The organism is Phaeobacter sp. SYSU ZJ3003 (assembly GCF_041300735.1).
In the GTDB taxonomy this organism is placed as follows: Bacteria; Pseudomonadota; Alphaproteobacteria; order Rhodobacterales; family Rhodobacteraceae; genus Phycobacter; species Phycobacter gallaeciensis_A.
On sequence record NZ_PXNU01000029.1, the window covers coordinates 1 to 55,277 of the forward strand.

Genomic DNA, 55,277 nt, shown 5'->3' on the forward strand with positions numbered 1-55,277 from the left:
CCGCATAACCATGAAATCCGCAGCGTCGCCCGAAACGCTTTTCAACATCGATCGGGACATTCCCTTGGCCAGCTGCCCACCTATGAAATCCTTGAGGATGGCAAATGGGTTACCACCGATGACTACTATGGCGGTGATGGCACGCTTTATCCGGCAGGCACCGTTCTGAAAGATCCGGCGCTAGCTGCGGCGGCGCAAGGCTCGACCCTAGATCAGATCGGCGCCATGTCGGAAGATCTGGAAGAGGGCTATACCAACGCCTGGTACACCACCATGGATCGCGAGCCTTTTGAGGCGGTGCTGAATGAAGATGGCACCGAGTACATCGTCGGGCCGCGCTGGCGCCTGCAGCCGGATAAATACGGTCAGGATCTGCCCAGCGTCGTCATTCCGACCGACCCGAGCCTGGAGCCGCCGACCACCAACGATCAGGTGAAATACGAAGTCGGCGAAGACACCCAGACCGTGATCAACCTTCTGGACTGGGAATTCCCCGTATCGCCGCTGGCGATCAGTGCTGGCTGGCAGAACAACGCGGGTTCGGTGTCGATCAACGGTCTCAACATGACCAACAATTTCGACGTGGCCTTCTACGTCAAAGGCGATATCAAGCCTGCGACGCTTTATGACACCCAGCTGATCATGAGCTATGAAGAAGTGACCATCAACGGCAAGGGTGTAGGTGTTTCCGGTTCCGCCGGGGATGACACTCTGGTCGGCCAGGGCGGCAACACCATGACCGGCGATGACGGCGATGACCTGTTCGTTCTGTCCTATGGTGTCACCAACGACTATTCGAAGATCGTCAGCAGCACTGTCACCGACTTCCAGCAGGGAGAGGATGTTCTGGGACTGATTGATCTCAGCGTCACCGACGTCAACTTCAAAGATGTGGTATCGCAAAGCGTCGAAGGTGACGGTTTGCACGTCAGCCTCGGCGATTATGAGATCGCAACGCTGAGCGGCGTCACCTCCGAGCTGGAATTGGAAGATTTCCTGCTGATCAACCGCAGCAGCGATACAGCCGTGACCGGAACTCTGGATGGCGATTATATCGTTGGCGATGATTTCAATAACGTTCTGATCGGTTTGGCTGGCAACGACACGATCTTGGGACTTGGTGGTGACGATGAACTCATTGGCAACCGGGGTGACGATTCGCTTGACGGTGGTGCAGGTGATGACTTGCTTGACGGTGGTATCGGTGCAGATGTGCTGATCGGTGGTACAGGTATTGATACGGCGACCTATGCGACTTCCGTCAATGGTGTGACTGTCAACCTTGAAGACGGCACAGGTGACGGGGGCAAGGCGAACGGCGATACCCTGACCGAAATCGAAAACATCATCGGCTCCGGGGCTGCGGATACTCTGATTGGTTCGGACGACGCAGACAACACCCTGACCGGTGGCGGCGGAGACGACCTGATCCGCGGCCGGGATGGTCAGGATGTTCTGATCGGTGGCGAAGGTGCTGACACGCTGAATGGTGGAGACGGAACTGATCAGGCGTCCTATGACGAATCTGCGGCAGGCGTGTTGATCGACCTTGATGCGGGAACGGCACAGGGCGGCGATGCAGAAGGGGACGTGCTGCGCAACATTGAAGACGTAACGGGCTCTATGCTTGACGACCAGCTCACCGGCGATGCTGCTGACAACAAACTGATTGGTCTGCAAGGCGCTGATTATCTGATTGGCAATGATGGGGCTGACAAACTGGTTGGGCGTCTGGGTGAAGACACCCTACGCGGTGGTTTCGGAGGTGATGTCCTTGATGGCGGTAGGCAGAATGACCGTCTTAGTGGCGGTGCGGGAGACGATTTGCTGAAAGGTGGTACCGGTGCCGACATTCTGAACGGCGGCCTGGGAGTGGATACCATTTACGGTGAAGGCGGTGATGATATCTTCCTGTTCAACAGTGGCAGCGATGTGCTCGACGGTGGCTTGGGTGATGACCGGGCCAAGTTTGACGGGGTCGAAGCCGACTTCACCATTGTGGACAACGGATCCTGCTCCTGGGAAGTCACCGAGATTGCCACGGGTGATGTCGATACTCTGACCAGCATCGAGACACTGGTCTTTGACGATACGCTGATCCTGGCGTAAGCCTGAACAGATAGTGATTGGAAGCGGCCGTGGACCTTTGGGTTTGCGGCCGTTTCTCTTTTGGAATGCCTGAATTGGCCGCCGGGACCGACATCGTCGCGGCCCAGAGATCGTCAGGGACTGAAGAGGTCCTGACGTGGCTTTGTGATAGCCAGAACTACGCACATGTGGATCTGAACGCAGTTGGACGCAAATCAGTGAATACCACGGCAAACCAGGCGGTAAATTGTGCTATTCAGAAATGGAAAAGTGGCAGCCCGTAGGGGAATCGAACCCCTCTTTCCAGGTTGAAAACCTGGCGTCCTAACCGATAGACGAACGGGCCACTCTGTGTGTGAGCGGTGTTTAGATATTCCCGTCAGTTGCCGCAAGCGAAAAAACGGGGTTTCAGCGAAAATATTTCCCTGTCGGAACAAGCGCCCGTCAGGACGCTGGTGCGGCGTCCTCCAGGCGCAATTGCGGGCTTTGGCGACCGCCCCATGTGTTGATCTCCAGCCGTCCGGCAAAGTGGAACCGGGCGCCGCCGTGATCCAGCAGCCGGGGACCCAGAGCAGTGTCGAAGGCGCCGAAGCAGATGGCGTCGATGCCGCTGCTCAGCCCGTCGCTCAGTGACAGTTTCAGATGCGATTCCCCGACCCGTTTGGCAAAACGGACCTCAAGATCGGGAAAGGCATAGCGCGGGGCAGGGGCGCCAGCGCCAAAGGGGCCGGCCTGTTCGATCTGCTCGATCAGGCTGACCGAGGCAGCACCGGGCATCAGCATCCCGTCGAGTTTCACATCGGCAGGGCCAAGGTCCCCGGCGCCTTGTTTCGCCAGCAGATCGCCCAGCCGCGCCATGGCCTCTTCGAGTCTATCCCGCGCGACGGTCAGACCGGCGGCCATCTTGTGCCCACCGCCCTTGATCAATTGGCCCTCGTTGGCTAGCCGCTGGATCGCTGCGCCCAGATCTATGCCGCTGACCGAGCGACCCGATCCCTTGCCCTCGTCTCCGTCCAGACCGATGACCACCGCCGGGCGGCCTGCGGCCTCTTTCAGGCGCGAGGCAACGATGCCGACAACGCCCGGGTGCCAGCCTTCGCCTGCAGCCCAGACCAGCGGTGCGTCCAGTCCACGCGCCTCCGCCTGCTCCAGCGCGGCAGCGCGCACGGCGTTTTCGATGTCGCGGCGTTCGGTATTGAGCTGGTCAAGGCGTTCGGCCAGCGCTGCGGCCTCGTGCGGATTGTCGCTGGCCAGAAGCCGCGCGCCCAGATCCGCCTTGCCGATGCGCCCGCCGGCATTGACCCGCGGTCCCAGCAGAAAGCCAAGATGATAGGTGGAGGGCGCCGAATCCATGCGGCTGACATCGGCCAGCGCCACCAGGCCCACGCGTTTGCGCGCCGCCATGACCTTGAGCCCCTGACGCACCAGCGCCCGGTTGGCGCCGATCAGCGGCGCCACATCCGCCACCGTGGCAAGGGCGACAAGATCCAGAAGGGCCATCAGGTCCGGCCCGGTGCCAAGACCCTTTTCCCGGGCCTGCCGTCGCACCTCGACCAGCATCAGAAACACCACGCCTGCAGCGCAGAAATAGCCCAGATCGCCGTCCTCATCCTGCCGGTTGGGGTTCACGACCGCCACGCAGTCGGGCAGGGTTTCGCCGCCAAGGTGGTGGTCCAGAACGATCACATCGGCGTCCTTGGCCGCTGCGATCGGTCCATGGGACAGCGTGCCGCAATCGACGCAGACGATCAGATCGTGATCGCGCGCCAGTGCTGACATGGCCGCGTCGTTGGGGCCGTAACCCTCGTCGATACGGTCAGGGATATAGAGTGTTGCATCCTGCCCCATGGCCCGCAGCCAGACCAAGAGAAGCGCCGCAGAGCTGCCGCCGTCGACGTCGTAATCGGCAAAGATGGCGATGCGCTGGCGTTGTTCGACCGCCTCCAGGAACCGGGCGGCGGCTGTTTCCATGTCCTTCATGCGCCGGGGATCGGGCAGCAGGTCCTTCAACGCGGGGGTCAGGAAGCCGGTTGCCTCATGGGCGGGAACGCCGCGCCGGGCGAGGACCTGACAGACGGCGGCGGGCAGGCCCGTTTGCTGTGCCATGGCCTCGGCTGCGCGTTCCAGATCGATGCCCGGACCCAGCCAGCGCCGTCCGGTGAGTGACTGTTCAACCCCTAGAAAGCTCACGCATCTCTCCCATGCAGGAAGGCCGGGCCCTGCGGACCCGGCCCTTTGAAAGTTTAATCCGACCGAGCCGTCGCGCCGCTGTGCTCGGGCCTGACAGTTGGCTGGATCAGCCCTGTGCCTCAACCGGGGTGCGGTAGGACATGCGGCGGACCGAACCGGTTTTCGACCGCATCAGCAGGGTGGTGGTTTCCAGCCAGCCCGGCTCGCGCTTGATGCGCGGCAGCAGCGAGCCGCCGGTAACGCCTGTCGCGGCAAAGATCACGTCCTGGGTGACCATCTCGTCACGGGTGTAGATGCGGTCCAGGTCGGTGATGCCAGCTTTGGCGGCGCGGCCCTTTTCGTCATCGTTGCGGAACAGCAGACGGCCAAAGATCTGACCACCCATGCATTTCAGCGCCGCAGCGGCCAGAACGCCCTCGGGGGCGCCGCCTTGGCCCATGTACATGTCGATGCCGGTCACTTCGGATTCGGCGCAATGCATGACGCCGGCCACGTCACCATCGGTAATCAGGCGGATCGAAGCGCCGGTTTCACGGACTTCGGCGATCATCGCTTCGTGGCGGGGGCGTTCCAGAATGCAGACGGTGATGTCCGACGGCGCGCAGCCTTTGGCCTTGGCCAGCGCCTCGACCCGTTCACGCGGCGACATATCTAGCGAGACAACGCCTTCGGGGTAGCCCGGGCCGATGGCCAGCTTGTCCATATAGGTGTCGGGCGCGTGCAGCATTGAGCCGCGCGGACCCATGGCGATCACGGTCAGTGCGTTGGGCATGTCCTTGGCGGTCAGGGTGGTGCCTTCAAGCGGGTCCAACGCGATGTCCACGCCAGGACCATTGCCGGTGCCGACCTCTTCGCCGATGAACAGCATCGGAGCCTCGTCCCGTTCCCCTTCGCCGATGACGACGACGCCTGCGATGTCCAGGAGGTTCAGCTGTTCACGCATGGCGTTCACGGCGGCCTGGTCGGCAGCTTTTTCGTCGCCGCGCCCGATCAGCGAGGCAGAGGCCAGTGCGGCCTGTTCGGCGACCCGGGCCAGGCCCAGAGACAGCATGCGGTCGTGAAAGGGGGCGTCAGAGCTGGTCGAGGTCATACTCAATAATCCTGTGTCAATCCGTATGGGTTGCTTGTCGATACCCCGCGCAGGGCGCTGCGGGCAAGGGATGATCGCGCGGATTGCACCAGTTCCGTGGCCATTCCGCGCGGTATTTCATGGTTCTGCCTTCTGGATGAGGGCAGGGCGTCGCCTCAGAGTTCTTCGATACGCAGGGCCACAGGCGAGCCATCGACGACGCCGGTGGCTGCCAGACCGGCAAGGGCATCGTCCAACATGGCGCTGGTGCATTTGTGGGTCACGATCAGAACCGGGGCGATTGTTTCGGAATGGCCGTACTGGCGCATCCGGTCGATAGATACGCCAGCATCGCCAAGCGCCGCGGCAACCTTGGCCAGGGCACCGGGTTTGTCCTGAAGCGCCATGCGCAGATAATAGGGCGCGGGCAGGCCGGACATGGCCGAGGGTGCCTCCTGCAGGGTGGCGGCAGGCTGACCAAAGGTAGCAATGCGCAGACCCCGCGCGATATCGCAGATATCGCCGAGCACGGCGCTGGCGGTCGGACCTTCGCCGGCACCGGGGCCGCGCAGTACGATCTGATCGACGGCATCGCCGTCGATCACCACCATGTTGGTGCCACCTTCCAGCTGTCCCAGCGGCGAATTCGCGGGCACCAGGCAGGGGGCCATGCGCTGTTCCAGCCCGCGGGCCGAGGTCTGCGCGACGCCCAGAAGCTTGATCCTAAAGCCCATGTCGGCGGCGTGGCGGATGTCTTCGATGGCGATCCGCTGGATGCCTTCCAGTTGCACGTCGTCAAAGGCCGGTTTGGTGCCAAAGGCGATCGCGGCAAGCAGGGCGAGTTTATGCCCGGCGTCGATGCCGCCCACGTCCAGCGTCGGGTCGGCTTCGAGGTAACCCAGATCGTCGGCTTCCTTGAAGACCGTTTCATAAGGCAGGCCGGAATGCTCCATCCGGGTCAGGATGTAGTTGCAGGTACCGTTCATCACGCCCATGACGCGGGTGATTTCGTTGCCGGCAAGGCCCTCGGTCAGGGATTTGATCACCGGGATACCGCCTGCGACGGCGGCTTCGAAACGGATCACGCGGCCTGCGGCCTCGGCCTGTTCGGCCAGAGCCTGACCGTGGATCGCCAGCAGCGCCTTGTTTGCGGTGACAACGTCCTTGCCAGCGGCCAGCGCCGCCTCGGTCGCCTCTTTGGCAGCGCCTTCGTGGCCGCCCATCAGTTCGACAAAAACGTCTATATCGTCGCGTTTTGCCAGCGCCACGGGATCGGTTTCCCAGGCATAGGAGGACAGCGAAACGCCGCGGTCCTTGGCCGCGTCACGGGCTGATACAGCGGTGATCACAACAGGGCGGCCTGTGCGCGCCTCCAGCAGTTCGGCCTGGCGGCGGATGATTCTTACCACGCCGACGCCGACCGTGCCCAAACCTGCAATCCCAAGGCGAAGCGGCTCTGTCATAGCTGGAGATCCTTTGTCACATAATCTTTGCCCCGCCTTAGCGGGTTCGGCGCAGCGGTGCAACGGCGCCGGACCGAGTGGCGCCGGAAAGCGGTATCAGAAAATGGAAAGGGTGGCGTCAGAGGCGCAAATGGCTCAGTTCTGCGCTTTCCTGAGCTCTTCTGCCCGGGCCTGCAGGCGCGCGGTGCGGGCCGCCATCTCCTGCTCCAGATCGCTGCTTTGCTCTTCGGGGACCGGCAGAGGGGTAACCAACTGGTCTACGGGCAGGAGCGGCGGATAACTGGCCGAGCGCATATCCGGCGACAGTCTGTCCTCGATTTCCGGCACCCGGGTACAGGCCGCAACCGCGATGGCTGCAGACAGCAGGCCGAGAAGGGAGATATGGGTAAGGCGCAGAGGCATCATCGGTTCACGGAGAGTTGAAGCATCAGGCGGGTCCTTCTCGCTTACGCGCGCCTCCTTGATGCACAATTGCAGACAAGGGCACAAGCGGGGCTTTTATCTGAACAAATGTTCAGTTAGCTTTGAGCGCATGGCACGTACTCAAGGCTCACACTCCGATATCACCGGCCCGCGCATTCAGTCGGCGGCGCTGCGGCTGTTTGCACAGCATGGTTACGCCGCCGTGTCGATGCGCCAGATCGCGGCGGAGGTCGGGGTGCAGGCCGGGGCGCTATATAACTATACGCCGGACAAGCAAAGCCTGCTGTTCAGCCTGATGCAGCGCCACATGAGTGAGTTGATGGCGGCTTGGCAGGCGGATCCAGCGGTGGAGGACGCGCTGGGGGAGTTGGAACGTTTCGTGCGCTTTCACATTCGCTTCCATATGGAGCGGCCAGATGCTGTCTTCATCGCCTACATGGAGCTGCGCAACCTGTCAGATGAGAACTTCGCCGTCATCGAAACCATGCGCCGCAACTATGAGGACGCGCTAGAGGCGGTGCTGAAGCAAGGCGTGGAGGAGGGTGTGTTCCGGATCCCTGACACCAAGATCGCAACGTTGGCGGTGATCGCGATGCTGAATGGTGTCATGACTTGGTATCGCACCGGCGGCCGCCTGTCGTTGCAGGAGGTCGAGACGATCTACTGGGATATGGTGCGCAAGGCCGTCGCGGCCTGATCCACCGGTTTGGCCTGCCCCCGGATGGATCGGAGGCAGGGTAGGGGCCGGGCTTAGTGCGCCGGTTTGATGAAGGTGCCGTTGTTCAGATCGCGGAAGGCCTGACGCAGCTCGGCCTGGGTATTCATCACGATCGGGCCATGCCAGGCCACCGGCTCTTCGATCGGCGCGCCGGAAATCAGCAGGAAGCGCAGACCTTCGGGACCGGCCTGAACGGTGATCTCTTCGCCAGTGCCAAAACGCACCAGCGTGCGGTCGCCAGACATGTCGCGAATGTGCAGTTCTTCGCCTGCCACTTCTTTTTCCAACAGAACACCCTGTGGGCGGGATGCATCCACAAAGGCGCCTTGACCTTCGAAGATATAGGCAAAGGCGCGGCGGTAGGTGTCGATCTTGAAGGTCTTCTTGACCCCGGCAGGCACAAAGATATCGAGATACTGCGGGTCTGCGGCGATGCCATCCACCGGGCCGGTCTTGCCCCAGAACTCTCCTACGATGACTTTGACGCGGGTGCCGTCATCGTCGATGATCTCGGGGATCTCCTTGCCTTCGACATCCTGGTAGCGCGGATCGGTCATCTTTTGGCTGGAGGGCAGGTTGCCCCACAATTGGAAGCCGTGCATCTGGCCGTTGATGTTTCCCTTGGGCATCTCCTGGTGCAGGATGCCGGATCCCGCGGTCATCCATTGCACGTCACCGGCGCCCAGCGTGCCGGTGTTGCCCAGCGAGTCGCCGTGCTCCACGGTGCCGGAGAGCACATAGGTGATGGTCTCGATCCCGCGGTGGGGGTGCCAGGGAAAGCCGCGCATATAGTCCTGCGGGTGCTCATTGCGGAAGTCATCGAACAGCAGGAACGGATCCAGTTCGCTGGGGTCATGAAATCCAAAGGCCCTGTGCAGCTTTACACCGGCTCCTTCCATGGTCGGCATGGCGTTGCGGGTCTCGACAATCGGTCTGATGGACATTTGGAGTCTCCTGGCCTTTTCGCTTTGATGTACAGATAGAGGGGTTTGGGCTGCCCGCAAATCACGATGGTGGGAGAGGCACTGTGCGCAAATGCGCAATACCGGCCCGCCGAGGGTCGCATTGCATCGCAGGGCTGTTCGCCTGCGCCATTTCAGGCTATGCCGCGCGTCAGCACAGTGCAGGAGGCAGGCGCATGAATGACGAGGTGGTAGCAAAGATCGAGGCATCCGGCCCGCGGCGTGTCATGGGAGTAGGGATGCTGGCTTCGGTAGGCGTCATCCTGATCTACGTGGCCTTTTCCACGCCGCCCTCGGCAGCCTGGCTGGTGTTTCTTCTGGTGGTTGGCTGCGCCGCCCTGTGGCTGGCGGTGCGCATGTGGCAGGCGACGGCCTATCGGATCGAGCTGACTGAAGAGGTGTTGCGCTGCACGGACGGGACCGAGATTGCACGGGTTGCGGATATCGAAACCATCGATCGTGGTTTTTTCGCCTTCAAGCCTTCGAACGGGTTTCTGATGCGCCGGAAAACCCCGGGTTCCCGCGCCTGGATGCCAGGCCTCTGGTGGCGCATGGGGCGCCGGATCGGGATTGGTGGGGTGACGCCGGGCTCGCAAAGCAAGGCTATGTCGGAAATCCTGGCGGCCATGATCGCCCGGCGCGATTTGGGTGCTGACCTAGAGGGCTGAGCGCGCTGACACAGAGCGACGCGTTCTCTCCTGTTGTTATCTGACTAACCCGTTCCGGCCAGGGGCGGGTTCAGAGGCCCATCGAATTGTCGTTATGGCTGTTGCCGTTGGCCTTGTCTTCGACAAAGACGACCTGCGGCGCAAAACGCGGGCGGGTGAAGACGAAATTGTTGATGTCCATCGTCGGAATGCCGATGCGGAAGGCCGGTTCCACTGTGTTGTTGGTTTCCACCAGGATCACGCGCTCCTGATCGGGCATCGACGGCAGATCGTCCTTAACCAGATGGATGGTGGCATCGGTCCATTCCTCGTAGCCACCACCGCGCACTTTGGACCAGTCCACGTAATAGCTTTGGTCTGCTTCATCCCAGCGCACGACAGATACCCGCATTCCAAGCGAGCTGTCACCGCGGATCAGCAGCCCGGCCATGGCGTACATACTGTCCAGATAGGTGTCGTTGATGTAATTGGTCTCGCGCGAGATCAGGTCTGAGATCGTGTAGGCCGCCTTCAGGTTCATGCTTTCCTGCCGGAAGGCATCAAAGAAGGTGTAAAAGGCCGCAAAGGTTCCCAGAAGAAGCGGCGCATAAAGCGCGAATTCAACCGAGACCGAGCCTTCGCTGTCGCGACAGAAGGATTTCAGGCGGTGACGCAGGGCTTTGAACATGGCTTACCTCGGTTCCTGAACGAAGGCTGACGCGGCAAAAAGGCTGACACGCCCGTCCGCATCCTTGCCCAGATCTCCGCCCAACCCCCAATCGGAGAAAATCGGACGGAATTTCATGCAGGCGCGGATCAGCATCAGCTCGTTGGACTGCCCGTTTGTGAATGTGCGCACTGGCTGCACGTCTTCGATGCGGCTGACGCAGTCGGGTTCGGGGTTGATGCCGGTCCAGTTAAAGGGATCCTGGCTGACCATCTCCAGACGCAGGGAGGTGGCACAATTCTCGATGAAGCCCGACAGGGCGCATACACGGTCGCGGATTGCGTCATGTTGCGCCGGTTCGCCCGTTGAAAGGCGCAGCTCGCGTACCGTCTGATCCAGTGCCCGCTCCAGCTGCGACTGGCGGATATTGACCAGACCCAGCTCAACGGTGGACATCAGGATCATCAGGAAAGCCGGGATGATGATGGCGAATTCCAGCGTGGCGCTGCCGTCGTCCTGACGGCGGAAACGCGTAAGGGCGGTATGCATGTGGCGGATCATTGGGTCAGCCTCAGCTGGCGGATGGAGGTGGCGATCGAGGCAAAGGCCTCGGAGATTTCCAGTCCGTCCACATCAAAGAAATGTGCGGGCGAGCTGGCGCAGTCTTCCAGCACGCGGGTCCCGTTGCGGGGCGCTTCGAAGCCGACGGTGTAGATCATCACGCCCTTGTCCCGGGTGCGGTCGCAGATATTCTTGGTGTGCTGGTCTTTGGCTACGCGATTGTGGAAATACGTTCCGGCATTATACCAGTCTGCCCAGGCGCTGGAACTGAACTCGTAGTTGTAGCGCGCGTTCCATGCGAGCGAGGCCCGTGCAAAAAGCTCGTGGTATTTCAGTTGTACGGCGGTGCCGGGCTCGTCCACTGCCACGCATTCGTACGGATAGCTGTTATCACATACGGTTTGGGTGCCGTTACCGTAGGGGTGATCGTACCAGTCGTTCTTGTGCGGCCAGTAGTAACTTTTCGTGCCATTGGAGTGGTAAACGGAGTAGCGCCCAGTTTCAGCGTTGTACCAGACATCCGACATGGTGCTGCGGCGCGAAGGGTTGATCATGTATTGGTTTGTGTTCTCGCCGTCGGACATCAGAATGATGATCTTCAGCGTGTCGCCGCTGTTATACTCGGTCGGACGGTTCAGAAACTGCGCTTCGATCTCGCCATCGTCAATCAGTGAGTTGACAACCGGCCGCGCGGTCGGGTCCAGCAGGGCAGAGCCCCATTTCATGCCGATGTCGATCGAGGTATTGCCCCAGGCTGTCAGCCCGTCGATGTAATTGTGCAGGGTGGTCGGATCGTTGGTGAACGGCAGGATGGCCGATCCGTCACGTGTCGGGCAGACCGGGCGGGCGATCATGTTCTCAGAATAGGTGAACGGGTCGAAATGCGCTGTGCGCTCCAGCCGCTCGGCCGGGTCCAGCGTTGTCTTGGCGTATTGATCGTAGACGAAGTTCACGCAGTGCGAGTAGTTCCATTCGCTTGCAGGAAGGTCATCGAAGCCTGCGTTGTACTTGCTCAGAAGCGCTTCGCCCGCGTTGACTTGGGTGGCATAGGGAATGATCGAGATCGACAGGTTGTCGGTGTTGGTGTTCTGGGTGATCTGATCGATGAAACTATGCGCGGCGGACTTGAGGTTGATCAGCCGCCGGTTCGAGTTCATCGAGCCGGAGATATCCAGCACCATGGAAATCTCTACGCTGCCGATGGTCTCTTCGGCGCGCGAATTGGCGTACATCGGCATGTCACCGCCACCAGAGAACTTCAGCAGGTGGGCATTGAAGGTCGTGTTGATTGTGCTTTCGACACTCTTGTAGCCGAGCCCCTGCGACACCTCAGGCGGTTGATAGTATTCTTCCATTCCGGCTTTGCTCAGGTAATCCTGCACCACCACTTCGGGGGCCAGTGGCTGGTCCAGATCGGCAGCCGCCAGCACCGCGCGATCCAGAGTGTACTGTAGAACCGTCCGGTCGCGCTCCATCCGCATCAGGTCGATGCCGATGCCGCCAACGGCCAGCATGGCCAGAAAGAAGAAAATGGTTGGCGCGGCCATGGCCCCGCTGTCATCCCGTGCAAAGGCGCGCATCCGGGCCATCTGCCGGGTCAGGACGTCCTTACTGATATCTTTTGCGGCTCTGCGACGCACACTCATATTACACATCCCCTATGCCCGTTCTGTTTCGGACGACGGTCTTCGGATTTTGGTGGCTGGCGTTTATGATTGCTTGGGGAAGATGGCGGAAATGGGGCACGACAGGGGTAAAACCTTAACAATTGTTACCACCCGCTTAATCAATGCTAGGTGAGGGGCAGTAGATTGTTTCGGTTTGGGAAAAAGTGCCGGTTAGACCAAAGAGCGAATCGCTGACCAAAAGTTGCGAAGATGATTCTTTTGGATGGGAATGGTCAAAAAGGTCGCATGCCTTAAACATCCGTGCATAGAGTTGCCTTAAGTTTCATCACGAGTCGCGCAATAAAGCACGGAGAAGCGAGCATGAGCAGCCAGAACGAACCCAGTTTCCGCGAGAGCGTCGATTTGATGTTCAACCGGGCGGTCTCCATCATGGACCTGCCGCCGGGGCTTGAGGAAAAGATCCGGGTTTGCAACGCGACCTACACGGTGCGGTTTGGCGTGCGCCTGCGCGGCAAAATCCATACCTTCACCGGCTATCGCTCGGTGCATTCCGAACATATGGAGCCGGTCAAGGGCGGTATCCGCTATGCCATGGGCGTCAATCAGGACGAGGTCGAGGCGCTGGCGGCGCTGATGACCTATAAATGCGCCCTGGTCGAAGCGCCCTTTGGTGGCTCTAAGGGCGGTCTGTGCATCGATCCGCGCGAATACGAAGAGCACGAGCTGGAGCTGATCACCCGCCGTTTTGCCTATGAGTTGGCGAAACGCGATCTGATCCACCCCAGCCAGAACGTTCCGGCGCCCGACATGGGCACCGGTGAACGCGAAATGGCCTGGATTGCCGACCAGTATGCGCGCATGAACACCACCGATATCAACTCTCGTGCCTGCGTCACCGGCAAGCCCCTCAATGCTGGCGGGATCGCTGGCCGGGTCGAAGCAACGGGGCGCGGCGTGCAATACGCCCTGCGGGAGTTCTTCCGCCACCCCGAGGATATTGCCAAGGCGGGCCTGTCGGGCACCCTCGATGGCAAGCGCGTCATTGTGCAGGGCCTTGGCAACGTGGGCTATCACGCCGCCAAGTTTCTGAGCGAGGAAGATGGTGCCCTCATTACCGGGATCATCGAACGCGACGGTGCCCTGCACCGCGAAGAGGGGCTGGACGTGGAGGCCGTGCGTAACTGGATCGTCAAACATGGCGGCATCTCCGGGTATCCCGACGCCACCCATACCGCCGATGGTGCCGCGCTTTTGGAGCAGGACTGCGACATCCTGATCCCGGCGGCGCTGGAAGGTGTCATCAACATGTCCAACGCCGCCCGCATCAAGGCGCCGCTGATCATTGAGGCGGCCAATGGCCCGGTCACCGCCGGTGCGGATGAGGTGCTGCGCGACAAGGGTACGGTGATCATTCCTGACATGTACGCCAACGCGGGCGGCGTGACGGTCTCTTACTTTGAATGGGTCAAGAACCTCAGCCACATCCGCTTTGGCCGTATGCAGCGCCGTCAGGAAGAGGCGCGTCACCAACTGGTGGTGGACCAGATGGAGAGCCTGAGCGAGGCGCTGGGCAAGACTTGGTCGCCAAGCCCGGATTTCAAACAGAGGTATCTGCGCGGTGCCGATGAGCTTGAGCTGGTGCGTTCCGGCCTCGATGATACCATGCGTATCGCCTACCAGTCGATGCGCGAGGTCTGGCATGACCGCGACGACGTGATGGACCTGCGCACTGCCGCTTATCTGGTCTCGATCGAAAAAGTCGCAGCCAGCTACCGCGCCAAGGGGCTGTAAGGGGCATTTCTCGCAAACAGCTGATCGCAATCTTGCGGCGGGCCCTGTGCCCGCCGTTTCTGTGTGTGGAGGGCTTACTGATGCGGCCACGGCAGTGTGGGAATTTGCACCTTGGTCCAGTTGCGTCACGATCTGTCGTATTGAGGACTAGACAGACCTGCCCAGAAAGGGTGCATTGCGGCCAGTGCGATGCGCGGTTCCGGGGCTTTCTGTCGAAAAAGGGGTAGGAGCCGCCCGGTAAAATCGCTAGCACTACGATAGAGCCTGCGGCGCCATACATGCGCAGCGAGGGCGGGACTGAAAGGTGGAGGTCACAGATGCGGTTTTCGGGTTGGCGGGTGCTGAAGGAAGGGCTGACCGGCAACAAGGGCTGGCGTCCGCATTGGCGCGATCCCGAGCCCAAGCGCGAATATGATGTGATCATCATCGGCGGCGGTGGCCACGGTCTGGCGACGGCTTACTATCTGGCCGCTGAGCACGGTATTACCAACGTCGCGGTGCTGGAGCGTGGTTATATCGGCGGTGGCAACGTAGGGCGCAACACCACCATCGTGCGCGCCAACTACTACCTTCCGGGCAACTCCGAATTCTACTCTCACTCCCTGCGCCTGTGGGAAAGCCTGGAGCAGGAGCTGAACTATAACGCGATGATGTCGCAGCGCGGGATCATCAACCTGTTTCACAACGACGGCCAGCGCGATGCCATCGTTCGGCGGGGCAACTCCATCGTCAATCAGGGGGACGATGCGGAACTTCTGGACCGCGAAGGCGTGCGCCGCATGGCGCCTTTTCTCAACTTCGACAACAACCGCTTTCCGATCATGGGCGGCCTGCTGCAGCGCCGGGCCGGCACTGCGCGCCACGATGCGGTGGCCTGGGGCTTTGCCCGTGGCGCCGACATGCGCGGGGTCGATCTGATCCAGAACTGCGAAGTCACCGGCATCGACGTTGAAAACGGACGCGTCACGGGGGTGCAGACCGCGCGCGGGCCGATCCGGGCCAAGAAGGTCGCGATGGCTGCTGCCGGGCGCTCCGGTCAGGTGGCGGCAATGGCGGGGCTGACCCTGCCGATCGAAAGCCACGTCTTGCAGGCCTTCGTTTCCGAAGGGGTGAAGCCGATCATCGACAACGTCATCACCTTTGCCGAGGGGCACCTTTATATCAGCCAGTCCGACAAGGGCGGGCTGGTCTTTGGCAGCTACCTTGATTTCTACAGCTCTTATGCGGCGCGGGGGAACCTGCCGATGGTGGAGCACACCATGGAAACCTGCATGGCCATGGTGCCCGCTGTGGGCAAGGCGCGGCTCTTGCGCAGCTGGGGCGGCATCATGGATATGACGCCGGACGGATCGCCCATCATCGACCATTCGCCCATCGACGGGCTCTATCTCAATTGCGGCTGGTGCTATGGCGGCTTCAAGGCAACGCCGGGCTCCGGCAATGTCTACGCGCATCTTATTGCCACCGACCGCCCGCATGGGGCGGCAACCCGGTTCAAACTGGACCGGTTCCGTACCGGCGTCGGGCTCATGGATGAGGAGGGGACCGGTGCTCAGCATAACCTGCATTGACCCCGCGACGCGCAGAACAGCGGCAACACAGATGAACGGAATACGGATCAGAACCACGGGAGAGCGGCAGTCATGAGGATCACCTGCCCGAATTGCGGAGAGCGGGACCGCCGCGAATTCTACTATCGCGGTGCGGCGCTGGAGCAGCCCGCTGCGGATGCGGATCTGGACGTCTGGCACCAGCACGTGAACCTGCGGGAAAACCCGGCAGGCCCGCTGGAAGAGCTTTGGTATCACGAAATGGGCTGCGGTGCCTGGCTGAAGGTGCTGCGCAATACCGCAAGCCATGAGATCCTTGAGGTGACACTGGCCTCGGACGCGGGTCTGGGAGGTGCGGCATGAGCATGAGATTGCCCGGCAAGGGGCTGGTTGAAGGCGCAAAGCCGGTCACCTTCTCTTTCAACGGTCGCCACATGATGGGGCTCGAAGGCGACACGCTGGCCTCGGCCTTGCTGGCCAATGGGGTGCATCTGGTGGGCCGGTCGTTCAAATACCACCGCCCGCGTGGCATCCTCACGGCTGGCAGCGAGGAGCCGAACGCGCTGGTCACGGTGGGCAGCGGCGAATTCGCCGATCCCAATGTGCGGGCCACCACGCAGGAGCTGTTCGAAGGGCTGAGCGCCAGCAGTCAGAATTGCTGGCCTTCGGTCGAGACCGACCTGATGGCGGTCAATGATCTGGCGGCGCCGTTCCTGGGCGCGGGGTTCTACTACAAGACTTTCATGTGGCCGGCAGCCTTCTGGGAAAAGCTGTATGAGCCGATGATCCGCCGCGCGGCGGGGCTTGGTGCACTCAGCGGCGCGGCCGATCCGGATTGCTACGAAAAGGCCTATGCCTTCTGCGATCTTCTGGTGATCGGATCGGGGCCTGCGGGTCTGATGGCGGCGTTGGTGGCGGGGCGCGCGGGTGCCGATGTGATCCTGGCCGAAGAGGACAGCCGCATGGGCGGGCGTCTTCTGGCAGAACAGGAAGACATCGACGGCAAGCCTGCCCACCTATGGGCAAAGGACGCTTTGAAAGAGCTGTCGGAGATGGACAATGTGCGCCTGATGCCGCGCACTGCAGTGACCGGCGCCTATGATCAGGGCACCTATGGCGCGCTGGAGCGTGTCGCCCACCACATGCCGCGCCGTCATTCGCTGAAGGAATGCCATCTGCCCCGCGAATGTTTCTGGCGTATTGCTGCCAAACACGCGGTACTGGCGGCCGGCGCGATCGAGCGTCCGGTTGCCTTCCGCAACAACGACCGCCCCGGCATCATGACCGCCAGCGCGGTGCGGGCCTACCTCAACCGCTGGGGCGTTGCCCCGGGGGAGCGGGTTACCATCTTTGCCAATAACGACGATGCGCACCGCACCGCCCGTGATCTGGCGCAGGCAGGCGTGCATGTAGCGGCGCTGATCGACAGCCGCCACGATGCGCCGGGAAGTGATCTCTTCCCGGTAATGAAGGGCGCGCAGGTCTGTGATGCAGGCGGGCGCAAGCGGCTGGAAAATATCACAGTGCGTTCTGTCGCCGGTGAGGAAAAGATCCAGACAGATTGCCTCGCCATGTCGGGCGGCTGGAACCCGTCGGTGCATCTGACCTGCCATCTGAATGCCCGCCCGGTCTGGCGCCGAGATATCGCCGCCTTTGTGCCGCGCGAGGGCAGCGTGCCGGGTCTGGTGACAGCGGGGGCCTGCAATGGCGAGTTCTCCACTGCCGGTGCCCTGCGCGAAGGCGCTGCAGCGGCAAGTACTGCGCTTGCGGCGCTGGGCCTCAAGGTGGTCTCTGCGGATCTGCCGCAGGCCGAGGATGATCCCTATCGCATCACCCCCTTGTGGGCGGTGCCGGGCAAGGGGCGCGCCTGGCTCGATTTCCAGAACGACGTTACCGTCAAGGATGTGAAACAGGCCGCCGGGGAGAACTTCCGCTCGGTCGAGCATATGAAACGCTACACCACCCAAGGTATGGCGACGGATCAGGGCAAGAATTCGAACGTGGCGGCGCTGGCGGTACTGGCTGATGCTACTGGGCGCAGCATCCCTGAAACCGGCACAACCACCTTCCGTCCGCCTTTCGTGCCGGTCAGCATCGGTGCCATGGGCGCGGGGGCCGAGGGGCAGGGCTTCAAGCCGCAGCGCCACCTGACCTCGCATCAGGCAAGCGATGAACGTGGCGCGCATCAGTTGGAAGTCGGCCTGTGGTACCGGGCCGCTTATTTCCCGAAACACGGGGAGACGAACTGGCGCCAGTCCTGCGACCGCGAAGTCACCTATGTGCGCAATCATGTGGGCATCTGCGATGTGTCGACCCTGGGCAAGATCGACATTCAGGGCCCCGACGCGGGCAAGCTGTTGGATTTCGTCTATACCAACATGTTCTCTACCCTGAAGGTCGGGCGCACCCGCTATGGCCTGATGCTGCGCGAAGACGGATTTGTCATGGACGATGGCACCACCGCGCGGCTGGGTGACGAGCATTTCGTGATGACCAGCACCACCTCTGGTGCCGGTCAGGTGATGGCGCATCTGGAATATGTGATGCAGGTCCTGCGCCCCGATTGGGATGTGCACATCGCCTCGGTCACCGAACAATGGGCGCAGTTCGCCGTTGCCGGACCCAAGGCGCGGGCGCTGTTGAATGGTCTTCTCGACAATGAGATCGACAGTGAAAGCTGGCCTTTCATGGCCTGTGGTGAGGTTTCGGTGATGGGCGTTGCGGGGCGGCTGTTCCGCATCTCCTTCAGCGGCGAGGAAGCCTATGAACTGGCGGTTCCGGCCCGCTATGGCGATGCCCTGTTTCGCGAGCTGGTCTCACGTGCCGAGGCTGCAGGCGGTGGCGCCTACGGCATGGAGGCGCTGAATGTCCTCAGGATCGAAAAGGGCTTTATCACCCATGCCGAGATCAATGGCACCGTGACCGCCTTTGACCTTGGGCTGCAGGGCATGATGTCGAAAAAGAAGGATTTCTTTGGCAAGCCCATGTCCCAGCGCGAAGGGTTGATGGCAGAGGATCGTATGCAGATGGTCGGCCTCAAACCCGTCGGCGCGGTCAAGCAGTTGACCGCTGGGGCGCATCTGTTCAATCCCGAGGATCCGGTCGAGCGGGTGCACGATCAGGGCTATGTCACCTCGGCCGGGTTCTCGCCCACGCTGGGGCATTCCATTGCACTGGCCTTCCTGACGAAGGGCGCGAAACGGATCGGCGATACCGTGCGTCTGGTCGATCACATGCGTGGCATCGACACCCTGTGCGAAGTGGTTGAACCGCAATTCTATGACCCGGAAGGAGAGCGTGCCCGTGGCTGAACTGACTGCAAAAAGCCCCTGTGACGGTCTGCTGCCGGTCACCGTTGGCGCCCTGAAGCTGAGCGAAGAGGATCTTGGCCATCTGACCACCATCGCGGTGTTCAACGGTAAGGATCAGGCATTGGAGGCGGCGCTTGAGGCCGCCCATGGCATGAAACTGCCAGCGCCGGGACGCAGCACCGGCAAGGCGGGCAGCCGCGCGATCTGGTTTGGCCGGAACATGGCGCTGCTGGCCGGGCCTCAGCCAGATCCGACGCTGGCCGACCATGCTGCGCTGACGGATCAAAGCGATGCCTGGGCCGTGGTGCGGCTTGAAGGGGCAGGGGCTGAAGGGGTCCTGGCCCGGCTGTGTCCTATCGATCTGCGCGCGCAGAGCTTTAAGCGCGGCCACACGGCGCGCACCGAATTGCGTCACATGATGGCCTCGGTCACGCGCATTGGCTCGGACAGTTTCCAGATCATGGTGTTCCGCTCGCTTGCGGCGACACTGGTGCACGATCTGAAAACAGCCATGGAAGCCGTCGCCGCGCGGGGGTAGTCTTCCGGGATCACCAACTGATTCCCGGAGCGTATCTATGATCCGCATTCTTCCCGTCGCGACCCCTGTCGCAGCCATTGTGGCTGCCCTCCTTTCTGCGCCCGCCTATGCAGATGAAAACAAAGAGGAAAGCTGCAAGTATCAAGGGCAGGTGATGGCCGCCGTGCAGCAGGCGCGGATGGACCGGGTGCGGCAGGAAAAGGTGGAACAGACGATTCTGGCGGACAATCCCGACTGGCCGGAACAGTATTCCAAGGCGATCCCGCAGCTGACCGCGCATGTCTACTCATTGAAGCGCCGTGATCTGCGCAAGGTGGACCTTGGCGCCACCTTTGAAGAGCAGTGCCTGGAAAACTGGGATCAGATTCAGGCGATGAAAAAACAACTGCAATCGAACTGACATGTCTCTGCCGCCCGGTTTTCTGGATGAATTGCGTACCCGGACCAGCCTGACCGCTGTCGTCGGGCGCAAGGTCATGTGGGATCAGCGCAAATCCAACATGGGCAAGGGCGACATGTGGGCGCCCTGTCCGTTTCATCACGAAAAATCCGCCAGTTTCCACGTCGATGACCGCAAGGGCTTTTACTATTGCTTTGGCTGTCAGGCCAAAGGTGATGCGCTGAAATTCGTGCAGGAAACCGAAAACGTCGGTTTCATGGAGGCGGTCGAGATCCTCGCGGGGGAGGCGGGCATGGAGATGCCCCGGCGCGATCCGCAGGCGCAGCAGAAACAGGACCGCCGCAGCCAGCTGGCCGAAGTGATGGAGCAGGCGGTGCAGTTCTTCCGCCTGCAGCTGAACACCCAAGGTGGCACCGCCGCGCGCGCCTATCTGGCGGGGCGCGGATTGACCGGGGAGGCGTTGGAGCGCTGGCAGATCGGCTTTGCTCCGGATGGCTGGCAGGGGCTTTGGGATCACCTGCGCGGCAAAAGCGTGCCCGAGGACCTGATCATGGCGGCTGGGCTTGCCAAGCCCTCAAGCAAGGGCGGCAAACCCTATGACACCTTCCGCAACCGGATCATGTTCCCGATCCGCGATGCGCGGGGACGGGCGATTGCATTTGGCGGGCGGGCGATGGACCCTAACGACAACGCCAAATACCTGAACTCTCCCGAGACCGAGCTCTTTGACAAGGGGCGCAGCCTTTACAATCACGGTCCTGCCCGCGCCGCCGCTGGGCGGGACACGCCACTGATCGTGGCCGAAGGCTATATGGATGTGATCGCTTTGTCCGAAGGCGGCTTTGCTTCCTGCGTGGCGCCGCTGGGCACGGCGATTACCGAAAATCAGCTGCAGATGCTGTGGCGGATGTCGGATGAGCCGGTGATCGCACTTGATGGCGACAAGGCGGGTATCCGCGCGGCCATGCGGCTGATCGATCTGGCGCTGCCGCGTCTCGAGGCTGGGAAATCCCTGCGTTTTGCGATCATGCCGGAGGGCAAGGATCCCGACGACATGATCCGCAGCGAAGGCCCCGCCGCGGTGCAGGCCGTGCTGGATCAGGCGATGCCGATGGTGAAACTCCTGTGGCAGCGCGAAACCGAAGGGCGTGTTTTCGACAGCCCCGAACGCAAGGCGGCGCTGGACAAGGCGCTGCGCGAAAAGATCCGACTGATCCGCGATCCCTCCATCCGCCAGCACTATGGCGAGGATATCAAGGAGTTGCGCTGGCAGCTGTTCCGCGGCAACCGTCCGCAGCGCAGCGAAGGGTTTTCCCCGACGGGCAGCAGCCCCAAGGGCGGACGCGGTTTTCGCGACGGAGCGCGACCCCCTTGGCGCGGACCGGGAGCGGTTCTAACCCCACTGGCCAGCACCCGCAGCTCGCTGCTGGCCGGATCGGACGAGGCAGGCCTGGCACGAGCGCGCGAAGCTGTCATTCTGGCCACCGTGATCACCACCCCTGCGGTGGTCCATGAGTTCGAAACCAATCTGGAGCGGATGCTGTGCACCGATCCGGATTTGGCGGCCCTGCGCGACATGGTCCTGCGCTATGGCATCGACGCACCGGAGCGGCTGAAAGAAGAAATCGAATACAGCCTAGGCCCGCACGCTCTTGAAAATCTCTTTGCCCTTCGCCATGTGGCAATTATCCCCTGCCTGCGCAAACCCGGCGATGCTGAGGCTGCCCGGCTGACACTGGCCGAAGAGTTCCCGAAACTCGAAGCTCTGCGCGGGCTGGACGCGGAACTGGCCGAGGCGGAGGAGGACCTGAGCGGTCTTGCGGACGAGGCTTTGACTTGGCGGTTGAAGCAGGCCGCCGAGGCGCGGAACAGGGCCGTGCGAAGTGAAAATGAAGACAGGGCACAATATGACGTTGGCGAGAACGGCGCCCGTCTGGATCGCGAGGAACGCGATGCATTTGGCGCCCTTCTGGACCGAATCGGCTTTTCCGAGAAATGACACACCTTTCGACAAAAGGGTGTTTTCCTAAGGAAGAGCGAAAGAAAATTGGGTAAACGGGGTGACGAATCAGAAGTTCGCGCTAATGATTCGCGATACCCGAATCGCCCCAGCCTCTTAGAGGAGCATTGAATGGCCGCCAAAGACACCGACGACCGCAAACCTGACGATCAGGAAGCCGAAATCTCTCTGGACATGAGCCAGGCCCAGGTCAAGAAGATGATCGCGGAGGCCCGCGAGAAGGGTTACATCACCTACGATCAGCTCAATCAGGTCCTGCCGCCGGATCAGGTCAGCTCGGAACAGATCGAGGACGTGATGTCGATGCTCTCCGAAATGGGCATCAATATCATCGAGGACGAAGAGGCCGAAGAGGAAGAGCAGAACAAAGGCTCGACCGAACTGGTGACGACCGAATCCAACCGTGAGGTTGCGGTGGCCGGGGCGGCAGCGGAAAAACTGGACCGCACCGATGACCCGGTCCGCATGTACCTGCGTGAAATGGGCTCTGTCGAACTGCTGAGCCGCGAAGGCGAGATCGCCATCGCCAAGCGGATCGAAGCCGGCCGGAATACGATGATCCTGGGGCTTTGCGAGAGCCCACTGACCTTCCAGGCGATCACCATCTGGCACGACGAACTTCTGTCCGAAGATATTCTGCTGCGCGACGTCATCGATCTGGAGGCCACCTTTGGCAACCAGATGGACGAAGAGGGCGAAGTTGCCGAACCGGTGGTGAACACCGGTGCGGTGTCCGATGCCGCCAAACCCGCCAAGGAAGACAAGGGGCCCGAACTCGACGCCGACGGCAACCCGATTGCCAGCGATGACGACGATGACGAGGACGAACAGGCCAACATGTCCTTGGCCGCGATGGAGGCCGCACTCAAGGATCGCGTGCTGACCACGCTGGAGCAGATCTCCTCGGATTACGCTCAGCTGAGCGAAATGCAGGACAGCCGGATTTCGGCCACTCTGAATGAGGACGGATCGTTCAGCGCGCAGGACGAAAAGACCTACCAACAGCTGCGGTCCGAGATCGTGGAACTGGTGAATGGTCTGCACCTGCACAACAACCGTATCGAAGCCCTGATCGACCAGCTTTACGGCATCAACCGCCGCGTGATGCAGATCGATAGCGCCATGGTGAAGCTAGCTGACCAGGCCCGTATCAACCGTCGCGAATTCGTTGAGGAATACCGTGGCCGCGAGCTGGATCCGAACTGGCTGGCGGATATGTCCGCGAAACCGGGGCGGGGCTGGCAGATGTTCATCGAACGCTCCACCGACAAGGTGGAAGAACTGCGCGCTGACATGGCGCAGGTCGGCCAGTATGTCGGTCTCGATATCAGCGAGTTCCGCCGCATTGTGCAGCAGGTGCAGAAGGGTGAAAAAGAGGCGCGTCAGGCCAAGAAGGAAATGGTCGAGGCGAACCTGCGTCTCGTTATCTCCATCGCGAAGAAGTACACCAACCGCGGCCTGCAGTTCCTCGACCTCATCCAGGAAGGCAACATCGGCCTGATGAAGGCGGTGGACAAGTTCGAATACCGCCGCGGCTACAAGTTCTCGACCTACGCCACATGGTGGATCCGTCAGGCGATCACCCGCAGTATCGCGGATCAGGCGCGCACCATCCGTATTCCGGTCCACATGATCGAGACGATCAACAAGCTGGTCCGCACAGGCCGTCAGATGCTGCACGAAATCGGCCGCGAGCCGACGCCGGAAGAACTGGCTGAAAAGCTGCAGATGCCGCTTGAGAAGGTCCGCAAGGTGATGAAGATCGCCAAGGAGCCGATCAGCCTCGAAACCCCGATCGGGGACGAGGAAGACAGCCAGCTGGGCGATTTCATCGAGGACAAGAACGCGGTGCTGCCCCTGGACAGCGCCATTCAGGAAAACCTCAAGGAAACCACCACCCGGGTTCTGGCCTCGCTCACCCCGCGCGAGGAACGGGTTCTGCGGATGCGTTTTGGCATTGGCATGAACACCGACCACACGCTCGAAGAGGTCGGTCAACAGTTCAGCGTGACCCGCGAACGGATCCGTCAGATCGAAGCGAAAGCGCTGCGGAAGCTCAAACATCCCAGCCGCAGCCGCAAGCTGCGCAGCTTCCTCGACCAGTGATCAAAAAGGCGCCCCTCACGGCGCCTTTTTCTTTCTTCCGAAAGGCGTTGAATGCCCTTCCCGTGCAGGCATCTCGCGGGAAGGGCGACGGGCCTGCGCACCTCGTTAACCATCTCTTTACCCTGATCCTTGCCCTTGGCGGGGGAGCTGCGTAAACTTTTGGTTAAGGAACTTTGCATTTCGGGGGAAATGATGTCTGCAAACCGGGGAACCACCGCCGCTCTGAGTGAACTTGAGGAAAAGCTTCTGCATCTCAAGAACCTGACCGAGGCCAACCAGTTCATGCTGGAGGTTCTGAAGGATCAGGGCGAACGCTTGCAGGAAATCGACGGCGATACCGCGCGCAGCATGCTGCGGGAGCAGGCACGAAGCCGGTTCAGCCCGACCAAGGGAAAGACACCGAAACCCGAAGTTCTGGCCATTCTGGAACAGACACTCGGCACACAGCAAAGCGCGCAGATCATTCCCTTTCCCAAACGCAACTGATCCCGGCCCGTCTGGGGAGCTGGATGTGCAGGCGGCCGCGTACTTGCTGCGGAATTCGAGCTAAAGCTGCTCTTTGCTGATCTTCTCTAAGTGAGGGCGCCGCCCCTTGGTTCTGCCTACGGGGATCCCTATGTTTGAGAAAACAACGGATTTCCTGCCATGAAGAATTTGCTATCCAGCCTCGGGTGCGCCCTTTTTCTCCTGTCTCCCTCCGTCGGGCAGGCCTTCACGCTTGCCAATGGGGTGCAGGTGAATGCCGTGAGTGACACGGTGTTCGAAGTCGTTCCGCGCAGTTCTGGCACTGTTGAGGAATTCTGGTGCGGGGCCTCCGAATATGCTCGTCGTGTGCTTGGCGCGGATTGGCGCGACCCGATTTATGTCCTGCGTGGGCGCGGTGAAAGCGTCACCACAGGTAAGAGGTCTGCCGTGCAATTCACCCTTTCGGCTGATCAGGTCGCCGGGCTGGGTACGGATCGCGGTTGGTTCACCTTTGGCATCCGTCCCGGCGACTCCATGTCGGTCCAGCAGGCCAGAACCTATTGCAGCCAGCGTCCGATCCGTCCCTGATACGCAGGCCGGTGGGCGCGCCACGTTCGAAGCGACAGATACACGAGAGCGTGATAGCCCCGGGGCTGGCGCGAAGCGGGGCTGGCCCTAGGATCATACCGTGTGAGGAATAGAGCTTGACGGTATTGGAGGGTGTCGCAATGGCGCGAAGATTTTCATTTGCAGTGGTCGTCTTTTCGGCCTCGGCGGCTCTTGGCCTTGCCGGGGCGGCTGACGCCTTTACCAGCCGCAAGTCGGCGCGGGTCAACCCGGTATCGGAGCAGGTGTTCGAGGTCGTTCCGATCGCAGGCGGGACCGGATTGGACTATTGGTGTGGCGCTGGGGATTATGCCGTGCGTGCGCTTGGCGCGCCGATGTCGGCAATGGTTTATGTGTCCCGCGGCATGGGACCCAGCGATACGACCAACCGCCGCTCTGCGGTGCAGTTCACGCTCGATGCGAATATGCTGGCGGGAGCGGAGCCTATCACTAATCCGCCGATCAACCGCCTGAACGTCGGCGATGCGATGCAGGTGCGCGCAGCCCTGTCATTCTGTCACCAATTGCCGACGGGTTTCTGACCCGCTGACGGGCGCTGGCGAACCGGCTGAGGTCGCCGAACAGCGGGCCTGTGCTATACTTCTGGTGACGCAACAGGGGAGTAGACCGATGAAACCGATGTTCTGGCCTGCCTTGGCCTTTGCGACAGCCCTTGCGGTGCAGCCTGTTACCGCGCAATCCGTCTCGGTGCAGGCCTGGTGGTCTTGGAACCGCCACGAAGTGCTGCCTGTCGAAGAGGGTGTCTGGGAAGTGGTGAGCCGGGTCGGCACCTCGGCGCAGGATTACTGGTGTGGGATCGGGGATTTTGCCATATCGCAGCTGCGTACCAGCGCCACCCAGCGGATCTATGTCTGGGAGGGCGTCGGCCCTTCGGTCAACCGCCCCGGCAGAAAGTCGGTGAAATTCGCGCTGACCCCGCCGCCGGGAGCGAGTACGGAAAAAGGGTATTCCCTGTCGGTGAAAAAGCCGGGCTACAACCTGAACGCCGCCACCGCCCGCAACTATTGCTATGACCGGTTCGACGATCCTTTCTTCCGGCGCCCCTGATCACTTCATAGGGGCACTTGTGAAGCAGCGCGTCCTGCGGCAATGCTGTCCTCATGCAAACCGAATTCCAGATCGAAACGGCCGGGCAGGGCCTTTACGAATTCACCCGCGATATTCAGTCCTGGGTTGGGTCCTGCGGTGTGCGGCAGGGGTTGCTGACGTTGTTCGTGCGGCACACTTCCTGCTCCCTGCTGATACAGGAAAACGCCGACCCCGAGGTGCAGACGGATCTTCGGGCCTATTTTGCCCGACTGGTGCCGCCCAGCACGGACCCGTCGATGTCTTATCTGCGCCATACCTACGAAGGCCCCGATGATATGCCCGCCCATATCAAGGCAGCAATGATGCCGGTCAGCCTGTCGATCCCGGTCACGGATGGCGCGGCTGTTCTGGGCACCTGGCAGGGGGTCTACCTGTTTGAACACCGCGACGCGCCGCACCGGCGCAAGGTTGCGGCGCATCTTGCGTGAACTGCTTGATCTAGCGGTGTGATTTCGCCTCTACCCAAACTGTTGAGGCTGTCCTATAGTTGTGGATAACTGCGCCGGGTCAGGCGCAATCTACAGGCATTGATCATGAAGGGGACTGGCTGATGCGCTGCCCGTTTTGCGGAAATATCGATACTCAGGTCAAGGATTCGCGCCCGGCAGAGGATCACGTGTCGATCCGTCGCCGCCGCTTCTGCCCGGCCTGTGGCGGGCGTTTCACCACCTACGAACGGGTGCAGCTGCGCGATCTGGTGGTGGTCAAGACCAACGGCAAACGCGAAGACTTCGACCGGGACAAGCTGGAGCGCTCAATCCGCATTTCGATGCAGAAGCGCCCGATCGACCCCGAGCGTATCGATCAGATGATCTCGGGCATTGTCCGCCGCCTTGAAAGCATGGGCGAGACGGATATTCAGTCCAAGAAGATCGGCGAGATCGTCATGGAGGCTTTGGCGCGGATCGACACCGTCGCCTATGTGCGCTTTGCCAGCGTCTACAAGAATTTTCAGGCCGCCGATGATTTCGAGGACTTCGTCCACGAATTGCGCCCGCACCCCCCGGAAGAGTGATCACCCCGATGCGCCGTTATGACATTGCCGTGGATGAACGGTTCATGGCGCTGGCCCTGTCCCTGGGGCGGCGTGGGCATGGCAATTGCTGGCCCAACCCGGCGGTGGGCTGCGTCATCGTCAAGGATGGTCGCATCGTCGGGCGGGGCTGGACCCAACCGGGCGGCCGCCCGCACGCGGAGCCGCAGGCGCTTGCACAGGCAGGCGCAGCGGCGCGTGGCGCCACCGTCTATGTGACTCTTGAACCCTGTTCGCATCATGGTGCGACACCGCCATGTGCGCAGGCGCTGATCGACGCTGGGGTGGCGCGTGTGGTCGCGGCCATCGGCGATAGTGATCCGCGGGTTTCTGGGCAGGGGTTTGAAATGCTGCGTTATGCCGGGGTGGAGGTTACCACCGGGGTTCTCGCAGAACAGGCCGCCCGCGATCACGCTGGTTTCTTCCTGAAGACCGAACAGGGGCGTCCCTTCGTTACACTGAAGCTGGCCAGCAGTTTTGACGGGCGGATTGCCACCGGATCGGGGCAGAGCAAATGGATCACGGGCCCCGAAGCACGCCGCGCAGTGCATGCGATGCGTGCCAGTCATGATGCGGTCATGGTCGGCGCCGGAACCGTGCGGGCGGATGATCCGTCGCTGACCGTGCGCGACTTAGGCATCGACAAACAGCCGGTGCGGGTGATTGCCTCCCGCCATCTGGATCTGCCGCTGATGAGCCAGCTGGCCCGCACTGCGCAAGAGGTTCCGGTCTGGCTTTGCCACGGTCAGGGCGCCGATATCGAGCGGCTGCGCGCTTGGGAGGGGCTGGGCGCTCGGTTGCTGCCCTGTGCCAGCCACGGGGTGCAACTCTCGGCAGTGGATATCCTGCAGCAGCTTGGTCAGGCGGGTCTGACCCGCGTGTTCTGCGAAGGCGGCAGCGCGCTGGCGGCCTCATTGCTGGCCTTTGATCTGGTGGATGAGCTGATCGGCTTTACCGCCGGGATCGGCATCGGCGCCGAGGGGCTGCCCTCGATTGGCGCGCTTGGCCTTGGACGGCTGGACGAGGCGCCCCGTTTTGAACTGGCTGAAGTGCGCCCGCTGGGCGGCGATATCCTGCACCGCTGGCGCCGGGCGCTGAGCTAAGGACGACAGCTCACCGCCACAGGTGGGCGTAGGTTGCAAACAGGCCCTGTAGTTTTGACAGGCTGCGGTTGCCAAGGCCGGGCGATGGTTGCTCGCCTTTGATCAGGCGATCAACCACGACCTCGACAGGGCAGGGCAGTCCTGTGACCGGGTCGTGATAGCGCGGATAGTCGATCAGTACCGCATGAGCCAACCCCGTGAGACTTGGCCGGGCCTTGCGCCAGGCCGGGGCGGAGATGATATCCCGGGTCAGCCCCCAGCCGGCATAGAAGGGGGATCCGACCACGGTCACCTTGACGCCCCTCAGCAGTGCCTCGAACCCCAAGAGCGAGGTCATGGTCCAGACCTCCTGCACGTGATCCAGAAGCGCCATCGGATCGGCATTATGCGCCACGACATCGGCCAGATCCTCGGGCACGATCTGCCCCTTGCGCAGACCTGCTTCGACATCGGGGTGGGGTTTGTAGATGATCACCGCCTTGGGATTGGCGGCGCGCACAGCGCGCAAGAGATCCAGATTGCTGCGTATCTTGCCCGCCCCCGCCAGGATCGAGGCATCGTCTTCGACTTGACCGGGCACGAGGATCCGGTGCCCCGCGGGCAAATCGGGGATGTCGCCGCCCAGATTGTACTTCGACAGGCTGTTCTGCGTCAGGCTCTTGATCAGTCGCTCGGCGCGGCGGGCCTCGGCATCGTTCAGGTCCTCACGCTGGGCGATCAGATCATCCAGATCCGAGGGCTGGCGCGGATCGTAATAGATCCCCTGCCGGTCCAGCACCAGCGACATCGGCGGCACCAGTTCGGCGCCCAGCCCCTGCGAGCGCAGAAATCCGTCCTCAAGATGAAAGGCCCCGGCGTGGGATTTGTCCGCTTTGGAGGCCCAGACCATCCAGTTGCGCCCGCTCTTGCGTGCTCTTTCCGGGTTTTCGGTAAACAGCATCTTCTTTTCGCTGCCGAAAAAGCCCTGCAACGGCCCGCGTTTCCACATGCGCATGCCGGAGGCTGCCCAACCGACGCGATCCTGACGCCAGGCGCGCACGCGGGCCTCCAGCGCGTCGATCACGGTTTCCAGCTCGCACAGCTGGTCGCGGAAGGGGTCGTACCAGGTGGGGTACAGGATCATTGCCGCGGAAAACAGTTGTGCGCGGGTCAGGCGGCGGTTGCGGCGCGGCGGCGGCATCTCGTCCTGCGTCAGGCCCCAACCGGCATAGAAGGGCTGGCCAAAGACGCGCGGTTTGTGGCCAGCCAGAATGGCCTCGAACCCCAGTTGCGAGGAGACGGTATAGACCGCGACCGCACCCTCCAGCAGCGGCCAGGGCGACACGGGACGCGTCAGCAGTTCTATCCGATCATTGGCATCTTCCGGGCCGAAATAGCCAGGCCGGTATCCGGCGCGGGTTTCCGGATGGGTCTTGATCAGAATACGGGCGCCGGGGTTTTCCTCTTGCGCGAAAACCAGCATTTCGCGGAACCGAGCTGCATCTGCTCCTGAGGCCGTGACCGAGGCATCGCCGCGCGCCTGATCCACCACCAGCACGTAACCGGGATCGGGAACCGGCGCTTCGGCAGCATAGGCGTTGTACTTGCTGAGATGCGCATCCATCAGCCGCCCGATGGCATCACGGGCGCGGCGCATCATGCTGCTGTCATCCAAGGGGTGCGTGGCCAGCAGCTGCTCCAGGTCAGATGGCGTGTTGGCGTCGAAATGCGCGCCCGAGCGGTCCAGCAGCAGCCCCAGAGGTGGCTCACCCGCGCGGCCTGGATAGACCGAGCGTAGAAAGGCGTCTTCGACCCGCAGCAGGGCAGAACCATATTTGTGAGCAATAGCCTTTCCACGATGGGCGGTGGGGGAATTGCCCCAGACCCCGACCAGATCCCCATCGCCGGGTAGCCCCAGCCGGATGTCATAACCGGCAAGGGACAGGATCCGACGCAATCGGGATTGGGTCAGGAAACCGCCGTTGTAAACAAAAAGCCGGGATCTGTCGTTCCCGGCTTTCGTTATGCCTGTCGGCGACCTTAGCATTGCGGCGTTACCCGCCAGCGATGGACGCGGCGCTCGACAGCGATCCAAGGGGCGTGACCAGCAGGGATATCGTCTTGGTCCACTGGGTATAGGGCGCCTCGGTGACATAGAGCGTGTCATCATCGCGGATCACGAAATCACGGGCAATGAACAGCCCGTTCGGCTGCGTCAGGTTCAGCACATAGACCATCCGCTGGGCACCGATCAGGTCGTCGCGGCCCAGCACCTGATTGGCGATCTCTGCCGGTTCGTTGCGTAGGATGAACACCCCGGTCGGGTCCGAGGCGGTGGAAATCAGACCGCCAACCTGGGCGATGGCTTCAAGCCCCGACAGGTCCTGGCTTTCAAAGGGAACGCGGGCCTGGGCGCTGGTGGCGCCAAGCGCGGTAAAGGAACGGGTGTCCTCTTCGACAAGGATCTTGTCACCGCCGCGCAGGGCGATGTCGAGTTCGGGATGATCATAGAGGTCCTGGAACCAGATCTTACCTTGCTGCTTCCCGCGGATCACGGTGACCTGGGCGATTTCGGGCTGGATCGTCACACCGCCAGCCTGGGCCAGCATGGTGGCCAATGTGCGGGTGGGACGCTCGATGGGATAAATCCCCTGTCCGCCCACGGCGCCGGTCAGGCTGACCGTGGCACCATCGCCGGCCAGACGGCGGACCTGCACCTGCGGATCCGGGGTCTGGTCTTCAAGCTTCTTGGTAATCTCTTCACGCAGTTGCTCCGGGGTGTTGCCCGAAGCCCTGAGACGACCGGCATAGGGCACGAAGATATAGCCGGCGCCATCGACCTGCACTTCTTCAAGCGCGGTCGCGTTCGAGGTTTCGGCGGCCAGAAGGCCATCATCGACGTTTTCCCAGATGGTCAGTCCCAAGACGTCGCCAGGCCGGATGATGTCAGAGGTCAGTCGGCCGGCTGAGGTAAAATCGGATGAAAAGCCAAGCGCGGGCACCACAGCGGTTGCCCGAGCCACCCGGTCATTCACGGAAACGATAAAGGCATCGCCCTCTTTCTGCACCGAACCGGCAAAGATCTGGCGTTTGTTCGGGCCAACCTTGGGCAAGCCACAGGACGCCGCAAGCGATACTGCGGCGAGAATCGCGATAGGGCGCGCCCAGCGAAATGGGACGTTTGTCACTGCTCGGTCTCCTCGACCTGTTATTGTTTTGCCTCAATTTTTTCAGACAGGATAGCGGAGCAGGGAACGGAAATCCAGTCTTGCGGTCTGTGCGGCTCAGTTCACGATACGCAACTGTTGCCGAGGAGCCGCTGTGCCACGCCTCAGCGCATCATAAGGATCGTCCGGTGCCAGCATCATGTCCACCACCTGACGCAGCAATTGCCGCCGTCCCTTGCGGGAGTAGTAACCGCCCGGCAGTTGCGAGGTCTCAAGCAGAAAGCGGCGGTAATCCTTATAGGCGCGGTTGTCCGGGCGGGCCGGGGTGGCAAAGAACTCCCCCAGGCTCTGGGGCGAGACGAACTCGGCCTTGTCATAGACCGCGCGGCCAAAAACCTTGAGCGGTATGCCGCGCCACAGGACCTGCTGACCGGCGGTCGAATTGACGGTAATGGCAGTGCGCGCCTCGTTCAGCAGCTGCGCCAGCTTGCCACCGCGAACGTAGTGAATGCGGTCCTTGATGCCGTGCTCCCGCGCCAGCCTGCGCACCACGCTGCGCAGCGGCACACGGCCATCCTCCAGCGGGTGCGCCTTGATCACCAGGTGGTGGTGGCGCGGCGCGCTTTCGGCGAAACCGGTGATCACCTCGGCCAGGAAATCGGCCATGCTTTCAAACGGGGAATGCATCTGGAACGAGCTGTCATGCTCCAGCTGCAAGAGCGCCAGATGGTAGGGAAAGCCACCGCTGCGGATGCGCCATGTGGCCAGCCGCCGGTCCAGCGCTTGGGCAGGCATCAGCAAGAGCCGTTGCAGGTAGAGTTGGAACTCGCGTGCCACCGGCAGTGATCGGTGTGGGCGGAAGTTCCGGTAACGCCGGTTCCGGAACATGACGAACCAGTGATAGAGCGCGCCGTAAAAGATATGCTGCCGCATATCCCCCCAGTGAGATGGGGGCAGCGGCGCCTCCATATCCGACAGGGCCAGTGCCTGCTGCATATCCGGAACTGACATGTCCATCAGCCGGGAATTGCCGTTGGAGCCACCCCGTTCATAGGTCACCCAATAGGGGCGCATGTAGCCTTCCTCAAAGACATGCACGCAGAGGCCCCGCTGTTTTGCGGCCTTGATCGCCTCGGCGTGGATCGGGCGGGTGTCACCGTACAGCACGATATCGGTGATCTGGTGCTGGTCGCAGATCCCCGCAAAGGTCGCGGGCCAGTCCTGCGGCGTGCCCTGATAGGGAATGTAGCTGGCCCTGTGGCGCCAGAAGGCGCTGTCCCCGGCGTTGAAGCCGACCCGCCATACCGAACAACCTGCCGCGCGCAGCATCGCGCCAAGGCGGTTGAAGAACGGCCCATGCGGCCCCTGCAGAAACAGGAAGCGACGATGCGGATCTGTGTCAGGCTCGGACATGCGATTTCTCGGGTTTCCGGGAATGTACCATCTCCCGGTTAACGAATGACTGGGGCGAAACTAAGGCTGAGGCGGCGGGCGTGCAAACGGGTTCGGTGTCAAGTCACTGCGTGTAAGGCCTGCGGGGACTTGTGAAGCCAGGGTGCAGGCGCTACCTCTTGGCCAACACGGAATGGAGGACGGGCCCTGACCCGTTCAGACGACTGGCAAGGAGCAGCCCCATGTTCACAGGTATCATCACCGACGTCGGCACCATCAAGGCGCTGGAACAAGAGGGCGATCTGCGCGCGCGCATCAGCACCAGCTATGATACGGCAGGGATCGACCTTGGCGCCTCCATCGCCTCGGATGGGGTATGCCTGACGGTAATCGAGCTGGGACCGGATTGGTACGATGTCCAGATCTCTGCCGAAACCGTCTCCAAGACCAACATTGGCGCCTGGACCGTGGGCAAACGCGTCAACCTTGAGCGCGCCCTGAAGGTCGGGGACGAACTGGGGGGACATATCGTATCGGGCCATGTCGATGGCGTGGCCGAGGTGGTCGATATCACGGATGAGGGCGACAGCACCCGGGTGACCCTGCGTGCGCCCAAGGACTTGGCGCGCTTCATCGCCCCCAAGGGCTCGGTGGCGCTCAACGGGACGTCGCTGACGGTCAACGATGTGGAAGGCAGTGATTTCGGTATCAATTTCATCCCCCACACCAAAGAGGTGACCACCTGGGGGGATGTGAAGCTGGGCGACAAGGTCAATCTGGAAATCGACACGCTGGCCCGCTACGTGGCGCGGCTGGCGGAGGTTGGGTGATGTCTGGTCTGGCATCCGGTGCGGCGCCCGCCGGGATCGGCCACAACAATGGCCCCAGCATGGAGCAGGGCCGGGCCTGGCGCGTACACGCCTGGCGCAGCGCCCAGAAAAAGCTGATGCCCAACACGATCCCGAAACTGGTTCTGCAGATGCGCATCAAACGCGCCGCGGAGCTGGGCATGGACTACAAGACCTACGCCCGCGTGCGGCAGACCTCGGGGCAGGACATCACGGGGCTGCTGTTCTCCTCCAACGCGCTGCGCATCATTGCCTATGGCGCCCATATGCCCGAGCAAGAGCGGCATGCGCTGGAGGCTGTGCAGAACGCCAGCAAACTGGCGTTAGTGCACCGGCCCAATACGCCCGAGGCGGTTCTGGCCGTCCACCCGGTTCTGAACGATGCAGGTGCGGCGCCGCGGTTCAGTGAAAGCTGGTCCGAGATGCGCGTGCGGGTTCAGGACCTGATGCGTCGCCAGGGATTGCCCGGCGCCTCGGTGGTGGTGATCGGGGATGCGCCGCTGGAAAGCGAATGGAGCACCGCCGGGCGCGCGGCTGCCTATCTCTCTGCCAGCGAGTATTTCGCGCATCAGTCCGCCTGAGCCGCCCATCCTGCGAACCGCAGGGAAGCTCCCGCCCCCCCTGAGCCAGCATCGAAGATGCAGGCCCGAGGCGTTGGGCCAGGCGCGCCGCTGCCGCGGCGCGCATCACCACATATCGCCGACGGTATAGCCCGCAGGAAAAGGATCGCTGGGATCCAGCGTGTAGCTGGACGATCCATAGATCCAGCCTTGCCCGGACAGGGTTGGTACGATGGCAGGGTAGGGGCCGACCCTAGTTTCTTCGACAATACGTCCGGTGAAGGTGGTGCCAAGCGGCCCGGCGTTGACGTAGTGCTGTCCCGGCGCAAGCAGGCCCCGGGCGTGCAGCACGGCCATCTTGGCGCAGGTGCCAGTGCCGCAGGGGGAGCGGTCCAGAATGCCGCTGGCATCCTGCGGGCGCGCCGGGTCAAAGGCACTGGTCGACAGCGTGATGGCGCCACGCCCATGGGTGTCTTTGGCAATGGGCGCCCCCCAGAGGTTGGTGATTGTTGGGCCGGTGATTGAGGGGTTCTCCGGGTGGATGACGGGCAGCTGCTCGGCCGTGGCGTGGCGGATGGCCTCGCTCACCCGGGTGATTTCCTTGCCATTGTCTGCCGCAAGATCCACGCCCAGATCGTCGGCGTTGGCCAGCACGAAGAACATGCCGCCCCAGGCCACATCGACGCTGACGGTGCCCAGGCCTGTGACCTCGACCTCGGCATCCAGATGCATGGCAAAGGCAGGCACGTTGCGAAAGCTGACGCGCGTGACCTTGCCGTTCTTGCAGTCGGCCCGCACCCGGATCAGCCCGGCGGGTGCTTCCAGCACCAGCTCGGTTACGGGTTCGACCATGGGCAGGATCCCGGCCTCCAACAGTACCGTCACCACGCAGATGGTGTTGGACCCGGACATGGGCGGATATTCGGTCTGCTCGAATATGATAAACCCCGCATCGGCCTCTGGGTGGCCGGGCGGTACGAGGACATTGCCGCATAGCCCCGGATTGCCGCGCGGCTCACGCAGCATCATCAGGCGGATCTCGTCGTGGTTTGCTGCCATGTCCTGCATTTTCTCGAACACGCTGTCGCCTTTCAGCAGGGGCATGCCGCCGGTGATGACGCGACCCGGCTCTCCTTCGGCGTGGGCCTCATAGGTTTGCAGGATACGAGAGGTGCGCATGGGCTTGGCTTTCGCTGATGTCTGATTTCGCAGATGTCTGATACGATGAGGCTAGCAGCCTTCTGCGCATCTGCAAACGTCGCGTCCCAAATTTCAAGAGAGCCATGTGGGCTGGCCTTTGCGGCGCGGCTGCGTTATCCCGCTGGCAACGCGGCAGCGCCATTCGAGGGCCTGCAACACGGATCATGAAAGGCCATGACATGAGCTTTGAAACACCGGGGCCGGTCGAAGCCCGCCTGCGCGATGCGATCAGCCCAATCGAAGAGATCATCGAAGAGGCCCGCCAAGGGCGCATGTTCATTCTCGTGGACCATGAGGACCGCGAAAATGAGGGCGATCTGGTGATCCCCGCGCAATTTGCGGATGCAGATGCGATCAACTTCATGGCAACCCACGGGCGCGGGCTTATTTGCCTGCCGATGACGGCGGACCGGATCGATACCCTGGGGCTGCCGATGATGGCGGTGAACAACTCCTCGCGGCATGAGACCGCCTTTACCGTCTCGATCGAGGCGCGCGAAGGTGTCTCTACCGGCATTTCCGCCGCTGACCGTGCCCTGACCGTGGCGACGGCGATCAACGAGCAGAACTCGATGGCGGAAATCGCAACGCCGGGCCATGTCTTCCCGCTGCGGGCGAAACGCGGCGGGGTGCTGGTGCGCGCGGGCCATACCGAGGCAGCGGTGGATATTTCCCGCCTTGCCGGGCTGCATCCTTCGGGCGTGATCTGCGAGATCATGAAGGAAGATGGCACCATGGCGCGTCTGCCGGATCTGGTGGAGTTTGCCGCCCAGCACGGGCAGAAGATCGGCACCATCAGCGATCTGATCGCCTACCGCGCGCGCAATGACAACCTGGTCACCGAGACCTCGCGCGAGACGGTCACGTCCGAGTTCGGCGGCGAGTGGGAGATGCGCCTTTTCACCGACCAGACCCATGGTGTGGAACATGTGGTGATGATCAAGGGTGATATCACCACGCCCGAGCCGGTTCTGGCGCGCACCCATGCGCTGCACGAGGCGACCGATATCCTGGGCCTTGGTCCCAAATCCGCCCGCCAATTGCCCCGCGCGATGGAGATCATCGCTGCCGAGGGGCGCGGGGTTGTGACCCTGTTCCGCCAGCCGCGCAATGCGCTTTATGCCTATGAGGATGACGGGTCGCGCACCGTGACCATCAAGCAGACGGGGATCGGCGCGCAGATTCTGTCGAACCTTGGCCTGAAAGATCTTATCCTGCTGACGGATTCGCCCTCGACCAAATATGTGGGCCTTGATGCCTATGGGCTGTCGATTGTCGGCACCCGTCCCATTCTGAAGGAAGCGTGATATGGCCGGACACGAAAGCCACTACATCCTGCCGCGTCCCAGCTTTGACAAACCGGTCAAGCTGCTCATCGTGGTTGCGCCTTATTACAAGGACATCGCCGACAATATGGTCGCAGGTGCCAAGGCCGAAATCGAGGCCGCAGGTGGCACCTGGGATCTGGTCGAAGTGCCCGGCGCGCTGGAGGTCCCTACGGCGATCTCCATTGCCGACCGGACCTCGAACTTTGACGGCTACGTGGCGCTAGGCTGCGTGATCCGCGGTGAGACCACCCATTACGATACGGTCTGCAACGACAGCAGCCGCGCGATCCAGCTGATGGGCCTGCAGGGTCTTTGCATCGGCAACGGCATCCTGACCGTAGAGAACCGCGCCCAGGCCGAGGTGCGCGCCGATCCCGCCGATCAGAATAAGGGCGGCGGCGCTGCGGCTGCGGCCTTGCATCTGATCGCACTGACGCGTAAGTGGAGCGCCCAGAGCAAGGGAGTCGGCTTTAAGGCCCCTTCCGAGGCCATCCAGCTGGCTGGCACAGACAACGGACCCACCACGGCATGACCAACCCAGACAGCGCCCCGAAGGGCAACGGCAAGACTCAGATGAAATCGGCGGCCCGGCTTTTTGCCGTGCAGGCGCTGTTCCAGATGGAGCACAGCAGCCAGACCTACGACAAGGTGATCGTCGAATTCGAGGATCACCGTTTCGGCGCTGTCTATGAAGGTGATGAATATGCCGAAGGAGACCCCAAGTTATTTCGCCAGCTGGTCGAAGGCGCCGTCAATCATCAGGCCAAGATCGACCAGATGACCGACCGCGCGCTGGTTGCGAAATGGCCGATTGCCCGGATCGACCCGACCCTGCGGGCGCTGTTCCGCGCTGCAGGCTCGGAACTGGTTGAGACGAAAACCCCGCCCAAGGTGGTGATCAACGAATTCGTCGACGTGGCGCGCGCGTTTTTCCCCGAAGGCAAAGAGCCGAAATTCGTCAACGCGGTTCTGGATCACATGGCCCGCGAAGCGCGCCCCGAGGCGTTCTGAACCTTCTTTTCAGGTGACCTTTGCAATCAGGCGCACCCCGGTGCGCCTGTTTTTGTTTTTACAGGGGGGGGATCGTTATTCGTTCCGATCGTGGAGGAGATGCAGGACAAATTCCGCCGATCGCATGTATTTTCCGCTTTATTCTCTGGACCGCCTGCCGCCGGGTGCTAACATTAAGAAGCAGCCTATGGAGGGAATCTCATGCCAAAGCTCATTCAACTCTATATCCGCAACGTTGCGCTGGGGTTCGGAATCGCTGCGGTCTTCGTCGGGCTGCTGCTCTGGTTCAACGTAATGAACCTTTGGGGGCTGGTCAGCACGTCTGATGTCGGGCTTTTGGCGATTGGCATTCTTTGGTTCATGAACGGGATTGTTTTTGCCGGGGTGCAATTCGCTTGGGCGGTGATGTCACTGGCCGGCGATGATGACGCAGGGCCGCGCCGGGGAACTCCGGTGGTGAACCATTTTGAACCGATCCGGGTAAAAGCCGCGGCGCCGCGCCCGCAGGATCGCCGGAAACAGCCGCGCGACTGACCTCTGGCCCAATTCACACCATTTTGAATATAGACTGAGGTGGGCAATCGTGAGGTTGTCCGCCTTGATGTTGTGAGGGGCCTGCCATTCAGGTGCGCGCAGCGCCGAAGCTGACCCAGATCAAGGCGATAACCAGCAAATTCTGAAACATGATGGCATGGGTCCGGCTCACCGACAGGACCCCGATTCATCTATTTGGAAAGGCCATCACATGTATCGTCTTGCTTTCATCCTGCATCTATTTATCGGCTCCACCCTTGCAGGTAGCGCCGTGGTAGCGGCCTTGGCCACGGGGCAGGACAGCCTTCAGCCCATCCTGATCGCGGCAGCGCTTGGCTTTATCGCGGCCTTTCCGGTGACGTGGCTGGTCGCGCGCAAGCTTTACAACCTGCGCTGACCTGCGCCCAGCCTTACAGTTTCTTCTGAATGTCGTCGGCCGCCTGCTCAAGGGCGGTTCCGGCTTTGTTGATGTCGCGGCCCGCACCTTTTGCGGTTTCGCAGGCAGCAAGGCTCAGCAGGCTCAGGGCAATCAGGACATGTTTGATCATGGTGTACTCCATCGTTCTTTGCGTGTTGTCTAGCATCGCCTGAGATGAGCAGCCAGAGGCGGAAAGTCGCTGCTCATCGAGCTGCGCGGTTCGACAGCTTTGTTGATGGAGGTCAATGTTCTCTATTAGGTGTTCGGGGATAAGCGCGTGGCAACATGTACCGAACACGACCTATCGGGAGGATTAGACGAATGGCATTTGAGATCCGTAAAGAGGCGCTTGAGGCGCGGCGCAAGGCCCTGACAGGGCATCTGGTCGAGGTGGAGCACACGCTGGACGCGCCCATGCCCAAGGATTGGGAGGATCGATCGTCCGAGCGGCAGGGCGACGAGGTGCTGGAAAGCCTTGGCAAGGCTGAACTGGATGAACTGCGCCAGATCGATGCGGCACTGGCGCGTATCGAAAGCGGTGACTACGGTTTCTGTCAGATCTGCGGTGATGCCATTTCGGGTGAACGGCTGGACCTGCTTCCTGCGACACCTTTTTGCAAGAAATGCGCCAAATAAGACTGGTGACCGGGGCATAGGCGCGCGTGGCGTCGGGCGGCGCTTTCCTTTGGCGCGCGCCGGGTCTAAAGCGATCATAGCTTTTCTGACACGGAGATACCCTTATGCCCTGCGCCCTCTGTTCCGCCGACGCGCCCCTGTCCTTTGTTGAGGTTCCGGGAGGGCTGGACGGCGCCGGGGTTGAGATCTGTGCCACCTGTGCAGAGCAGATCGCCGGAGATCTTGATCCCAACCACTGGCGCTGCCTGTCATCATCGATGTGGTCGGAAGAGCCTGCCGTGCAGGTGCTGGCGGCGCGTCTTCTGGCACGTCTTTCCGATCAGGACTGGGCCCGCGATCTGGCCGAGCAGCTGTGGCTGGACGATGAAACCCGCGCCTGGGCCGACAATGTTCCGGCGGCCAGCGCCCATGTGGACAGCAACGGCGCGCCTCTGGCGCAAGGTGATAACGTTGTCTTGATCAAGGACCTTCCGGTCAAAGGGGGCGGGTTCACCGCCAAACGCGGTACGGCGGTGCGCGGTATTTCCCTGGTTCAGGACAACCCCGAACACATCGAAGGGCGGGTCGAGGGTCAGCGGATCGTTATCCTCACGAAATTCGTGAAGAAGAAGTAGATGCCGCATGGCATCAGCTCTGCAATTTCCCAAAGCCACCGTTGCCGCGCCTTCCGCGATGTGGCACAAGCAATATCAACAGACTGAACAGACGAGTTTAGCACATGACTGACTTCGCCGAACGTCGCCGCATGATGGTCGACACCCAGGTCCGCCCCTCGGATGTGACGAAATACCCGATTATCGAAGCGATGCTCGCGGTACCTCGCGAAAGCTTTGTGCCTGATGCACAACGTGAAGCCGCCTATGCGGATCAGAACATCGATCTTGGCGACAGCCGCGTCCTGCTGGAGCCGCGCACCCTGGCCAAGGTTCTGGATGCACTGGATATCCAGAACGATGAGCTGGTGCTCGATGTGGCTTGCGGGCTGGGCTATTCCACGGCTGTGGCTGCCCGCGTTGCCCAGATGGTGATCGGCGTCGAACAGGACGAGGACATGGGCCGCGATGCTCAGGATCAACTGGCCGAGGCCGGAGCTGACAATGCCATCGTGCACGTTGGTGCGTTGGCCGAAGGCGCAGCGGAACATGGTCCCTATGATGTGATCATGATCCAGGGTGGTGTCGAAGATGTTCCTTCGGCGCTGCTCGAACAACTGCGCGATGGTGGCCGGATCGCCGCGGTCTTCATGACCGGCGCGCTCGGAGAGGTGAAGATCGGCCATAAGACAGGCGGCCAGGTTTCCTGGCGTTTTGCATTCAACGCGGGCGCCCCGGTACTGCCGGGCTTTGAAAAGGTTCGCGAATTCGCACTATAACCCGCCGGTGCAGAATATTCCCGCGTCCCGGGCAGGGGGCGCGGGGTGAGGCAAACCAACCGCGGCTGGCGGCGCGGCAAACGATAAGGCAACCGATGCGAAAGAAATTCTCGGTCCGTTTTTTGAAAACGTTTGTATATGTCGGCGCAGTTGCAGCGGCGCTGGCCGCGCCAAAATCCGCGGTGGCGGACAACCTGTCGGACGCCATGATAGGCGCCTACAAAACCAGCGGATTGCTGGAGCAAAACAGGGCGCTGCTGCGCGCCACGGATGAAAGCGTCGCTGTTGCGGTGGCGCGTTTGCGCCCGATCGTTGATTTTGCGATGACCGCAAGCCACCGCTACAGCCGGGGCATCTCCACCTTCGGGTTCCGCGACCACGATACCAATGGGCTTGATGTCGGTGTGTCGATGGAATGGCTGCTTTATGACGGCGGGGCCTCGCGGCTGGGTCAGCTGGCGGCGCAGGAAACGGTTCTGGCCACCCGTCAAAGCCTGCTGGATATCGAACAGCAAGTTCTGTTTTCCGCCGTTCAGGCCTATGTGAACGTGCTGTTGCAGCAGGACACCGTGCGCCTGCGGGGCAACAACCTGCGTCTTCTGCGCGAAGAACTGCGCGCCGCTCAGGACCGGTTCGAGGTCGGCGAAGTGACCCGCACCGATGTCGCCCTCGCCGAAAGCCGTGTGGCAGCCGCGCAGGCCAGCCTCACCGAAAGCCAGGGCGATCTGCTGGAAGCCAAGGCGACCTATATCGAGGTTGTCGGCAACCCGATCAACGTGGTTGCAGGCCAACCGCCGCTGCCGCAGCGGGTGGCCTCGCTGCAGGCGGCCGAAAGTGTCGCCATGCGCAACCACCCGAGCCTTCTGGCGCGTCAGCATTCGGTGAAGGCGGCGCAGCATACTGCGGCCAGCAGCGAAAAGAACCTTGGCCCCAGCGTGCGCCTGCGCGCCGATGCAGGCCATACCTATGATCTGAACGGCAACGGCGACTCGGACACCTCCGGCGTCAGCCTGACCCTGTCCCAGCGGCTTTATGCGGGCGGCGGTCTTGCCGCTGCGCGGCGGGCAGATATTGCCCGGCTCGATGCCGAAAAAGGCGCGCTGATCTCCACCCAAAGGTCCGTCACCCAATCGGTGGCCGCGGCCTATGTGTCGCTCGAAGCGGCGCGGGCCAGCCTTGTGTCTTCGGTCGAGCGGGTGCGGGCGGCGCAGGTCGCATTCGAAGGGATCCGCGAAGAGGCCACGCTGGGCGCGCGCACGACGCTGGATGTTCTGCAGGCCGAGCAGGAACTTCTGGGCGCGCAGACCGCGCGGGTGCAGGCGCGGGCCAATCAGGCGCTGGCGGCCTATCAGTTGTTGCAGGCGCAGGGCCTGCTCACAGCCGAGCATCTGGGGCTCGCCGTCGAGATCTATGATCCGACCCTGTATTATAATCTGGTCAAGGACGCTCCGGCCCATATCAGCAAGCGTAGCAAGGATCTGGACCGGGTTCTGAAGGCTCTGGGCCGCGACTGACGCGCGTTCTGGCGCCGGACACCACCGGGAACAACTGAAAATTTACCCTAATTGTTGTGTGGCCGCCGTTCGGCGGCTACAGTTGTGTCACTGGCTAAAGTGGTGCTGATTATTATGTCCGAACCTGTGACACAGGCAGAAATCGAAGATGTCCTGTCCTCTATCCGTCGTCTCGTGAGCGAAGACGACAGAAAAGGGGCTGCCCGGGTCACCGGGGCTGAAGAATCTGCGTTGCCAGAGACGGAGCCAGCCGAACCACGGTCCGAGAAGGCGGCGACGCGACTTGTGCTGACGCCTGCGCTACGGGTGTCAGAGGCCAAGCCAGAGGCGGCCGACCCTATCGATACAGCATATGCGCGGGAGGTACCCCCTGAGGGTACCGACAGCAGCGCCAGTTCGATTCCCGCGGTGGAAGTCGAAACAGACCTCGCCTCGGTGGCCACTGATGAGACAGACGCAGGGGCGGTGGGGCAGGCCGTTGAACTGGCAGAAGAAACACCGGCAGAGGAAGCCCAGAGCACTTCCGATGAGGATGCCACTGATGCGGGGGAAGATGCGCCCTGGAAAGATCCCTGGGCGACCCTCTATCAAGCGGCGGGCGTAACCGGAGTTGAAGGCTTTCAGGATGCTTCTGATGAGGTAGAGGCGCAGTCTGAAGCCTCCCTGTCCGATGCAATGCTGGAAGAGACTGACCCAGCTGACCGGGTGTTCGCCGTTGTGCAGAAAATTACGGAGCTAGAAGCCAAGGTTGCGCGCTCCGAAGAGCAATGGGAGCCAGACGGCAGGTCCAGCGACCCCTATGCAGGCACCAACGTTGAAACGCTGCAATGGCAGGATCATCACGACGAGGATCCGGCATCTGAAGAGACAGCGGAAGAGGTGGTCTCCTGGCCCGAAAGCGAGGCCACCGCAGATACGGCTGAGGATGCAGGCCCAGAGTTCGGTCCGGCAACCGAGACTGAGCATGCAGACCCGGCGCGCGGCATTGCCGAAGAGGCCATCACCGTCGAAACGCTGGGCGCGCTGACCGAAGAGGACAGCTATCTGGACGAAGACAGCCTGCGCGAGTTGGTGGCCGAGATCGTTCGCGAAGAATTGCAGGGCGCGCTTGGTGAGCGCATCACCCGCAACGTCCGTAAACTGGTGCGCCGGGAAATCCACCGGGCGCTGGCCGCACAAGACCTGCTCTAACCTCCTGCGCTACGGCATTAGGTGGCATTGGTTGCCTCCTGAGTTACGGTCATGTCCCGTGTAAGCGGCGCCCCTGCCGAACATCAGGGCAGAGCGCTCCCGCCCGGATCGGGCATTTTTCAATTCCCCTCTCCCGTTGGGTCGGGCGCCGGGCTGCGCACGGCGCGGTCGCGCTCTGGCGCGGGCTGCTGCGCCTATGTGCGGGCGCTGACGGGCTGTGACAGCTGAAGCAGTTGATCAAGATCCATGTAGCGCTCCAGATGCGTCGCAAGGTCATCCAGAGCGGCATCAACGCCATCCTCGTAGGAGGTGCGGCTTTCGTGCCCCAGACCAGCCAGAAAGGCAGCACGGAAGGCGTCAGAACTGAACAACCCATGCAGATATGAACCGCGCACACGTCCATCCGGAGAGGCGGCGCCCTCGGCCCGGCCATCGACGCTGAGCCAGGGGCGGTCTGTATCGGGGCCACTGGTGCGTCCCATGTGGATCTCGTAGCCAGAGACCGGCAGGTTACCGTCCCGCGTGGTGGCCTCGCTCAGGGTCACGCGCTTGTCGCCCACCATGGTCGTATGCACGTCCAGCAGGCCAAGCCCGGCCACCTTGCCGGGGCGGCCGTCGACACCCTCCGGATCATCGATGGTTTGGCCAAGCATCTGATAGCCGCCACAAAGGCCCAGCACATGACCACCGCGCCGGTGGTGTGCAAGGATGTCGATGTCCCAGCCTTGGGCGCGCAGGAAGGTGAGATCGCCAATCGTGGATTTGCTGCCGGGGATCAGTACCAGATCCGCATCGCCGGGCAGGGCGCGCCCGGGGGGCACGATCTCGACCGTCACATCAGGTTCGGCGGCCAGCGGATCCAGATCATCGAAATTCGCCATCCGCTCCAGCTGTGGCACCACCACCTTGCAGGCGCCGCCCGCGCGGGAGGCGATGTCCATCATATCCTCGGCGGGCAGTTTCCAGGCGTCCCAGAACCAGGGAACAACGCCCAGTGATGGCCAGCCGGTGCGGGCCACGATATCGTCGCGCCCGCCGTCAAACAGGCTCAGATCGCCGCGAAACCGGTTCACGGCAAAGCCGACGATGCGTTCCAGATCCGCAGGCTCCAGCACCGCCTTGGTACCGACGATCTGCGCGATGACGCCGCCGCGGTGAATGTCACCCACCAGCACCACCGGCACCTCTGCCGCGCAGGCAAAGCCCATGTTGGCGATGTCGCGCGGGCGCAGGTTGGTTTCCGCCGGAGAACCGGCCCCTTCGATCAGCACCAGATCGGCGTCAGCTGCCAGGCGGTAATAGCTGTCGAGTACAGCCTCGAGCAGCCCCGATTTATCGCGCATGAAGGATCCGGCGCCCTGGGTTCCGCGCCGTTTTCCCTGAACGATAATCTGCGCGCCGGTATCGGTTTCGGGCTTCAGCAGCACCGGGTTCATATCCGTATGCGGCGCGCGCATGGCAGCGCGGGCCTGCAGGGCTTGCGCGCGGCCGATTTCGCCACCTTCGGGGGTGACAGCCGCGTTGTTCGACATGTTCTGCGGTTTGAACGGCGCCACCCGCAGGCCGCGCCGCGTATAGGCACGCGCCAGCCCCGCAACCAGAAGCGATTTTCCGACATTGCTGCCGGTGCCTTGGATCATCAGTGCCCGTGCCGTCATGCGCCTGCCCCACCGCTCACACTCGTTCGCGCAGACAGTTGCAATGTGGGCGGGCGCAGGTCAACGGCAATCGAAGGCATTGCCTGATCGGATGGCCGGGCAGGGGCCTGCGGAAGCTGTGCGAAGATATTGGGGGGGCAGGAGGTGCACACCAGGTGCACAGGAGGTGTACGGAAAGCGCAGGCGAAAAAAAGCGGAGCCACAAAAGAAAAACGCGCCCCCCAGGACGCGCTTTTCTGTGTCTCAATGGCAGCTTAGATCAGGCAGCTTCGGCCTGTGCAGCATTGCGGCGCTCGCTTTCTTCACGCGACAGTGCGACCGAAGTCCGCACGCCACGACCGACGAATTCCATCAGCCCTTCGACCACGCGCTCGTTCGGGTCGATCCCGGCGCAGGAAAGGACTTCACGGCCATCGCGAGAGCGCGCCCACCGCGCGATCTGCTCGGGGCCGTTCCCGTATTTCTTGTCGTCAGCGATGGCGTCGTCCAATGCGGCCAGCACCACGGCGGCAAAAAGTTTGCGTGCGCGGTTGCCTTGCTCGTTATTGTAAGCGGTGCCGTCAACGAAATCTCGCATCCCGTTTCCTTTGTTGTTCTTGCTATTGCAATTTCGGCGTGGCGCTCCTTATGACGGAACTATGACGATTCGGATAGCCCGTAGATGCATAGCTTTCATGCGATTTGTGCATAGCTTGCCGGGGGTGCCCACGAGATATCGTTGTCTTGCCAGCCGAGTCCACGCCAGATATAGGGGCAGTTAAGAGTTCATCAACCACCCGAGAGGGATTTTTCCGATGCCCAAGATCAACGGTAACGAAATCCGCCCTGGCAATGTTCTGGAGCACAACGACGGTCTGTGGGCCGCTGTGAAGGTCGATCACGTCAAACCCGGCAAGGGCGGCGCCTTTGCTCAGGTCGAGCTGCGCAACCTGCGTAACGGCTCCAAGCTGAACGAGCGGTTCCGCAGCGCCGACAAGGTCGAACGTGTGCGCCTTGAGCAGAAAGACCAGCAGTTCCTGTATGAAAACGACGGCATGCTCGTGTTCATGGATACCGAGACTTATGAGCAGATCGAACTGCCCGCCGATCTGCTGGGGGATCGTCGCCCGTTCCTGCAGGATGGCATGACCATCGTTGTCGAGTTCTACGAGTCCGAAGCTCTGAACGCCACCGTGCCGCAGAAAGTTACCTGCAAGATCGTCGAAACCGAGCCGGTTGTAAAAGGCCAGACGGCTGCGAATTCCTTCAAGCCCGCGATCCTTGATAACGGTGTCAAAGTCATGGTGCCGCCCTTCGTCGGTCAGGACGAGATGATCGTGGTGAACACCGAAACCATGGAATACTCCGAGCGCGCCTGATCCGGCCTGCTGCATTGAAGCTATAATGCCCCGCGCAGTCCTGCGCGGGGTTTTCTTTTGCATAACGTCTTTGCGTTCTTTGCGGTCAGTCGAGCGACAGGCTGAAGCCGCAGACATCCATCATCTTGCCATAGGCCGCCGTGAACCCGGCGAGAGAGGCGTGGAAGATGGTGCGTCCGCCCGCCTCGATCACCATGCTGCTGCCCTTTTTCATGGCCTTCAGGACCGGCCGGTTGTTGGGCAGGTTGATCGCGGCCTCGGCGTGCGCAAGACCTTCATTCGTGAGCGTGACGAAGGCGGCGCCGGAAAAGATGGTGCCGGTGTCGACGCGGAACTGGATGACCTGACCGTCCTGCATCTGCGTGGTGTAATGGCGCGGCGCGGTTTCGCTGATCACCGGGTATGGATAGAAATCCGGCGGGCCGACATCGCCGTCCGACACCTCAAGGCGCAGCACCGGGTCGCCATCGCCGCCGGTCGAGGCCGCACAGGTGCGGCGCAGGTCTTCGCCAGTGTCGATCTGTTTGCTCCAGACGCGCCAGTCCTTGTATTCCCAGTAATCGGCTGCACCTGCCTGCAGGGGCAGGCTGGTCAGGGCCAGCAGAAAAATCGCACGCATTTGAGTAATCCCTCAGTGATACCGTCGCCGCCATAACATGCCGACGTCTGAGTAACTAAACCCAACAGGTTAAATGAGGCTTGCGTGCTATAGGGCCGCCTATTCGGACCAGGAGAGCCGGGCCTCGCCCGCCTGCAAGTCTTTGTCCCTGGCACGGTCATAGCGCAGATAGGCAATTGCCTTGCCACCGCTTTGCGTGAAAAGGGTGCCTGCGGCCTTGTCTCCGGCGGTGATATCGGTGCCCACGGGGGCAGAACCTTCGATTTCCACGATCTGCAGCCCCTTACGCAGCTCGGTCTTGTGTTTCATCCGGGCGGTCACCTCTTGCCCGACATAGCAGCCCTTGCGGAAATCGACCCCGTTTAGCGCCTCGAACCCGGCCTCAAGGATATAGCTGTCCGGCGTCAGTTCGACGCCGCTTTCGGGTATGCAATGGGCGATGCGCAGGGCATCCCAGTCGCTGCCGTCATCGCCGCCCTCGGCGCCATAAAGGCGCCAGCCCATATCCGGGTGGCGCGGATCGGCAAAGGCGCCTTCGGGGGCGGGGCCGGTGCCTCGGCGCACCTGCAGATCTGTGACCTCGATCTGAACATCTGCACGCAGGCGGTACATCGACAGGCGTTTCATCAGCCCTTCGGCCAGATCCGCATCTACATCCAGCAACACATCTGCACCGTCAGGTGCCAGAAAGAAATCGGCCAAATATTTGCCCTGCGGCGTCAGCATCGCGGCATAGACCAGCACGTTCTGGTCCAGTTTTGCGACATCGTTGGTGACCAGCCCCTGTAGGAAGTCACGGGTGTCGGGGCCGGACAGGCGAAGAATTGTGCGGGCACTCATGTCTGTTCTCCAGTTGATGGGGGCGGATCAGCAGATCACCATGTTCTTGTTTCAGCAAGTGATATAGAAATCACAGCCGAGTTGAACAGGAAACTGCCCATGCCCGCTCCGATCAGTATCGTGATCCCGACACTCAATTCCGAGGCGGAACTGCCCGGCTGCCTTGAGGCGCTGATGGAAGGGTTGGCCTCAGGACTGATCCGGGAGTTGGTGATCTCGGATGGCGGATCGCAGGATCACACGGCCACCATTGCCGAAGAGGTCGGTGCCGAACTGCAGAGCGGCGCGCCGTCGCGGGGCGGACAGCTGCGCCGGGGCTGCGAAGCGGCACAAGGCGACTGGCTGCTGATCCTGCACGCCGATACCCGACTGTCCGCGGGCTGGAGCGATGCGGTGTCCCGCCATCTGGAGCAGGGCGAAGGCAGGCCGGGGTATTTCCGCCTGGCGTTCCGGGCCCGGGGGCTGCGCCCCGCGCTGGTTGCAGGCTGGGCGAACCTGCGGGCGCGCCTGTTTGGTCTGCCCTACGGCGATCAGGGGCTGCTTGTGCGCCGCAGAGATTATGAGGCAATGGGCGGCTACCCCGATCAGCCATTGATGGAGGATGTTGCCCTGTCGCTGCGCCTGAAGGGTCTTGTCGAGATCCCGGTTCAGGCGCGGACCTCGGCCGCGCGATACGAGCGCGACGGCTGGCTGCGGCGCGGCGCCCGCAATCTCTGGACACTCGCGCGTTATGCCCTTGGCGTCAGCCCAGAGCGGCTGGCGCGGGCCTACCGCAAATAACCCTCTGCTTCTTTACCGGAAGACCCGGCGCCAGACTCGCCGGAACAGACCGGATTGATCCGCAGACTGCTGCGCCGCCAGAGGCTGCGCCATATTGAGGTCTTCGCGTTCTACCAGCGTCTTGCCGTCCTGGAATTGCAGGCGATAGAGATCGGCGTAGATCCCACCGCGCTCCAGCAGCTCGGCATGGGTGCCCTGATCCATCACCTCGCCGCGCTCCATCACCACGATCTTGTCCGCGTTGCGGATGGTGGACAGGCGGTGGGCGATGACCAGCGTGGTGCGCCCGCCCGACAGCCGGTCCAGCGCCTGCTGCACGACCTTTTCCGATTGCGCGTCCAGCGCCGAGGTCGCCTCGTCTAGCAGCAGCACTGGCGTGTCGCGTAGCAGGGCGCGCGCGATCACCACCCGCTGCCGCTGCCCGCCTGACAAGGCAGAACCGCGCGGCCCAACAAGCGTCTCAAGACCATTGGCCAGCTTGGGCAGGAAGTCAGACACATGGGCGGCGTCTAGGACTTCTTTCAGGCGCTCCTCGCTAACATCCGTGCGTCCCAGAAGGATGTTTTCCCGCAGGGTTTCATCAAACAGCAGCGCCTCTTGTGAGACCACCGAGAACAGGCCGCGCAGGTCCTCGAAGGCGAGATCGCCCACCGGGGTGCCGCCAATGGTGACCAGTCCGGATTGCGGATCGACCAGCCTTGTCAGCAGGTTGAAAATGGTGGATTTACCGGCGCCCGAGGCCCCGACAAGCGCCGTGGTCTTGCCCGGCTCGGCGATCAGCGACAGATCCTTCAGGATCGTGGTGTCGCCATAGTTCAGTGTGACGTGATCCAAACGCACCTCGGGCAGGCCCTTTGGCGCGGCCACGGGCTTCACCGGCGGCAGCAGCTTGATCGGCGCGTCCAGCAACTCCTTGATGCGCTCCATCGCGGCGGCGGCGCTTTGCCAGGTGCCACTGATGGAGGCGAGGCGGCGCATCGGGTCAAAGGCCAGACCGATGGCGGTGAAAAAGCTCATGAACTGGCCGACAGTCTTTTCGCCGCTAATGATTTCCTGCCCGCCGTACAGAACCACGCCCATGACACCGAGACCGGCCATGATATCGATCATGCCGGTGATCGAGGCGGTGCCAAAAGAGGCGCGCACTTCGGAGCGCACGAATTGGTCCATATGGGTGCTGAACCGGCGCGCCTGATACTGTTCCAGGCTGTTCAGCTTGATCGGCACGATGCCGTGGAAAATCTCGTCCAGCCGCGTCGCCAGCGAGGCACCAAGATCGCGCGCGGTGGCGGCTTTCTTGCGGACATAGCGTTGCAGCGCCGAGATCGGCAGCAACAGGAGGGGCAGGCCGATCAGCATGATCGCGGTCCAGCGCCAGTCGACGCTGATGGCAACGCCAAGGACGGCCACCATCTGTGCCATGTCGCGGCCCGCACCGGTGATCAGCGCCTGCCAGACCTGATTGATCGCCATGACGTCGCTTTGAACGCGCTGGATCAGGAAGCCCGGTGGGTGCACCTGGTGAAAGGCCGGATCCTGCCGGATCAGCCGGTCCAGCATGTCCTTGCGCATGTGCGCAGCCGAGGTCTGCGAGATCTTCGACAGGATGACCTTTTGGCAGACGCTGGCGACACCGCGCAGGGAAAAGATGATCAGAAAGGCCAGGCTGACCCAGAACAGGGCGTCGGAATTTCCGGCGACAAAGACCAGATCGAACATCGGCTGCATCATGTAGCTGAGCGCACCAACAGTGCCGCCTTCGATCAGCATAAAGATCACCGCAAGGCCCAGCAGGCCCATGTAATGGCGCAGATAACCGCGCCACAGCCAGATGATCAGCTCTTTCGAGGAGGTGTGTTTGCGGGTCATGCAGGACGGTTCCGGCTGGTGTATTTGCAGGATGTGCGGGTCATGCGGCGCTTTCTGTTTTTGACCCGGGCCATTTAAGCAGCTGAGGCTTTAGGCGCAAGCTTTGCGCCATGCCCGGTTGATGGGCAGTCCCGCTGCACTGCACCCATTGTGGAATTGACCTTCCTCTGCCGCATTGTACTGTACCGGAAATTTGAGCGCGAACCGGCCCCAGGCCCAGGGTTCCATTGCAGGGAAGATCAAAAATGAGCGGGACTTTAAACCTATCGGCAGGGCGATCCTATCTGGCGATCCCGGGACCTTCGGTGATTCCGGATCAGGTGCTGCAGGCGATGCACCGTCCGTCACCCAATATCTACGCGGGCGAGCTGGTGGATATGACCGCGACACTGATCCCGGATCTACGCCGGGTGGCGCGCACGAAGCATCACGCGGCGATCTACATTTGCAACGGTCATGGCGCCTGGGAGGCTGCCCTTTCGAATGTGCTGCAGCCGGGGGACAAGGTGCTGGTCCCGTCCTCGGGGCGGTTTGCTATCGGTTGGTCGGAAATGGCTGAGGGGCTGGGCATTGACGTGGAGGTCATCGACTTTGGCAACCATGCGCCCTGGGATCTGGCCCGTGTGGCCGAGCGGCTGAAGGCGGATACCAGCCATCAGATCAAGGCGGTGCTGGGGGTGCATGTCGATACCTCCAGTTCGATCCGTAACGACGTACCCGGCCTGCGCGGGGTTCTGGATGCGGAGCAGCACCCGGCGCTGTTGATGGCCGATTGCATCGCCTCGCTGGGCTGTGACCGGTTCGAGATGGACGACTGGGGCGTCGATGTCATGGTCACCGGCAGCCAGAAGGGACTGATGGTCCCGGCGGGGCTGGCCTTCGTGTTCTTCAACGACAAGGCCGCCACGGTGCGCGCCGCGATGCCGCGGGTCAGCCGCTACTGGGACTGGACCCCGCGCGCCAACCCGGAAGAGTTCTACCAGTATTTCGGCGGCACCGCGCCGACCCATCATCTTTATGGGCTGCGGGCCTCGCTCGACATGATCCATGCCGAAGGTATCGAAAACGTCTGGGCACGGCATGCGCAGCTGGCCCGTGCGATCTGGGCGGCGTGTGAGGCCTGGGGGCAGGACGGACCCATGGCAATGAACGTGACCGATCCCGCGCTGCGTTCTCATGCGGTGACGGCACTGCGTCTGGGCGGATCGCGCGCGACGCAGCTGCGGGAGTGGCTGGAGCAGACCCTGGGGCTGACATTGGGGATCGGCCTTGGCATGGCGCCGCCGCGCAGCCCGGAATGGCACGGGTTCTTCCGGCTGGGCCATATGGGCCACCTGAACGGTCACATGGTCATGGGGCTTCTGGGCGGTATCGAGGCGGGCCTGCGCGCCCTTGATATTCCCCACGGCGCCGGGGCGCTGGATGCGGCGGCTGCAGTTCTGTCCGAAGCCGGGCAAAAGGCGTCCTGAGAGGGCGTGAACCAAAACAGTTGATCAGACGGGGTCTTGTCCCCGTCTGAGGTCAGGCTCGCGTTTCAGGTTCTCATCTCGAGGCGCGTGATCATGTGGTTGATCAGCGCGGCCAGTAGCAGCACCGGCACCATGCCGTAGAGCAGCCAGAGGGTGAAAAAGATCCACGGCATGTTGATGACGGCAAAACGCAGGGTGGTTTCCAGCAGATCCGGTGCCTGCGCCGCCGCCTGACGCGGCTGTTTCCGTGCGGTTTTGTCCTGTTGCATGATGCAGTTCCCAAACGCGATGTGACGTGGTTCGGGCTCAAGACTGACATAATTCGGTGAATGCGGCGTAAAGCGCCCTGCGGCCAGTCGGTCGCAGGGTTTGATCCCCTTCGATCAAGCCTGCCGTGCGCGCTCCAGCGCGATGGGCAGCGCCTTGGCAAAGGCATCCAGATCCTGGGGACGGCCACAGCTGACACGGATGCAACGGTTTTGCGGCGCGGCGAAGGGCATGCGTACAAAAACGCCCTGATCCACCAGCCCGTCCAGTACCGCCTTGGCAAAGGCTCCGTCCTGTCCACAATCAATAGCAACGAAATTGGTGGCTGAGGGCAGGGCAGTCAGCCCGTTCTCACTGGCGATCTCTCCAATGCGGGTCCGGGCCACTGCGATCTCATTCGTCACATGCGCAAGCCAGTCCTGATCCAGCAGCGCCGCCAATGCGCCCGCCTGCGCCATGCGGTTCATGCCGAAATGGTTGCGCACCTTGTTGAAGGCCGAAATCAGATCCGCCTGCGCCATGGCATAGCCAACGCGGGCGCCCGCCATGCCATAGGCCTTGGAAAAGGTGCGCATGCGGATGACGCGGGTATCGTTGATGTCGATCGGCGCTGCGGTGCCTTCGGGCGCGCATTCCACATAGGCTTCGTCCAGCAACAGCAGGCAGCCATCGGGCAGGTGATCCAGTGCGGCAACGATATCGGCGCCGCTGTGCCAGCTGCCCATCGGGTTGTCGGGGTTGGCAAGGTAGACCAGCTTGGCATCGACCTCCGCAGCCTTGGCAAACAGGGCCTCGGGATCTTCGTGGTCGTCGCGATAGGGGACCGTGTGCAGTGTGCCGCCAAAGCCCGCGACGTGGTAATTAAATGTCGGATAGGCGCCCAGCGATGTCACTACGTGATCGCCGCTGGTCACCAGCATGCGTACCAGATAGCCAAGCAGCCCGTCGATGCCTTCGCCGACCAGAATATTCTCAGGCGCGACGCCGTGGAACGTCGCGAGTTCCATGCGCAGATCATAGCTTTGCGCGTCGCCGTATTTCCAAATCTCGCCCGCTTCGGCCTGCATCGCGGCGATCGCCTTGGGCGAGGGGCCGAAGATATTCTCATTGGCGCCAAGGCGGGCGGCAAAGGGCGCGCCGCGCTCACGCTCCTGCGTTTCGGGGCCAACAAAGGGCACGGTTGCAGGCAGGGACTGGGTAAGCGGGGTATAACGAGGTGTGGTCATGCGGGCAGATAACGTGAACCGGCCCGCCGCATCAAGTGGGCATGGCGGCAGCGAATGTCGCAGGTTCTGCGGGTGGCAAGCCTTGCAGAGGGCGCCTGGGCAGCGCAGACTGGCGCCAGTTTTGGGAGAATTTAACGATGCGCATTTTTCTGGGCGTGCTGGCGCTGGGGCTGGCCTACCTTCTGTTCTGGCCGGTACCGGTCGAACCTGTGTCCTATGACCCGCCCAAGGGGCCGGGTTTTACCGGAGAGTTTGAGGAAAACACCGCCCTTGAGGGCGCGCAAAAGGTGGTCCTGCCCAATGGCGCCATCGGTCCCGAAGATCTGGCGGTGATGCCGGATGGGACGGTCTACACCACCGATCTGGACGGGAACCTTTATCGCATTGATGGCGACCAACCCGAATTGGTGGAGGCGCTGGGCGGGCGGCCGCTGGGGCTGAAGGCCGGGCCGGATGGCGCGCTTTATATCGCCGACAGTTTCCGTGGCATCATGCGCTGGAACGGCCCCGGCACGCTGGAAACCCTGGTGAGCGAGATTGACGGTGCCCCGGTGATCTATGCCAACCAATTGGATGTGGCGCGCGATGGCACGATCTATTTCTCCAATTCCTCGGACCGGTTTGATCCGGAGACCATGGGCGGCACCAAACCCACCTCGGTGCTGACCGTCTGGGAACAGTCCGACACGGGCTACGTGGCCCGCCGCACCCCCGATGGCACGGTTGAGAAAATCGCCACCGGGTTTGTCTATACCAACGGTGTTGCCCTGTCGCCGGATGAGGATTTCCTGCTGATCAACGAAACGGGCCGCGCCCGGGTGCATCGGTTGTGGTTGACCGGTCCCAACGCCGGGCAGCAGGAACTGTTTCTCGGCAACTTGCCGGGCTATCCGGATAACCTTGAGGCGCAGGGCGATGGCACCTTCTGGCTGGCCTTTGCAAGCCCGCGCGTGCCGTCCGAAGTGCTGATGCCCTATCCCTTCCTGCGCAAGGTGCTGTGGCGGCTGGGACCGAAGGTGCGCCCGGCGCCGATCCATCGCGGCATGATCATGCAGTTCGATGCGGATGGTAACATTCTACGCACCCTGCAGGATCCTGCGGGCGGGCTGGGGATCACCACTGGCGGGCGCATTGTCGGCGACCGGCTTTATGTGATGACGCTGGACAGTGACAGTTTCGCGCGGCTGCCGGTGGCGGATCTGCCGCCGATCCTGCGCTAGGCCGGTTCGTCCCGATCCAATCTGCCCCGGCGTTAGTCTGGATCGCGGCGGCGTTGCGGTGCAGTCTGGCGCAAACCGAAAGCAGGAGGAACCGCAGATGGCACGGGTATCCGTCGAGTACAAAGACCACATCGCCCATGTGACGCTGACGCGCGGGGACAAGATGAACGCGCTGGACGATGAGATGATCAAGGGGATCATCGCCGCTGGGCACGAGGTCGCCGCCTCCAAGGCGCGGGCCGTGGTGCTGGCGGGGGAGGGTAAGGCGTTTTGCGCCGGGCTTGACCTGATGAGCTTTGCCAAGATGGGGCAGATGGATCCCGAAGAATGGCTGATGGCCCGCAGCTTTGACGATGCAAACGAGGTGCAGGA

The 55,277-nt window shown here is 62.1% G+C and carries 55 protein-coding genes and 1 tRNA gene (1 of these 56 running past the window's edge); 35 read left to right on the plus strand and 21 right to left on the minus strand.

Annotation, left to right across the window (positions count from 1 at the left end; genetic code table 11):
* Positions 1-2,109 (plus strand): calcium-binding protein (locus C6W91_RS11340; RefSeq protein ID WP_370570827.1); only part of this gene is annotated, 2,109 nt, incomplete at its 5' end.
* Positions 2,110-2,359: 250 nt separating this feature from the next.
* Here C6W91_RS11340 and C6W91_RS11345 read toward each other — a convergent pair.
* The 5 genes from C6W91_RS11345 to C6W91_RS11365 all read right to left on the minus strand — a co-directional run bounded on the left by C6W91_RS11345 (position 2,360) and on the right by C6W91_RS11365 (position 7,212).
* A tRNA-Glu gene (locus C6W91_RS11345) sits at positions 2,360-2,434 on the minus strand.
* 98 nt (positions 2,435-2,532) lie between these two features.
* Positions 2,533-4,278, minus strand: a complete 1,746-nt coding sequence (gene recJ, locus C6W91_RS11350) for a single-stranded-DNA-specific exonuclease RecJ (RefSeq protein WP_370570828.1) — start codon at positions 4,276-4,278, stop codon at positions 2,533-2,535.
* Between the two features lie 106 nt (positions 4,279-4,384).
* On the minus strand, positions 4,385-5,368 hold the full coding sequence (glpX, locus tag C6W91_RS11355; RefSeq protein WP_274836032.1) for a class II fructose-bisphosphatase: 984 nt from the start codon (positions 5,366-5,368) through the stop codon (positions 4,385-4,387).
* A gap of 155 nt (positions 5,369-5,523) precedes the next feature.
* The gene (locus C6W91_RS11360; RefSeq protein WP_370570829.1) at positions 5,524-6,810 is read right to left on the minus strand and encodes a homoserine dehydrogenase; all 1,287 of its coding nucleotides are present in this window, start codon (positions 6,808-6,810) and stop codon (positions 5,524-5,526) included.
* A 135-nt stretch (positions 6,811-6,945) separates the two neighbouring features.
* Complete coding sequence (locus tag C6W91_RS11365; RefSeq protein ID WP_274832399.1) at positions 6,946-7,212, minus strand: hypothetical protein; 267 nt, start codon at positions 7,210-7,212, stop codon at positions 6,946-6,948.
* Positions 7,213-7,342: 130 nt separating this feature from the next.
* Between C6W91_RS11365 and C6W91_RS11370 the strand changes: the two genes are divergently transcribed.
* The gene (locus C6W91_RS11370; RefSeq protein WP_370570831.1) at positions 7,343-7,930 is read left to right on the plus strand and encodes a TetR/AcrR family transcriptional regulator; all 588 of its coding nucleotides are present in this window, start codon (positions 7,343-7,345) and stop codon (positions 7,928-7,930) included.
* A gap of 53 nt (positions 7,931-7,983) precedes the next feature.
* Here the strand turns inward: C6W91_RS11370 and C6W91_RS11375 are convergent, their stop codons facing one another.
* Positions 7,984-8,895 carry a pirin family protein gene (locus tag C6W91_RS11375; protein ID WP_065270924.1) on the minus strand — a complete coding sequence of 304 codons (912 nt, stop codon included), beginning with the start codon at positions 8,893-8,895 and terminating at the stop codon, positions 7,984-7,986.
* A gap of 194 nt (positions 8,896-9,089) precedes the next feature.
* On the opposite strand from C6W91_RS11375, the gene C6W91_RS11380 reads away from it, so the two are divergent.
* Positions 9,090-9,581, plus strand: a complete 492-nt coding sequence (locus tag C6W91_RS11380; RefSeq protein ID WP_370570832.1) for a hypothetical protein — start codon at positions 9,090-9,092, stop codon at positions 9,579-9,581.
* Positions 9,582-9,651: 70 nt separating this feature from the next.
* Here C6W91_RS11380 and C6W91_RS11385 read toward each other — a convergent pair whose 3' ends face one another.
* From C6W91_RS11385 to C6W91_RS11395, 3 genes are read right to left on the minus strand one after another with little or no spacing between them, the layout of a single operon-like run.
* The gene (locus tag C6W91_RS11385; RefSeq protein ID WP_274832402.1) at positions 9,652-10,248 is read right to left on the minus strand and encodes a TadE/TadG family type IV pilus assembly protein; all 597 of its coding nucleotides are present in this window, start codon (positions 10,246-10,248) and stop codon (positions 9,652-9,654) included.
* Positions 10,249-10,251: 3 nt separating this feature from the next.
* Positions 10,252-10,776, minus strand: a complete 525-nt coding sequence (locus C6W91_RS11390; RefSeq protein WP_274838323.1) for a TadE/TadG family type IV pilus assembly protein — start codon at positions 10,774-10,776, stop codon at positions 10,252-10,254.
* 8 nt (positions 10,777-10,784) lie between these two features.
* A complete protein-coding gene (locus C6W91_RS11395) occupies positions 10,785-12,434 on the minus strand; it encodes a pilus assembly protein TadG-related protein (protein WP_370570833.1) in 1,650 nt (549 codons plus the stop codon).
* 342 nt (positions 12,435-12,776) lie between these two features.
* On the opposite strand from C6W91_RS11395, the gene C6W91_RS11400 reads away from it, so the two are divergent.
* The 15 genes from C6W91_RS11400 (at position 12,777) to ribD (ending at position 28,449) form a co-directional block, all read left to right on the plus strand.
* Entirely contained in the window at positions 12,777-14,207 is a 1,431-nt protein-coding gene (locus C6W91_RS11400) for a Glu/Leu/Phe/Val dehydrogenase (protein ID WP_065270919.1), read from the plus strand.
* Between the two features lie 317 nt (positions 14,208-14,524).
* Complete coding sequence (locus C6W91_RS11405; RefSeq protein ID WP_065270918.1) at positions 14,525-15,778, plus strand: sarcosine oxidase subunit beta family protein; 1,254 nt, start codon at positions 14,525-14,527, stop codon at positions 15,776-15,778.
* 72 nt (positions 15,779-15,850) lie between these two features.
* A complete protein-coding gene (locus tag C6W91_RS11410) occupies positions 15,851-16,120 on the plus strand; it encodes a sarcosine oxidase subunit delta (RefSeq protein WP_065270917.1) in 270 nt (89 codons plus the stop codon).
* A 2-nt stretch (positions 16,121-16,122) separates the two neighbouring features.
* Positions 16,123-19,068, plus strand: a complete 2,946-nt coding sequence (locus tag C6W91_RS11415; protein ID WP_370570871.1) for a sarcosine oxidase subunit alpha family protein — start codon at positions 16,123-16,125, stop codon at positions 19,066-19,068.
* Positions 19,061-19,606 carry a sarcosine oxidase subunit gamma gene (locus tag C6W91_RS11420; RefSeq protein ID WP_370570834.1) on the plus strand — a complete coding sequence of 182 codons (546 nt, stop codon included), beginning with the start codon at positions 19,061-19,063 and terminating at the stop codon, positions 19,604-19,606. The genes C6W91_RS11415 and C6W91_RS11420 overlap by 8 nt, the downstream gene beginning before the upstream one ends.
* A gap of 37 nt (positions 19,607-19,643) precedes the next feature.
* Positions 19,644-20,006 carry a hypothetical protein gene (locus C6W91_RS11425; protein ID WP_370570835.1) on the plus strand — a complete coding sequence of 121 codons (363 nt, stop codon included), beginning with the start codon at positions 19,644-19,646 and terminating at the stop codon, positions 20,004-20,006.
* Between the two features lies 1 nt (position 20,007).
* On the plus strand, positions 20,008-22,005 hold the full coding sequence (gene dnaG / locus C6W91_RS11430) for a DNA primase (RefSeq protein WP_274836025.1): 1,998 nt from the start codon (positions 20,008-20,010) through the stop codon (positions 22,003-22,005).
* Positions 22,006-22,137: 132 nt separating this feature from the next.
* Positions 22,138-24,132: an RNA polymerase sigma factor RpoD gene (gene rpoD / locus C6W91_RS11435; protein ID WP_065270913.1), complete on the plus strand. Its 1,995-nt coding sequence runs from the start codon at positions 22,138-22,140 to the stop codon at positions 24,130-24,132.
* Between the two features lie 192 nt (positions 24,133-24,324).
* Positions 24,325-24,618: a hypothetical protein gene (locus C6W91_RS11440; RefSeq protein ID WP_065273528.1), complete on the plus strand. Its 294-nt coding sequence runs from the start codon at positions 24,325-24,327 to the stop codon at positions 24,616-24,618.
* Between the two features lie 159 nt (positions 24,619-24,777).
* Positions 24,778-25,185, plus strand: a complete 408-nt coding sequence (locus C6W91_RS11445) for a hypothetical protein (protein WP_370570836.1) — start codon at positions 24,778-24,780, stop codon at positions 25,183-25,185.
* A 140-nt stretch (positions 25,186-25,325) separates the two neighbouring features.
* A complete protein-coding gene (locus C6W91_RS11450; protein WP_274828252.1) occupies positions 25,326-25,745 on the plus strand; it encodes a hypothetical protein in 420 nt (139 codons plus the stop codon).
* Between the two features lie 88 nt (positions 25,746-25,833).
* A complete protein-coding gene (locus tag C6W91_RS11455; protein WP_274828253.1) occupies positions 25,834-26,271 on the plus strand; it encodes a hypothetical protein in 438 nt (145 codons plus the stop codon).
* 53 nt (positions 26,272-26,324) lie between these two features.
* Positions 26,325-26,741 (plus strand): secondary thiamine-phosphate synthase enzyme YjbQ, encoded by a 417-nt coding sequence (locus tag C6W91_RS11460; protein WP_274836023.1) that lies wholly within the window; start codon positions 26,325-26,327, stop codon positions 26,739-26,741.
* 122 nt (positions 26,742-26,863) lie between these two features.
* Positions 26,864-27,328 (plus strand): transcriptional regulator NrdR, encoded by a 465-nt coding sequence (gene nrdR, locus C6W91_RS11465; RefSeq protein ID WP_065270909.1) that lies wholly within the window; start codon positions 26,864-26,866, stop codon positions 27,326-27,328.
* A 44-nt stretch (positions 27,329-27,372) separates the two neighbouring features.
* Positions 27,373-28,449, plus strand: coding sequence for a bifunctional diaminohydroxyphosphoribosylaminopyrimidine deaminase/5-amino-6-(5-phosphoribosylamino)uracil reductase RibD (ribD, locus tag C6W91_RS11470; protein WP_274832602.1), 1,077 nt, complete (start codon positions 27,373-27,375; stop codon positions 28,447-28,449).
* A gap of 10 nt (positions 28,450-28,459) precedes the next feature.
* On the opposite strand, the gene C6W91_RS11475 is transcribed toward ribD, so the two are convergent.
* From C6W91_RS11475 to C6W91_RS11485, 3 genes are all read right to left on the minus strand, one after another.
* Positions 28,460-30,475: a capsular polysaccharide biosynthesis protein gene (locus C6W91_RS11475; protein WP_274836022.1), complete on the minus strand. Its 2,016-nt coding sequence runs from the start codon at positions 30,473-30,475 to the stop codon at positions 28,460-28,462.
* Between the two features lie 7 nt (positions 30,476-30,482).
* Positions 30,483-31,616 carry a polysaccharide biosynthesis/export family protein gene (locus tag C6W91_RS11480; RefSeq protein ID WP_274828256.1) on the minus strand — a complete coding sequence of 378 codons (1,134 nt, stop codon included), beginning with the start codon at positions 31,614-31,616 and terminating at the stop codon, positions 30,483-30,485.
* 96 nt (positions 31,617-31,712) lie between these two features.
* On the minus strand, positions 31,713-33,008 hold the full coding sequence (locus tag C6W91_RS11485) for a capsule biosynthesis protein (protein ID WP_274838318.1): 1,296 nt from the start codon (positions 33,006-33,008) through the stop codon (positions 31,713-31,715).
* A gap of 221 nt (positions 33,009-33,229) precedes the next feature.
* Here C6W91_RS11485 and C6W91_RS11490 point away from each other — a divergent pair, with 221 nt between their 5' ends.
* Together C6W91_RS11490 and C6W91_RS11495 are read left to right on the plus strand one after the other, a co-directional pair.
* The gene (locus C6W91_RS11490) at positions 33,230-33,817 is read left to right on the plus strand and encodes a riboflavin synthase (RefSeq protein ID WP_274838317.1); all 588 of its coding nucleotides are present in this window, start codon (positions 33,230-33,232) and stop codon (positions 33,815-33,817) included.
* Entirely contained in the window at positions 33,817-34,416 is a 600-nt protein-coding gene (locus C6W91_RS11495; RefSeq protein ID WP_274838316.1) for a hypothetical protein, read from the plus strand. Before C6W91_RS11490 ends, C6W91_RS11495 begins: the two co-directional genes overlap by 1 nt.
* A gap of 105 nt (positions 34,417-34,521) precedes the next feature.
* On the opposite strand, the gene C6W91_RS11500 is transcribed toward C6W91_RS11495, so the two are convergent.
* Positions 34,522-35,574, minus strand: coding sequence for a proline racemase family protein (locus C6W91_RS11500; protein ID WP_274838315.1), 1,053 nt, complete (start codon positions 35,572-35,574; stop codon positions 34,522-34,524).
* Between the two features lie 200 nt (positions 35,575-35,774).
* Between C6W91_RS11500 and ribB the strand changes: the two genes are divergently transcribed.
* From ribB to C6W91_RS11525, 5 genes are all read left to right on the plus strand, one after another.
* Entirely contained in the window at positions 35,775-36,902 is a 1,128-nt protein-coding gene (gene ribB, locus C6W91_RS11505; protein ID WP_274838370.1) for a 3,4-dihydroxy-2-butanone-4-phosphate synthase, read from the plus strand.
* 1 nt (position 36,903) lies between these two features.
* A complete protein-coding gene (locus C6W91_RS11510; protein ID WP_274832418.1) occupies positions 36,904-37,455 on the plus strand; it encodes a 6,7-dimethyl-8-ribityllumazine synthase in 552 nt (183 codons plus the stop codon).
* Complete coding sequence (nusB, locus tag C6W91_RS11515) at positions 37,452-37,934, plus strand: transcription antitermination factor NusB (protein ID WP_065270900.1); 483 nt, start codon at positions 37,452-37,454, stop codon at positions 37,932-37,934. Before C6W91_RS11510 ends, nusB begins: the two co-directional genes overlap by 4 nt.
* A 201-nt stretch (positions 37,935-38,135) precedes the next feature.
* Entirely contained in the window at positions 38,136-38,468 is a 333-nt protein-coding gene (locus C6W91_RS11520) for a hypothetical protein (protein ID WP_274836015.1), read from the plus strand.
* 211 nt (positions 38,469-38,679) lie between these two features.
* Positions 38,680-38,865 carry a CTP synthetase gene (locus C6W91_RS11525; protein WP_065270898.1) on the plus strand — a complete coding sequence of 62 codons (186 nt, stop codon included), beginning with the start codon at positions 38,680-38,682 and terminating at the stop codon, positions 38,863-38,865.
* A 13-nt stretch (positions 38,866-38,878) separates the two neighbouring features.
* On the opposite strand, the gene C6W91_RS11530 is transcribed toward C6W91_RS11525, so the two are convergent.
* A complete protein-coding gene (locus C6W91_RS11530; protein WP_116560370.1) occupies positions 38,879-39,016 on the minus strand; it encodes an entericidin A/B family lipoprotein in 138 nt (45 codons plus the stop codon).
* A 191-nt stretch (positions 39,017-39,207) separates the two neighbouring features.
* Between C6W91_RS11530 and C6W91_RS11535 the strand changes: the two genes are divergently transcribed.
* From C6W91_RS11535 to C6W91_RS11555, 5 genes are all read left to right on the plus strand, one after another.
* Positions 39,208-39,522 carry a TraR/DksA C4-type zinc finger protein gene (locus tag C6W91_RS11535; protein WP_274838314.1) on the plus strand — a complete coding sequence of 105 codons (315 nt, stop codon included), beginning with the start codon at positions 39,208-39,210 and terminating at the stop codon, positions 39,520-39,522.
* 104 nt (positions 39,523-39,626) lie between these two features.
* Positions 39,627-40,136 carry a PhnA domain-containing protein gene (locus C6W91_RS11540; RefSeq protein ID WP_370570837.1) on the plus strand — a complete coding sequence of 170 codons (510 nt, stop codon included), beginning with the start codon at positions 39,627-39,629 and terminating at the stop codon, positions 40,134-40,136.
* Between the two features lie 104 nt (positions 40,137-40,240).
* The gene (locus C6W91_RS11545) at positions 40,241-40,894 is read left to right on the plus strand and encodes a protein-L-isoaspartate O-methyltransferase (RefSeq protein ID WP_274828264.1); all 654 of its coding nucleotides are present in this window, start codon (positions 40,241-40,243) and stop codon (positions 40,892-40,894) included.
* 95 nt (positions 40,895-40,989) lie between these two features.
* Positions 40,990-42,408: a TolC family outer membrane protein gene (locus C6W91_RS11550; protein WP_274838313.1), complete on the plus strand. Its 1,419-nt coding sequence runs from the start codon at positions 40,990-40,992 to the stop codon at positions 42,406-42,408.
* Positions 42,409-42,522: 114 nt separating this feature from the next.
* Positions 42,523-43,599 carry a hypothetical protein gene (locus tag C6W91_RS11555; protein WP_370570839.1) on the plus strand — a complete coding sequence of 359 codons (1,077 nt, stop codon included), beginning with the start codon at positions 42,523-42,525 and terminating at the stop codon, positions 43,597-43,599.
* 194 nt (positions 43,600-43,793) lie between these two features.
* On the opposite strand, the gene C6W91_RS11560 is transcribed toward C6W91_RS11555, so the two are convergent.
* The gene (locus tag C6W91_RS11560) at positions 43,794-45,257 is read right to left on the minus strand and encodes a cobyric acid synthase (protein WP_370570840.1); all 1,464 of its coding nucleotides are present in this window, start codon (positions 45,255-45,257) and stop codon (positions 43,794-43,796) included.
* 259 nt (positions 45,258-45,516) lie between these two features.
* On the minus strand, positions 45,517-45,834 hold the full coding sequence (locus tag C6W91_RS11565) for a DUF6280 family protein (protein ID WP_065270891.1): 318 nt from the start codon (positions 45,832-45,834) through the stop codon (positions 45,517-45,519).
* Positions 45,835-46,051: 217 nt separating this feature from the next.
* Here C6W91_RS11565 and efp point away from each other — a divergent pair, with 217 nt between their 5' ends.
* A complete protein-coding gene (efp, locus tag C6W91_RS11570; RefSeq protein ID WP_065270890.1) occupies positions 46,052-46,615 on the plus strand; it encodes an elongation factor P in 564 nt (187 codons plus the stop codon).
* A gap of 85 nt (positions 46,616-46,700) precedes the next feature.
* Here efp and C6W91_RS11575 read toward each other — a convergent pair whose 3' ends face one another.
* Together C6W91_RS11575 and C6W91_RS11580 are read right to left on the minus strand one after the other, a co-directional pair.
* Positions 46,701-47,234: a hypothetical protein gene (locus tag C6W91_RS11575; RefSeq protein ID WP_370570841.1), complete on the minus strand. Its 534-nt coding sequence runs from the start codon at positions 47,232-47,234 to the stop codon at positions 46,701-46,703.
* Between the two features lie 99 nt (positions 47,235-47,333).
* A complete protein-coding gene (locus C6W91_RS11580) occupies positions 47,334-48,074 on the minus strand; it encodes a folate-binding protein YgfZ (protein WP_274867306.1) in 741 nt (246 codons plus the stop codon).
* A 99-nt stretch (positions 48,075-48,173) separates the two neighbouring features.
* On the opposite strand from C6W91_RS11580, the gene C6W91_RS11585 reads away from it, so the two are divergent.
* Positions 48,174-48,854, plus strand: coding sequence for a TIGR04283 family arsenosugar biosynthesis glycosyltransferase (locus C6W91_RS11585; RefSeq protein ID WP_370570842.1), 681 nt, complete (start codon positions 48,174-48,176; stop codon positions 48,852-48,854).
* A 12-nt stretch (positions 48,855-48,866) separates the two neighbouring features.
* Here C6W91_RS11585 and C6W91_RS11590 read toward each other — a convergent pair whose 3' ends face one another.
* Positions 48,867-50,723 (minus strand): ABC transporter ATP-binding protein, encoded by a 1,857-nt coding sequence (locus C6W91_RS11590; RefSeq protein ID WP_370570843.1) that lies wholly within the window; start codon positions 50,721-50,723, stop codon positions 48,867-48,869.
* A gap of 245 nt (positions 50,724-50,968) precedes the next feature.
* Between C6W91_RS11590 and C6W91_RS11595 the strand changes: the two genes are divergently transcribed.
* Positions 50,969-52,192, plus strand: a complete 1,224-nt coding sequence (locus tag C6W91_RS11595) for an alanine--glyoxylate aminotransferase family protein (protein WP_274836007.1) — start codon at positions 50,969-50,971, stop codon at positions 52,190-52,192.
* Between the two features lie 65 nt (positions 52,193-52,257).
* Here C6W91_RS11595 and C6W91_RS11600 read toward each other — a convergent pair whose 3' ends face one another.
* The gene (locus C6W91_RS11600; protein WP_274828273.1) at positions 52,258-52,461 is read right to left on the minus strand and encodes a histidinol phosphate aminotransferase; all 204 of its coding nucleotides are present in this window, start codon (positions 52,459-52,461) and stop codon (positions 52,258-52,260) included.
* Positions 52,462-52,575: 114 nt separating this feature from the next.
* Positions 52,576-53,685 carry a pyridoxal phosphate-dependent aminotransferase gene (locus C6W91_RS11605; RefSeq protein ID WP_370570844.1) on the minus strand — a complete coding sequence of 370 codons (1,110 nt, stop codon included), beginning with the start codon at positions 53,683-53,685 and terminating at the stop codon, positions 52,576-52,578.
* A gap of 137 nt (positions 53,686-53,822) precedes the next feature.
* Here C6W91_RS11605 and C6W91_RS11610 point away from each other — a divergent pair, with 137 nt between their 5' ends.
* On the plus strand, positions 53,823-54,905 hold the full coding sequence (locus tag C6W91_RS11610) for an SMP-30/gluconolactonase/LRE family protein (RefSeq protein WP_368997661.1): 1,083 nt from the start codon (positions 53,823-53,825) through the stop codon (positions 54,903-54,905).
* 97 nt (positions 54,906-55,002) lie between these two features.
* Positions 55,003-55,277: the start of a crotonase/enoyl-CoA hydratase family protein gene (locus C6W91_RS11615; RefSeq protein ID WP_370570845.1), read on the plus strand. The gene runs 511 nt beyond the window's last position; 275 of the gene's 786 nt are visible here — the first part of the coding sequence; its start codon is at positions 55,003-55,005; its stop codon lies off the right edge, out of view.

What these genes read in the sequence shown, in the direction of transcription:
- glpX (WP_274836032.1), bottom strand. Translation starts at nt 5,368, where the DNA reads ATGACCTCGACCAGCTCTGACGCCCCCTTTCACGACCGCATGCTGTCT.
- C6W91_RS11360 (WP_370570829.1), bottom strand. Translation starts at nt 6,810, where the DNA reads ATGACAGAGCCGCTTCGCCTTGGGATTGCAGGTTTGGGCACGGTCGGC.
- C6W91_RS11365 (WP_274832399.1), bottom strand. Translation starts at nt 7,212, where the DNA reads ATGCCTCTGCGCCTTACCCATATCTCCCTTCTCGGCCTGCTGTCTGCA.
- C6W91_RS11370 (WP_370570831.1), top strand. Translation starts at nt 7,343, where the DNA reads ATGGCACGTACTCAAGGCTCACACTCCGATATCACCGGCCCGCGCATT.
- C6W91_RS11375 (WP_065270924.1), bottom strand. Translation starts at nt 8,895, where the DNA reads ATGTCCATCAGACCGATTGTCGAGACCCGCAACGCCATGCCGACCATG.
- C6W91_RS11380 (WP_370570832.1), top strand. Translation starts at nt 9,090, where the DNA reads ATGAATGACGAGGTGGTAGCAAAGATCGAGGCATCCGGCCCGCGGCGT.
- C6W91_RS11385 (WP_274832402.1), bottom strand. Translation starts at nt 10,248, where the DNA reads ATGTTCAAAGCCCTGCGTCACCGCCTGAAATCCTTCTGTCGCGACAGC.
- C6W91_RS11390 (WP_274838323.1), bottom strand. Translation starts at nt 10,776, where the DNA reads ATGCATACCGCCCTTACGCGTTTCCGCCGTCAGGACGACGGCAGCGCC.
- C6W91_RS11395 (WP_370570833.1), bottom strand. Translation starts at nt 12,434, where the DNA reads ATGAGTGTGCGTCGCAGAGCCGCAAAAGATATCAGTAAGGACGTCCTG.
- C6W91_RS11400 (WP_065270919.1), top strand. Translation starts at nt 12,777, where the DNA reads ATGAGCAGCCAGAACGAACCCAGTTTCCGCGAGAGCGTCGATTTGATG.
- C6W91_RS11405 (WP_065270918.1), top strand. Translation starts at nt 14,525, where the DNA reads ATGCGGTTTTCGGGTTGGCGGGTGCTGAAGGAAGGGCTGACCGGCAAC.
- C6W91_RS11410 (WP_065270917.1), top strand. Translation starts at nt 15,851, where the DNA reads ATGAGGATCACCTGCCCGAATTGCGGAGAGCGGGACCGCCGCGAATTC.
- C6W91_RS11415 (WP_370570871.1), top strand. Translation starts at nt 16,123, where the DNA reads ATGAGATTGCCCGGCAAGGGGCTGGTTGAAGGCGCAAAGCCGGTCACC.
- C6W91_RS11425 (WP_370570835.1), top strand. Translation starts at nt 19,644, where the DNA reads ATGATCCGCATTCTTCCCGTCGCGACCCCTGTCGCAGCCATTGTGGCT.
- dnaG (WP_274836025.1), top strand. Translation starts at nt 20,008, where the DNA reads ATGTCTCTGCCGCCCGGTTTTCTGGATGAATTGCGTACCCGGACCAGC.
- rpoD (WP_065270913.1), top strand. Translation starts at nt 22,138, where the DNA reads ATGGCCGCCAAAGACACCGACGACCGCAAACCTGACGATCAGGAAGCC.
- C6W91_RS11440 (WP_065273528.1), top strand. Translation starts at nt 24,325, where the DNA reads ATGTCTGCAAACCGGGGAACCACCGCCGCTCTGAGTGAACTTGAGGAA.
- C6W91_RS11445 (WP_370570836.1), top strand. Translation starts at nt 24,778, where the DNA reads ATGAAGAATTTGCTATCCAGCCTCGGGTGCGCCCTTTTTCTCCTGTCT.
- C6W91_RS11450 (WP_274828252.1), top strand. Translation starts at nt 25,326, where the DNA reads ATGGCGCGAAGATTTTCATTTGCAGTGGTCGTCTTTTCGGCCTCGGCG.
- C6W91_RS11455 (WP_274828253.1), top strand. Translation starts at nt 25,834, where the DNA reads ATGAAACCGATGTTCTGGCCTGCCTTGGCCTTTGCGACAGCCCTTGCG.
- C6W91_RS11460 (WP_274836023.1), top strand. Translation starts at nt 26,325, where the DNA reads ATGCAAACCGAATTCCAGATCGAAACGGCCGGGCAGGGCCTTTACGAA.
- nrdR (WP_065270909.1), top strand. Translation starts at nt 26,864, where the DNA reads ATGCGCTGCCCGTTTTGCGGAAATATCGATACTCAGGTCAAGGATTCG.
- ribD (WP_274832602.1), top strand. Translation starts at nt 27,373, where the DNA reads ATGGCGCTGGCCCTGTCCCTGGGGCGGCGTGGGCATGGCAATTGCTGG.
- C6W91_RS11475 (WP_274836022.1), bottom strand. Translation starts at nt 30,475, where the DNA reads ATGCTAAGGTCGCCGACAGGCATAACGAAAGCCGGGAACGACAGATCC.
- C6W91_RS11485 (WP_274838318.1), bottom strand. Translation starts at nt 33,008, where the DNA reads ATGTCCGAGCCTGACACAGATCCGCATCGTCGCTTCCTGTTTCTGCAG.
- C6W91_RS11490 (WP_274838317.1), top strand. Translation starts at nt 33,230, where the DNA reads ATGTTCACAGGTATCATCACCGACGTCGGCACCATCAAGGCGCTGGAA.
- C6W91_RS11495 (WP_274838316.1), top strand. Translation starts at nt 33,817, where the DNA reads ATGTCTGGTCTGGCATCCGGTGCGGCGCCCGCCGGGATCGGCCACAAC.
- C6W91_RS11500 (WP_274838315.1), bottom strand. Translation starts at nt 35,574, where the DNA reads ATGCGCACCTCTCGTATCCTGCAAACCTATGAGGCCCACGCCGAAGGA.
- ribB (WP_274838370.1), top strand. Translation starts at nt 35,775, where the DNA reads ATGAGCTTTGAAACACCGGGGCCGGTCGAAGCCCGCCTGCGCGATGCG.
- C6W91_RS11510 (WP_274832418.1), top strand. Translation starts at nt 36,904, where the DNA reads ATGGCCGGACACGAAAGCCACTACATCCTGCCGCGTCCCAGCTTTGAC.
- nusB (WP_065270900.1), top strand. Translation starts at nt 37,452, where the DNA reads ATGACCAACCCAGACAGCGCCCCGAAGGGCAACGGCAAGACTCAGATG.
- C6W91_RS11520 (WP_274836015.1), top strand. Translation starts at nt 38,136, where the DNA reads ATGCCAAAGCTCATTCAACTCTATATCCGCAACGTTGCGCTGGGGTTC.
- C6W91_RS11525 (WP_065270898.1), top strand. Translation starts at nt 38,680, where the DNA reads ATGTATCGTCTTGCTTTCATCCTGCATCTATTTATCGGCTCCACCCTT.
- C6W91_RS11530 (WP_116560370.1), bottom strand. Translation starts at nt 39,016, where the DNA reads ATGATCAAACATGTCCTGATTGCCCTGAGCCTGCTGAGCCTTGCTGCC.
- C6W91_RS11535 (WP_274838314.1), top strand. Translation starts at nt 39,208, where the DNA reads ATGGCATTTGAGATCCGTAAAGAGGCGCTTGAGGCGCGGCGCAAGGCC.
- C6W91_RS11540 (WP_370570837.1), top strand. Translation starts at nt 39,627, where the DNA reads ATGCCCTGCGCCCTCTGTTCCGCCGACGCGCCCCTGTCCTTTGTTGAG.
- C6W91_RS11545 (WP_274828264.1), top strand. Translation starts at nt 40,241, where the DNA reads ATGACTGACTTCGCCGAACGTCGCCGCATGATGGTCGACACCCAGGTC.
- C6W91_RS11550 (WP_274838313.1), top strand. Translation starts at nt 40,990, where the DNA reads ATGCGAAAGAAATTCTCGGTCCGTTTTTTGAAAACGTTTGTATATGTC.
- C6W91_RS11555 (WP_370570839.1), top strand. Translation starts at nt 42,523, where the DNA reads ATGTCCGAACCTGTGACACAGGCAGAAATCGAAGATGTCCTGTCCTCT.
- C6W91_RS11560 (WP_370570840.1), bottom strand. Translation starts at nt 45,257, where the DNA reads ATGACGGCACGGGCACTGATGATCCAAGGCACCGGCAGCAATGTCGGA.
- C6W91_RS11565 (WP_065270891.1), bottom strand. Translation starts at nt 45,834, where the DNA reads ATGCGAGATTTCGTTGACGGCACCGCTTACAATAACGAGCAAGGCAAC.
- efp (WP_065270890.1), top strand. Translation starts at nt 46,052, where the DNA reads ATGCCCAAGATCAACGGTAACGAAATCCGCCCTGGCAATGTTCTGGAG.
- C6W91_RS11575 (WP_370570841.1), bottom strand. Translation starts at nt 47,234, where the DNA reads ATGCGTGCGATTTTTCTGCTGGCCCTGACCAGCCTGCCCCTGCAGGCA.
- C6W91_RS11580 (WP_274867306.1), bottom strand. Translation starts at nt 48,074, where the DNA reads ATGAGTGCCCGCACAATTCTTCGCCTGTCCGGCCCCGACACCCGTGAC.
- C6W91_RS11585 (WP_370570842.1), top strand. Translation starts at nt 48,174, where the DNA reads ATGCCCGCTCCGATCAGTATCGTGATCCCGACACTCAATTCCGAGGCG.
- C6W91_RS11590 (WP_370570843.1), bottom strand. Translation starts at nt 50,723, where the DNA reads ATGACCCGCAAACACACCTCCTCGAAAGAGCTGATCATCTGGCTGTGG.
- C6W91_RS11595 (WP_274836007.1), top strand. Translation starts at nt 50,969, where the DNA reads ATGAGCGGGACTTTAAACCTATCGGCAGGGCGATCCTATCTGGCGATC.
- C6W91_RS11600 (WP_274828273.1), bottom strand. Translation starts at nt 52,461, where the DNA reads ATGCAACAGGACAAAACCGCACGGAAACAGCCGCGTCAGGCGGCGGCG.
- C6W91_RS11605 (WP_370570844.1), bottom strand. Translation starts at nt 53,685, where the DNA reads ATGACCACACCTCGTTATACCCCGCTTACCCAGTCCCTGCCTGCAACC.
- C6W91_RS11610 (WP_368997661.1), top strand. Translation starts at nt 53,823, where the DNA reads ATGCGCATTTTTCTGGGCGTGCTGGCGCTGGGGCTGGCCTACCTTCTG.